Genomic DNA, 56,902 nt, shown 5'->3' with positions numbered 1-56,902 from the left:
GCGTGGTTGCCAGCACTTCGCGTACCCAGGCGGGCAATGCGGGATGCAACCGGTAATACACCCATTGGCCTTGGCGGCGGTCTTCCAGCAGGCCACAGGTGCGAAGTTGCGCCAGGTGGCGGGAAACCTTGGGTTGGCTTTCTTCCAGGGCGCAGATCAGTTCGCACACGCAGAGCTCTTGCTCGCGGGCAATCAGCAGCATCATGCGCACACGGTTCTCGTCGGCGAGGCACTTGAAAACCTGGGTGGGCGACAAGGGGGCAATCATGGCGGTTCTCATGGGCTGGGGAGCACGAGTCTCGAGGGATATATGATTTTGTGAATATACGCTTTATCGAATATATCTCAAGCCCCCGCTGATCAGAGGCAGCCCTCAGCGGGGCGGTCAGGCGCCAAGGGCCTGACCACCTCGTCCGGCATTGGTCGGCGACCGCTCAGCGCATGTGCAGGATGATCGGGCTGCTGCTGGCCGGGTCGGTGTGCTCGCGCAGCTTGGCGACCGCCTGGGCCTGCACTGCACCGCCCTGATTACCCCAGGCGCTGCGCATGAAGGTCAGGACATCGGCGATCTGCCGGTCCGACAACTGCTCGCGAAACGCTGGCATGCGGTAGGCGTCCGGTTGGCCTTGGGCGACGACCCGTTGCGAGCCGTTGAGGGTGATGTTGATAGCCGAGGCGTCTTCCTTGGCCAGCGCCGAGGTGGCCCCGGCCAGGGGCGGCATCCATTCGGGCTGGCCCTTGCCATCGAGGCCGTGGCAGGAGGCGCAGCGGGTCAGGTAGGTCTGGGCGCCTGGGGTGTCCAGGTGTGCGGCAGGCAAGGCCTGGTATTGCCAGGGCGCGCCGTCGCGCTCACGGTCGCCCGGCAATGACTTGAGATAGCGCGCGATCGCCGTCAGGTCCTCGTCGTTCATGAACTGGGTGGAGTTGTTGAAGGCTTCGGTCATCGAGCCGAACACCACGGCATGCTGGTTTCGCCCGGTCTTGAGGAATTGCACGATGTCCGCCTCGCTCCAGCGCCCAAGGCCGGTGTTGTGGTCGCCGCGCAGGCTCGGGGCATACCAGCCATCGAGCAGGGCACCGGCCAGGAATGGCGCACCTCGCTCATCCAGGGCCTTTTCGTTGAAGGCCAGGCCCCGAGGGGTGTGGCAACTGCCGCAATGGCCGGGGCCCTGGACGATATAGGCGCCGCGGTTCCACAGTGCATCCTGTGCAGGTTTGACCGCATAGGGTGTGGTGGGCGAGAACAGGCCGTTCCACAGGGTGATGGGCCAGCGCAGGTTCAGCGGCCAGGGAATGTCGCTCTGGATGTTGGCCTGGTTGACGGGCGGTACGCCGTGCATGAAGAAGGCATACAGCGCCTTGACGTCGTCGTCGCTGAGCTTGGCGTAGGAAGGGTAGGGCATGGCCGGGTACAGCCGTCGGCCTCCCGGCGCGACGCCCTGGCGCACGGCGCGGTCGAAGTCAGCCAGGCTGTAGGTGCCAATGCCGGTCTGCCGGTCGGGGGTGATGTTGGTGGCATGGATCGAGCCCAGCGGCGTGGCCATTTCCAGGCCGCCGGCAAATGGCTTGCCCGTCGGCAGGCTGTGGCAGGCGACACAGTCGCTCAGGCGCGCGACGTACTCGCCACGACTGACCAGCGCTGCGTCGGGCGGCGCCTCGCCGGCCAGGGGCGAGGCGGGCTCACGGGTGACATACCAGGCCATCAGACCTGCCGCAGCCAGGCACGGCAGGGCCAGCCAGCGGGCGGCGGTTGCGAGTCGACGATTGTGCATGGGCGGCCCCTGGGCGTCAGCTGAAGGTGTAGCGACTAAGCGGCATGCTGCGAATGCGCTGACCGGTCAGCCGCGCCACCGCGTTGGCCACGGCAGGCGCCACCGCCGGTAGCGGCGGCTCGCCGATCCCGCCCATCTTCGCGCCGCTCTCGACGATGCGCACATGCACCCTCGCCATGCGCGAAGGCGGCAGCACCGGATACAGGTCGTAGTTGCGCGCCCGCGGCATGCCGTTTTGCCATACGGCTTCCTCCAGCAGCACCTGTGACAGCCCGAGGGCCACTGCGCCGTTGACCTGGGCCTCGATGATCGCCGGGTTGACGATGCTGCCCGGGTCGATCGCCTGCCAAATGTCGTGCACCTTGACCTGGCCGTTCTCGATCGACACCTCGGCGATCACCGCTGCCTCGGAGCCGAACGGCGAGGCCATGGCCACGCCCCGGGCGCGCGTGCTGCCATCTTCGGCCGTGAACGGGCCGCGCTTCCAACCGCCGGACAACTCGCCGACCGCCTGCAGCAATGTGGTCAAGCGCGCATTGCCCTGCAGCAGGTGCAGACGCAACGCGTAGGGGTCCTGGCCGCCCTTGTCGGCCAGTTCGTCGAGAAAAGCTTCGTAGAAGAAGTCGTTGAGCGAATTGCCCACCGAACGCCAGTAGCCGAGCATGGCCGGCCCTTTGACGTAGACCTGGGCGATGCGCGTGTTGGCGATGGCGTAGGCCTTGCCCGACAGCCCTTCGAGCGCCGTGGGGTCCAGTTGCTCGCCCTGCTTGCCGGCGATGGCTTCGGTGGGGCCCTCGGTGGCGCTCACCGCTTCAAGCGCTACCGGCAGCCCTTTGTCATCGAGTCCGGCGCGGAACTTGACCACGGCGACGGGGCGCAGCACGTCGCGCAGGAATTCTTCCTCGCGGCTCCAGATCACCTTGACCGGGCGGCCGACCACCTTGGCCAACGCGATGGCCTGGGGGTAGGGATTGGCCGCGTCATAGAGAAAATGCCGACCGAAGAAGCCGCCAAGCAAAGGCGAGTGCAGGGTGATCCGCGCAGGGTCGAGCCCGGTGCGTTTGGCGATGTCGTCGCGGAACATGTCTGGCGCCTGGTTGGGCAGCCACACGTCCAGCGAACCGTCCGGGTTGAAGCGCGCAGTCGCCGATGGCGGCTCCAGTTGGGCATGGTTGAGGTACTGATTGTGATAGGTGGCCTCGACCGTGGTCTTGGCGCTGGCCAGGGCCGCAGCCACATCGCCGTGCTTTTCGTCATCGCGGCCTGGGCCCGGCTGGGCTGCCAGGTGTTCACGCCAGGCATCGCTGGAAAAATCCTTGGGCATGGGCCGCACCGTCGAGTCGGGCCCTGGCTCCTGCCAGTCGACCTGAAGCGCCTCGGCCGCACGCTTGGCGTGCCACCAGCGCTCGGCGATCACTGCGACCGCACCGGGCAGTGGGTGCACCGAGTGCACACCTTTCATGGCCTTGACCTGGGCTTCGTTGCGGATACCGCCAGGGGTCATGCCCAGGCGTGGCGCATGCTGTACGGCGGCCTGGAGCATGCCATCGACGTGGATGTCGATGCTGTACTGAGCCTTGCCGGTGGACTTGTCGTAGGCATCGACGCGCTTGACCGGCTTGCCGATCCAGCGGAACTGGCTGGGGTCGCGCAGCGTGACACGGGCCGGGTCCGGCACAGGCAGGTCCATGGCGCGTCCGGCCAGCTCGCCATAGGTGATGCTGCGCCCAGAGGCGCCATGGACGACCTTGCCAGGCTCGGTGGAGAGCTCGCCCACCGGCACGTCGAAGTACTCGGCGCCGGCCTGCAGCAGCATGGCTCGGGCCATGGCGCCGAGACGGCGCATGGTCGGGTAGCTCATGCGCACCGACATGCTGCCGCCGGTGATGCGCATGCCGTTCTCCATCACCACGTAGGCTTCGCCGGGCGGAGCGCTGTCGACCACGAACGTGGCCGGGTCGGCATCCAGTTCCTCGCCGACGATCTGCGCCATGGCGGTGTAGGTGCCTTGGCCACCTTCCATGAACGGGCTGAGCAGGCGCACGGTGTTGTCCGGGCGAATTTCCAGGAAGGCCGGCACCTGGGTGCCGCGTTCAGTGCTGACGGCGGCCGCCTGCACCCTAGGCGAACCCAGGGGCAGGCCGAAGCCCAGCACCAGTGCGCCGACGGCGGTGCCGGCGAGAAAACGCCGGCGCGACAGGTTGACGGTTTCGCCGACCGCCAGGTTCAGCAGGTCTTCGGGGTGTTCGAGGGGCGTCTTCATGAGGCTTTACCCCCTTGGGCCAGGTCGTGCATGGCGGCATGGATGGCGTTGTAGGTGCCGCAGCGGCACAGATTGACCATCGCCGCGTTGATCTGCTCGTCGCTGGGCGTGGGCGTGTGCTTGAGCAGCGCGGTGGCCGCCATCACCTGACCGGACTGGCAATAGCCGCACTGGGCCACCTGGTGTCCGACCCAGGCCGCCACCACGCGCTTGCCGACCTCGTCGGCTTCGATCGCCTCGATGGTGGTCACCTCCCGTCCGACCACACCGGCCACCGGCGTGACGCAGGCGCGCACCACGTTGCCATCGACCAGCACCGAGCAGGCGCCGCACTGGGCCAGGCCGCAGCCGTACTTGGTGCCGGTCAGCCCCAGGTCGTCGCGGATCACCCACAGCAGCGGCGTGTCGGCTTCGGCATCGACCTGATAGGTCTTTTGATTGATGTTCAGCTCCATGGCTCACCTGTAATCAGTCGGTTGATGTGTCGATTCTTTTAGGCAGGAGGGCAGGGCACCCAATCAGGAAACGCTAGCACAGACGCAACGGAGCGCAGCCCGACGGCGACAGCATTAGGGCAATGCTGGATGACCATGAGCCTGATTGCAGGGTAGCCCACCGGTTGTCTGATTCAGTTCTCATTCCTGCCCTCGGCGGTTGCATGCCGGGGCGGTTTCGATAGGGTGGCGCTCTTGGACAGGAGTCGCAGGAGGCCGACATGCGTATCAGGGGTAATGTGTTTTGGAACTGGGCCGATGCGACCCTTCATCATCGAACGCATCAGGAGGCGCTCGACGATGGCACCTGTATCGATGTGCAGGTGAGGCTGTCGCGCACCGGGGCCACGCAATTGTTCATCGGTGTCTATGCGCGTGGCGGCAAGGCCCTGCACGAAGAAGCGTTCGATGCCCGCCCAGGCGAGACCATGACACGGGCGCTGGCCTGGGGGGTGGGCCGCGCGAGGTGGATAGCCGGCGAGCGCGTCGCGGCACCGGCCTGCGCCAAGTGACCGGCACCCAGCGGCGGGGCCGGTGCGCTGCCATTTATCGGCCACCACGAACCGACATCGCGGCCGATGACTCCACACAGGGCAAGTCTTTGTATTTCATCGACTGATGAGGCCCGACAATGAATGCCATCGAACTGCTGATCCAGGATCATGAAACCGTCAAGAAACTGCTCGAGGAACTGTCCAGCACCACCGAGCGCGCCGTGAAAAAGCGCAGTGAGTTGCTCGCCCGCATCGAACAGGAGCTGCAGATCCATACCGCACTCGAAGAGCAGATCCTCTACCCGGCCATCAAGCAGGCCGGGGGCAAGGAAGAAGAGAAAATGTACTACGAGGCCAAAGAGGAGCACCGCACCGTCGACTCCCTGGTCCTGCCCGACCTGCTGCAGACCGACACCGGTACCGTGGAGTTCGCTGGCCGGGTCAAGGTGATGAAGGAGCTGCTTGAGCACCATATCGAGGAAGAGGAAGGCGAGCTCTTTCCGACCGCCAAGAAGCTGCTGGGCAAGCAAGCGCTCGATGAGATGGGCGTCGCCATGCAGGCCCACAAGAAGATGCTCAAGGCCGACCAGAATGCTGCCTGACGCTTCGTACGCGACCGGGCAGCCGGTCGCGTCTCATTTCTCTCGACAGGAGCGCCGTCCATGGCCAGTCATCTGTTTCTGATCAGCTACATCCTCGATAACCAGCCCGGCACCTGCGAAATGCGCAGCGATGAGCCGGACATCAGCGTGGAATGCGCCCGCAGTTATCTGCAGGGGCTGCATCGGGGCGAGGCCTCGTCGTTCACCGATGTACAGGTGCAGCGCATCGAGCATGAACATGAGCCGGGCACGTCCCCGGCGCACTACCAACAACCCTGAGCGGTGTGGCTGGATGGTAGTCCGCACCGGCGACCGCCCTGAGGAACGCCCGGTCGGCCAGTCGGCGCAGGTCGCGCCATTCGGTCCATGCCAACAGCCCGAGTCGGTCCATTTCATCCGCTTGGCGCAACAGCGTCTCGTGGTAGGTGCTGGGGCAGTCCTGGCGCAGCGTGTGGTCGTCGAACAGGGTGAACCAGCGGTCGATCGCCCGGCGCTTGCGTCGCTCCCGCTCCAGAGGCTCGTTGAATGCATTCATGGCCGTTTTCCTGCGCGCTTTGGCAATCGAGCCCGAGAGCGGGGCCAAGGTTCATTGCAAGCGTTCCGGCGGTCGTTTGGGACGACTGGCCCAAACGTGTGAATCTCGAATGAATTTTCTTTCCCTACCCCTGCTCCATAGGCTTGGAACCACTGAGGAGGCGTGTGATGGCAGGGCAGCAATTGTTTGTGATCGAGTACGAACTTCATGGCGAGTACCGCACGTTCATCATCCGTCTTGGGCGCATGGACAATGCCGAGGCCTGGCACTGGGCCAGTTGCGATGCGGGCGTGGGCATCATCCCACGGTTTGGCCAGCACACGATCAAGAAGGTCAGCCGGCCCATGGCCGAGCGCTACGGCCTGGCCAACGTGCGTTGGCGTCCAGCGGGGCAGGGGCCCGAATTCGTCGCACCACCCATCGATGTGAAGAAGTTCAACGGCTCATGAACCCGAGGGCAAGGATCGATGTCAATCGTCGGGCGGCAAGATGAGCCGGCATGTGTCCCTGTGCCTGAACGAGACGTCATGTGTGCAGGTCTTCAGGGAAGAAGCGCCATCCCATGCGCTGCCGATACCCGAACCTTGCCGTTAGAAACGCCGTATGCCTGCAAAGAACACCCGCACAGCGAAAGCCCGCGCCACGATCATCTGTCTACGCAACGGAAAGGTCCTGCTCGTGCGCAAGAAAGGCGCAAAGTGGAACCTGCCCGGCGGTGTCATCGAGCCGGGCGAGACGCCCCACGAGGCCGCCATCAGAGAGTTGCGCGAGGAGGCCTCCTTGCGTTGGCAGGGTTTGCATGCACTGTGTACGTTGCCGGTTGGCAATGTGCTTCATCACCTCTTCACGGCTAACCTCGGCGAGCAGGAGCGGGCCATTCCCAGCAACGAAATCGTGGCCTGCAAATGGGTCCTGCGCAGCGCGCTGGCGCGCATGGAACTGAGCAGCACCACTGCAGCCCTGCTGGCCAAGAATCTGCCGGTCTTATCGACCTCGGTGTGACGGCGGCGATCCGCTCATCCGCGCTCAACGAAGCTGTCTGAACTTTGCGCCGAGACCGCGCGCGGCAAAGGTAAACGCCACTGAACCTGCTCGAGGCGAGCGTGGTTAAAGCTCCACCCACGCCTGGCGCGAGGCCTGCAGTTGGGTCTTGATCCAGTTGGTGAAGGCAAGGACTGCAGGCCGTTCGCACTTTTGCGGATCGGTGACCAGGTAATAGCCTCGGTGGGAGTGGATGACGATATCGAACGGGCGCACCAGCAAACCTTTGGCCATGGAGTCGCCGCACAGCAGGTTGTCTCCCATGGCCACGCCCTGGGCGGCGATGCAGGCCGCCTGGGCGCAGTGTGCATCGGAAAATACGATGCCGGTCGCCACGTTGAGCTCCGGCGTGTTCGCCGCCGCCTGCCACACCCGCCAGTCGCTGTAGTCGCTCATGTGCAACAGAGGGAACGCCGCCAGATCCTGCGGCGTCTTGAGCCCGCCCAGGGCGTTGATCAGCCGAGGGCTGCACACCGGAAAGTAGTTCAGCGCCGCGATCTGCTCGACCTTCATTTCAGGCCAGTCGCCAATGCCGTAGGAAATGAACAGGTCGGCAGTGTGATTGCTGACATCGTCTGCCGACGTCGGCGTGACCATGTGTAACTGGACCTGGGGATACTCCTTCACGAAACCACCGATGTGATGGCACAGCCAGTAGGTCGAAAAGCCTGAGCTGCAGCTGATGCTCAGCTTGCCGTAGACCTCCTGGTCATCGACCCGTCGTCCGGCATCCTCGAGGTTGGCCAGAAACCGTTGGATCTCCCGCGCGTAGCGTTCGCCTCGAAACGTCAGCGAAATCCCCCGGCCTTGACGCTCGGTCAGGGCGAAGCCGAGGGTCTCTTCCATACCCGTGATCTGGTGGCTGATCGCGCTGCGGGTGAGGTTCAGTTCAAGGGCCGCCGCCGTCACGCTGCCCAGTCGGGCAACCGCTTCCAGAGCGCGTAACGCAGGCATCGAGGGCAGGCGCATGAGAGTCTCCAAACACTGAATGTTGAACAAATATAAACATTAATGGCGAAATAAATCGATTGTCGTATTTGTGGAGTCAACAATACTAGGCAGGCCCTGCTGGCCTATGCCGCTGTGCGGGGTCATATACCTATAAGGAATGCCCTGCATGATCGAGCCCAAGGCTTTTGCCCAGAACTGGGTGGAGCAACAGCACAAGACCCTGTCCGACTGGCATCAGGTGATTTGGCATTTCGCCGAGCCGGCGTTTCGTGAATACAAATCCTGCGCTTGGTACGTCGAACTGCTGCGCAAGGAAGGGTTCGAGGTGGAGCAGGGCAGTGGCGGGATGCCCACGGCGTTCTGCGCGACCTTTCGCAATGGCGATGGCCCGGTGCTGGCGACCTACGCCGAGTACGATGCGGTGCCGGGCAACAACCAGGCGGCGACCACCCGGCGCCAGCCGCGCGAAGGGCTTTCGCGTTTCGCGCCGGGCCATACCGACCCCCATTCGGCGCTGGGCATCAGTGCCCTGGGCGGGCTGCTCGCGGCCAAGGCTGCCATGCTCGAATACGGCATCCAAGGCACGCTGAAGTTTTTCGGCGAGCCTGCGGAAAAACTGCGCGCCTCCAAGCCTGTGCATGCGGCCAAGGGTTACTACGACGACCTGGACGCGGCCATCAGCTTCCATCCCACGTACATGCTGCCGCTGAACAACACCACCACCTGGGACACTCACTGCGGCATCGCCTACGCCTATATCTACACCTTCACTTGCCAGGCGCCGCAGGACTGGATCGCCTCGGACAAGTACAGCCCCATCCCGCAGAACCACCTGGCCGCGCGGGCGCCTGGGGCCAACGACGCCCTGGTGCACTTCTATACGCTGAACGAAAGCATGCGTCGCTCCACACTGCCGTTCACCGGGCTGTGGAGTTTCAACGAGGCGATCCTCACCGCAGGCCAGGCCACGGCAGACAACCTGCCGCCGCACATTGCCCAGATCCAGTACCTGTCTCGTTGCGACTCGATCGAACAGGCAGAAACCATCTCCCAGGTGATGGACAACAACGCCGCCGCTGCAGCCCTGGCCACCGGTTGCCAATGGAAGAAGACCTGGGTGTGCAAGTCCCGTGGCGGGCTGCCCAACCATGTACTGGCGCAAGCCACCTACGACAACCTGCAAGCCATCGGTGCCCCCACCTGGGGCGACGAGGCCATCGCCATCGCCCAGCAGATCCAGGACAACCTGGGGCTCGAGCCCATGGCCCGCCCGTTCCTGCCAGACACCGAGACCTTGATCGACCCGCAGACCTGCGAGCGTCTGCTGCGCGAACAAATGCCGGCCTGGCAGAAGCACCTGACCTCCGACGACTACCCCGAGTACACCTGGCATTGCCCGACGGTGCGCCTGCTGGTGGCCCGCCCGATGCTCTCGGCGCCTCCCGGTTACACCTACCCGGACTGGGTGCCCAACGCCCTGGGCGGGATCCGCCAGACCATCGACCCGATGATCCAGGTGGCGGCCAAGACCATCGGCGCCACCTTGGTCGAGCTGTTCACGCGCCCCGACCTGCTGGCCGCCGCCCGCGACGAATTCATCGAGCGTACCGGTGGAGGTATCGGCGGGACCCGCTGGCAAGCCCCGTTGCTGCCGCGCGACTTCAAGGTCCCCCATGACTTCCGTTGGCCCGAATACATCCGCACCGCACGCGGCGAAGAGTGGTGGATTCCGGCGCGGGACGACGAATAGCCGACCGGCAATGGCGCCTGCGGCGCCGTTTGAACCACCTGGTTTTTTCTTGGACTGGCGCTGACCCCAGCCGCCATAGAAAGGTATTACCTGCAATGAGTGCTATGACCGACTACCGCTCCAGCCATGTTCCCGGCCCGCGTGGCGCCGCCGACCTGGTATTCCTCAATGGCCGTATCTACACCGTCAATGAAGCCGAGCCCTGGGCTCAAGCCGTGGCCATTCGAAATGGCAGTTTTGTCGCGGTGGGGGCAAACGACGATGTTGCCGAGTTCATCGGGCGTCGCACGCAGGTGGTGGATCTGAACGGTCGTTTCGTGATGCCCGGCATCTACGATATGCACACCCACCCGGACCTGAAGCTCGCACCCGGTTATTCCGGCTACCTGGAGGTCGGTGTCAGCGACCCGACCCCGGAGCAGGTGCGTCAGGCCATCCTCGACTATGCCGCCGAGCACCCGGGCGATGGCTGGGTGTATGGGCAGTACTTCGTGCGCTACACCTTCAAGCAGGCCGGCCTGGTGCCGTCGCGTCAATGGCTGGACAGCGTGCTGCCGGATCGTCCGGTGGCGATCCTCGATCGCTCCTGGGGCTGCATGATGGTCAACTCCCGAGCGCTGGAGATCGCCGGTATCGACGCCGACACCGTCGACCCTCGGCACGGCTACATCGAGCGTGACAGCGTCACCGGCGAACCGACCGGTATCCTGGTCGACGGCGCCTATGCGCTGATTCACGCCGCCATGCCGCCTACGCCGCAGCATGCCTTGAAGCGCGCCTACCGCGAAGGCGTGTGGTTCCAGAGTGGCCATGGCGTGGTCGGCACCAAGTACGTGCATGTGTGCGAGCACCGCCTCAATGCCCTCAAGGCCATCGACCAGGCCGGTGAGTTGTCGGTACGTGTGGAGGCCGCGATCAGCTGGCAGGACGATATCTTCCCGGTCAAACGCCGCTGGGAACTGCTGGCCGGCGAGCGTCACTTCTATCGCAGCGCGCGGCTCAACGCTAACGCGGTCAAGTTCCACTTCGACGGCACCCATGAATCCCGCTCGTCCTACCTGTCCACCGCATGGCCGGGCGAGGAGCGCTGGCGCGGTCACTTGAACCTGACGCCTGAGCACATCACCGACATGGTGGTGGACATGGACCGGCGCGGGATCCGGGTCATTGCCCACTGCACCGGTGATGGGGCGTCCGATCTGTTCCTCGACGCCGTGGCCACGGCGCGTCGCAAGAACGGCCCGGATGGCGTGCGCCACCAATGCGCGCACAGCACCACGTTGCTGGACGGCAATCTGCCGCGCTTTGCCGCGCTCAACGTCACGGCGGAGTTCTCGCCGGTGGGTTGGTTCCCGTCGTCGTTCGCCAACGCCCGTGCGGTGTTCGGCGAGGACCGGATGCAGCGGGCCTACAACTTCAAGGGCGTGTTCGACCATGGCGGCGTCGCGGTGATGGGCACCGACTGGCCGGTCTCGAGCATCAACCCGTGGATCGGTTTCGAGGCCATGGTCACCCGGCAGAACCCGTTCGGCGAGGAGCAGGGCAGCTTCTATGGTGCGCCCATCACCCTGGAGCAGGCGATCCGCGTGATGACCATCAACGGCGCCTGGTGCATGGGCATCGAGGACAAGGCCGGGTCCATCGAGACGGGCAAGTCCGCCGATCTTATCGTGCTCGATCGCAACCTGTTCGAGGTCGAGTCCAAGGGCAACATCCACAACACCCAAGTGCAGATCACCGTGCTCGAAGGTGAGATCACCTGGGACCGCAACGGCGAGTTCGATGCCAGTGCCCATGCGGCCACCTGGCGCCGCGAACTCCCCAATTTCTAAAGGCAGGGCGTTTTCCATGAACACGCAGTCTCCTATTCCGGTCACGCTGGTGTCGGGGTTTCTCGGCTCCGGGAAAACCACCTTGCTCAACAAGATCCTCAGCAGTGATCACGGCTTGCGCATGGCGGTGATGGTCAATGACTTTGGTGCGATCAACATCGACAGCGACCTGATCGTCAGCCAGACCCAGACCACGGTCAGCCTGACCAATGGCTGCATCTGCTGCACGGTCGAAAGCGATCTGATCGAGCAACTGGGCCGCTTGCTGAGCGACCGGCAGAACCGCCCGGAATACATCCTGATCGAAGCGAGCGGAGTGTCGAGCCCAGGCAAGATCGCCCGCACGCTCAAATACCCGCAGTTTCGCGAGGCGCTGGCGATCGACAGCATCATCACCGTGGTGGACACCGAACAGTTCGAGCAGCTCGAAGGCGAAATGGCGCAACTGGCCATGGACCAACTGGATGTGGCGGACATCATCGTGCTGAACAAGGTGGACCGCGTCGAGCGCAGCCAGATCGAGGCGCTCAAGCGCCGTTGGCTGTACCCCCAGGCGCGGATTCTCGAGTGCCAGTACGGTGACGTTCCGCTGGAGCTGATCCTGGGGGTAGGGCATGGCAACCCGCTGGCGCCCTTCACCCAGGTGAAGCCGGCCTCAGTGCTGAGCCTGGACCGACAGGAGGCCGATCACGCGCGCGTGTTCGAGTCCTGGAGCTTTGCCTGCGACCGACCGATGGCGCTCGATACCCTGCGCTCGACCTTGGCCCAGTTGCCGACGTCGATCTACCGGGCCAAGGGCACCGTGCACATTGCCGAGGTGCCGGGCACGCGCTTCATCATGCACTTGGTCGGCAGCCGCTGCGAAATCCTGCCCGACCGCGCCTGGGGCGATGACACGCCGCACACTCAACTGGTGTGCATTGGCAAGCGAGGCACCCTGGCCCGTCAGGCGCTCGAGGTGAGCTTCCAGGCCTGTACGGTCTAGGTAGAATCGCCAGTAGCGCGTCAGGGCACATGACGCGCTTCATTCACCTCAAGGGCAATCCCAACCCCGTCGTTCGTGTCCCCCTTCTTGGCGCAGTTGCCGTGTTTTCACGGCACCTGCGCCATCTTCTTCCCCGACAGGGCCTTTGCGCAGCAAGCACACAGGCCTGGGGAGTCCTACCTTTCTGACCCTTGGCGACCGCTCTGGCTTGAGCGGTTTCGGCCTTTTAGGTCATTTCACGACTTGATTGGTTTCTGGCGACCTCGGCCGCTCGGGGGAATCGCCTTCTCAGGTGCTTTTGGTATACCGGCGAATGGTGAGCAGATATCAACAATGGGCCAAATTTAATTCGATTGTGGTTGCCCTGCATCTCCTGAAAAATGCCTCCGGCGGTCTAGTAAAAATAACAGGAGAAGACCCAATGACCAGTTGTGCTCAGGCGCTCGTCAAACTGCTTGAAGGTTATGGTGTGGACACCGTGTTCGGTATTCCGGGCGTGCACACTGTTGAGTTGTATCGCGGATTGGACGGTAGCCACCTTCGCCACGTCAGCCCCCGCCACGAGCAGGGTGCAGGCTTCATGGCGGATGGATATGCCCGAGCCAGCGGCAAACCGGGTGTGTGCTTCATCATCACAGGTCCCGGCATGACCAACATCCTCACCGCCATGGGCCAGGCCTACGCCGATTCGGTGCCGATGCTGGTGATTTCCACCACCAGCCGGCGCGAGCACCAGCGGCTGGGTCACGGTTACCTGCACGAATTGCCCGACCAGCGGGCGATGATCGCCGGTGTGTGTGCCTTCAGCCATACCCTGCAGCGCCCCCAGGAGCTGCCCGAGGTGATTGCCCGGGCCTTCGCCCTGTTCGGTTGTGCCCGCCCGCGTCCGGTTCATATCGAAATCCCTCTGGATGTTCTCGAGATGCCGGCCGACGGTCTGGACCTGCGCCCGCGCGCCCTGCCTTTGGCCAGTGCGCCTGCCGCCTCGGCCATCGAGCAAGCGGCGGCCTTGCTGGGCAACGCCCGGCGCCCGCTGATCCTTGCCGGCGGCGGCGCACGGGGTGCCAGTGATGCCCTGCGGACCCTGGCCGAGCGCCTTCAGGCCCCCGTCGCCTTGACCACCAATGCGCGTGGGCTGCTGCCACCGACCCATCCGTTGCTGCTGGACGGCGTCCAGTCCAGCGCCCATGGCCGTGCGCTCTTTGCCCAGGCCGATGTGGTGCTGGCAGTGGGGACCGAGTTGGGTGAAACGGACTACGACTTCTTCGGCCTGGGGCCTCTGGCCCTGGATGTGCCGGTCATTCGCCTGGACATCGACCCGATGCAGATCCTGGGCGTGCAACGCGCGGCCGTTGGCCTGCTCGGCGATGCACGGCTTGGGCTGCAAGGCCTGAATGCGGCCTTGCCCAGCACAAGCCCCGACAGCGACTGGGCGTCGGTGAACGTGCCGCAGGTCAATGCCGCCGAGCGAGCTGGTTGGACCGGCAAGCAGCAGGCGATGCAAGCGGTGCTGGATACGCTGCGTGACAGCCTGCCTTCGCCGATCCTGGTCGGTGACTCGACGCAACCGGTGTACCAGGGTGCCCTGGGCTATCGTGCCCCCGCGCCTAGCACCTGGTTCAACGCCGGTACCGGTTATGGAACGCTGGGGTATGGCTTGCCCGCCGCCATCGGTGCCAAGGTGGCCTTGCCCGAGCGCGCGGTGGTGGCCTTGGTGGGCGATGGCGGTATGCAGTTCTCCAGCGCCGAGCTCATTGCGGCCCGGGAGCATGGCATCGGGGTGATCCTGGTCCTGTGGAACAACCAGTGCTACGGCGAGATTCGCGACTACATGACCGCGCGTGAGATCCCGCCCCTGGGCGTGGACATCCTGACGCCAGACTTCGCCGCCTTCGCGCGCTCCTGCCATGTCCAGCATCACACGGCTACCAGCCTGGCCGGATTGCGTGATCTGTTGCAAGGCCTGGACACCCGCGCGCCGCATTTCATCGAACTGAACGCCTCGGACTTCCTGCCCACCTGAGCGCCCTGCGTGACCCCGCCGCGTCACGCGGCGGCCGCTACTCGGTTGGGTTGATCAACAACAATGGGACATCCAAGAATGATCCACGAAAAAGGGCTGCCAAGCCTGCAGTCCACCCCCGTCGTCGCCATCGATGACCTGCACAAGAGCTATGGCGATCACCATGTCCTGAAAGGGATCTCCCTGCGCGCCCATGAGGGGGACGTGGTGTCCCTGATCGGCTCCAGCGGTTCAGGCAAAAGCACGCTGCTGCGTTGCATCAACCTGTTGGAGATCCCCAATGCCGGCACGCTTCGGGTGAACGGCGAAGAGGTCAAGTTCAAGCAAGGACGCAGTGGCGTGCAGGAAATTGCCGACCTGCGCCAGGTCGAGCGGCTTCGCGCGACCCTGAGCATGGTCTTCCAGAACTTCAACCTGTGGCCCCATCGCACGGTCCTGGAAAACGTGATCGAAGCACCGGTCCATGTGCTGGGCGAAAAGCGTCAGGATGCCATCGAGCATGCCGAGCAACTGCTGGAGAAGGTCGGGCTTGCGCACAAGCGCCATGACTACCCATCGTTCCTGTCCGGTGGCCAGCAACAGCGGGTTGCCATCGCCCGCGCACTGGCGGTGCGTCCGAAGGTGATGCTGTTCGACGAGCCCACCTCGGCGCTGGACCCGGAACTGGTCGGCGAGGTCCTGAAGGTGATCCGCGGCATCGCCGAGGAAGGGCGCACGATGATTCTCGTGACCCACGAGATGGCCTTCGCCCGGGACGTCTCCAGCCAGGTCGTCTACCTGCACCAAGGCCAGATCGAGGAGCAGGGCCCGCCCCAGCAGGTGATGCTGAACCCGAACAGTGAGCGCTGCCGCCAGTTCGTGATGGCTCAACACAACCGCTGACAACAAGAACATTTCATCTGCCGGGGGCGCGCTGTCCCCTGTATGTCCGCTGCCAAAACCAAACAATAGTTGCAAAAGGACTGTTCAATGAAAAAGACCCTCGTTGCTTTCGTGCACACCTTCATCCTGGCCGGCGCGATCAACGTCGCCCATGCCGACGACAAAGTGGTATTCGCGATCGCCCAGGAGCCCTATCCGCCGTTTTCCTATAAAGACAGCAGTGGCGTCTGGAGCGGTTTCGAGCCTGAGCTGATCACTGAAGTGTGCAAACGCATGCAGGCCGACTGCTCACTCAAGGAGCTGGCCTGGGACGGCTTGATCCCGGCGCTGCGCTCCAAGCAGGTCGACGTCATCATGAACTCGATGTCCATCACCCCTGAGCGCGAGCAGGTTGTCGACTTCACCGAGCCCTACATCGAGACCCCGGCCTTGTGGGTCGGCGATGCGGCCCTGGAACTGACGCCCACCCCCGAAGGGCTCGAGGGCAAGACCATCGGCGTCCAGGGTTCGACCAGCCACTCGGCCTACGTGAAGCAGTACTTCGGCAAGACCTCGACCATCCGTTACTACAACGACCAGGACGATCTGCTGGCTGACCTGCGCAGTGGCCGGATCGACATCATGCTCGCCGACAAGATCTCGGTGGAGCCGATGCTGGCATTGCCGGACAACTCGATGCTCGCAAGCAAGGGCGTCGCCCCGGCCGATCCGCTGTTCGGCAAGGGCATCGGCGCGGCAGTGCGCAAGGGCGACGACGCCTTGCGCGAGAAGCTGAACAAGGCACTGAAGGCCGTGCGTGAAGATGGCACCTACGACGCCATCGGTGCGCGCTACTTCAAGACCACTGTTTCAGCCTCCCAATGAGACCGGCTGGACCGGACGCGGGTGATCGGGTGCTTGTATGACCATTTCTGATATCTCCAATCTGCTGTTCGCCGAAGGCTGGGTGCAGACCCTGGCCGAAGGCGCGGTCAAAACCCTGGGTATATCCCTGGGAGCCTTCGCGCTGGGGCTGTGCATCGGGCTGCTGGTCGCGCTGGCCAAGCTCAGGGGGCCGCGCTGGTTGGTCGCCTGCGCCAACTGCTACACCACGCTGTACCGTGCCGTGCCGGAGCTGCTGTTGATTCTGCTGCTGTACTACGCCGGCACCGATCTGCTGAACCTGGCGATGGCCGCCATGGGCCGGCCCAGCGTCGAGGTCAACGGCTTCATGGCTGCGGTCGTGGTGCTCGGGATCGTCCAGGGCGCCTATTCGGGTGAGGTGATTCGCGGGGCGATCGAGGCGATTCCGCCGGGGCTCATCGAGGCTGGCAGGGCCTACGGCATGCCACGGCTGAAACTGCTGAGCCGTGTCATCCTGCCGTGCATGTTGCCCTTCGCCATCGCCGGCCTGTCCAACCTCTGGCTGGTGCTGGTCAAGGACAGCGCTCTCATCAGCGTGGTGGGCTACAGCGAGCTGTTGACCGCCGGGCGACAGGCTGCCGCCACGACCAAACACTACCTGCTGTTCTACCTGGCGGTCGCGGCGTTCTATTACGTCATCACCTTGATCTCCAGCATGGTGTTCCGCAAGTTCGAGTCCAGCTTCGAGCGCTGGATGCCCAGGAACGTATAAGGGGACGATCATGGATTTGTCATGGCTGAATAATTTTTCCAGTGAACTGGTACGTGGCGCCGGCCTGACCGTGCAGTTGCTACTGTTCTCGGCAGGCTTTGGTTTCCTGTTGGCCATCGCGGTGGCGCTGGGGCGCTTGTCGAACAACATCGTGCTGTCCAACGCGGCCAGGTTCTTCAGCAGCGTGATCCGCGGTACGCCGCTGCTGGTGCAGATCTACATCCTCTATTACGGGGTGGGCAGTGTCCTGGCCGGATTCCCGCTGATCAGGGGCGGGGTGTTGTGGCCCTACCTGCGTGAAGGGTTCTGGTATGTCGCGCTGGCCCTGACCTTGAGTGTCGGTGCCTATGTGGGTGAAGTGCTGCGCAGTGGCTTGCGCGCGGTACCCAAGGGTGAGCTGGAAGCGGCACGGGCCTATGGCATGCGCCGCGGTCAGATCCTGCGCCGGGTCTGGTTGCCGCGGGCCTTGCAGATGGTGCGGCCGACCCTGGCGGGGGAGAGTGTCATGCTGCTGAAGTCCACGGCACTGGCCTCCACCGTTGCGGTGACCGACCTGCTGGGCGCCGCCAACATCGTGCGCTCGCAGACCCTGCGTGTCTACGAGCCGCTGCTGCTGGTGGCAATTACCTACATTGTCCTGGCCCTGCTCATCGAAAAGAGCTTCAAGCTGATGGGCAACACCGCCTCGCAGCGTCGAGTCCACTGACTAACGTAATGGCGTGGGTTCGTACGCCAGAAAAGGAATGAGCAATGAAGTATTCATCTTTGGTTCAACGCATCAGCGGCGAGAGCGTGGCCGCCTGGGACATCCACTATGCCGCCTGCCAAGCGCAGGAGCGGGGCGAGAACGCGATCATCCTTAGCATCGGCGATCCGGACTTCGCGACGGACGATGCGATCTGCGAGGCCGCGATCAAGGCCCTCAAGGAAGGCGACACCCACTACACGCCGGTGGTGGGCCGGGCCAAGCTGCGCGAAGCCATCGCCGCCAAGCAACGCAAACTGCTGGGCATGCCGGTGGCCGCCGAGAACATTGCCCTGGTGGCCGGTGCGCAGAACGGCCTGTATGCCGCGGCCATGTGCCTGTTCGAAAGCGGTGACGACGTGCTGGTGCCCGAGCCGATGTACCTCACCTACGCGGCCAGCGTGCAAGCCAGCGGCGCGCGCCTGGTATGCATCGAGCAGCCCGCCGACAAAGACTTTCGCCTGACCGCCGAAGCGCTCGAGGCGGCGCTCACCCCCAATACCCGGGGCATCGCCTTGGCCACGCCGAACAACCCGACCGGTAACGTCTATACCCGCGAGGAGTTGGAGGCCGTGGCCGAGGTGGCTCGCCGACACGACCTGTGGGTGATCTCAGATGAGGTCTATTGCCAGCTGACCTACGGCGCACCGCACATCAGCATTGCCAGCATGGACGGCATGGCCGAGCGCACGGTGGTGCTCAACAGCCTGTCGAAATCCCACGCCATGACCGGCTGGCGGGTGGGCTGGATCGTCGCCCCGCAGGATCTGGTCCAGCACTTGGACAACCTGCTGCTGTGCATGCTGTACGGCCTGCCGGGGTTCGTCCAGGAGGCGGCGCTCAAGGCCATCGAGCTGGACGATGAAATCGTCGCCTCGGCCCGCGAGGTTTATACCCGTCGGCGCAACCTGATCGCCCGCGAGTTGGACGGGGTCCCGCTGATCAAGGGCAAAGTGCCTGAGGCCGGCATGTTCATGCTGCTGGACATCCGTGAAACGGGCCTGTCGGGCGTCGACTTCGCCTGGGCGCTGTTCCGCGAAACCGGGGTCTCGGTGCTCGATGCGCAAGCCTTCGGCGCCAGCTGCGCGGGCTTCGTGCGGGTGTCGTTCACCGTCGCCGACAAGGACCTGCTGGACGCCTGCCAGCGGATCCGTCAGTTCATCGAGAAGCTGCAGGCCAGCCGCTGAGCCTCACCTTCGTTCGAGGTGCTTGAAGACCCAGCGCTCGCAAGAGGCTGGGTCTTCAACTTTCATGTCGCTACGTCCTCGTGCGCTGCAGGCACTGCAGGGCCGTTGACGCTCGTGGAGTCAATACGATGTTCCATCCTGAATGTTCATCCGAGGTCGTCGCGGGTGTGCTGGTCGGCAATCAATGGCTGGCGGGCGGACCTACGCTCGAAGTCTTCAACCCTAGCACCGAGGACCGTTTGGCCACGGTCAGTACCGGGGACAGTCAAACCGTGGATCTGGCCGTGCAAAGTGCCGCGCAGGCCTTTGCGGCATGGTCGAGCAGCGCGGGCGCGTTGCGTGGCGAGCTGCTCGCAAGGATCGCCGAAGGCGTGCGGCAGAACAGACAGCACCTGATGACGCTGCAATCGCGCAACAACGGCAAGCCGCTGGCTGAGGCCGGGCTCGATGTGGATGACGTGATCGCCACCTTCGAGTACTACGCCGACCTGGCCCGGGACCTTGATGCAACGCAGGACCGCGGCGTGGCACTGCCCAGCAGCGATTTCGCCGCTCGTCTGCGGCGTGAGCCCTGTGGCGTGGTGGCGCTCATCGTGCCCTGGAACTTCCCCATGGTCACCACCGCCTGGAAGCTGGCACCGGCCCTGGCAGCAGGGTGCACGGTGGTGCTCAAGCCCTCCGAGGTCACGCCGTTGCCGGAGCTTGCACTGGCGCGGATCATGCTCGACGCCGGCCTGCCGCCCGGCGTGCTGAACGTGGTATGCGGCACGGGCATCGCAGTGGGCGCGCCGTTGTCGAGCCACCCGCAGGTGGCCAAGATTTCCTTCACCGGCAGCAATGCAGTGGGCGTCCAGGTGATGCAGCGGGCGGCTGAGACGGTGAAGGGCGTGAGCCTGGAGCTTGGCGGCAAGTCTTCGCTCATCGTGCTGGAGGATGCCGATCTTGACCTGGCGGTGGAGCTGACCTGCGCCGGCGGGTTCTACAACGCGGGCCAGATGTGTTCGGCCACCAGCCGGGTGCTGGTCGCCGAGCAACTGGCCGAGGTATTCGTGGAGAAGGTGAAGGCGCGCGCCCAGGCGATCTGCGTGGGCGACCCCTTTGACGAAGGCGTGCAGATGGGCCCGCTGGTCAACCGGGCGCAGTATGAGCGGGTGTTGACTCACATTGCCCGCGGGCTGGCCGCTGGAGCTCGGCTCGAATGCGGGGGGCGGCGGCCCGAGGGACTGGGTCGCGGGTTCTACATTGCGCCGACGGTCTTCACCGAGGTCGCCCTGGATAGCAGCGTGTGGAACGAGGAGATCTTCGGCCCGGTGATCTGTATTCGCCGATTCAGCTCGCCGGCAGAAGCCATCGCGCTCGCCAATCAAAGCGACTTTGGTCTGGTGGCGACGGTGGTCAGCAGAAACCCTGATGCGGCCAATCACGTGGCCGACGCCCTGCAGGCGGGCATGGTGTGGATCAACGCCCCGCAGGTGATCTTCCCGCAGACGGCGTGGGGTGGGTACAAGCAGAGCAGCATCGGGCGCGAACTCGGTCCCTGGGGGCTGGCCGCGTTCCAGGAGCTCAAGCACGTGGTCCGGGCGGTTTGACCACCCCCCTGGGCCCCAGGTATGCCTGGGGCTTTTGGGGTGCGGGCTCGCTGCCTGCATCGACGCTACAGACGCTACACTTGCATCGTCGAGATAGGCGGGTACGACCGAACCGAGGGCGCCCTATGCGCAAGCTTTGTCGACCGATGCTCTTGTCACTGGCCTGTTCCCTGCTTGCGTCGGCGGCTGCCTGGGCGGTGCAGCCGTGCAAGCACCTGGTGGCAACGGGCAATCCCGAGTATCCGCCTTACCTGTGGCGCGACCCGCAGAACCCGCAACGCCTGATCGGCGCCAATGCCGATCTGCTCCAGCGCCTTGGCACCGAACTGGGGCTTGAGATCGACGTGGTCTATGGCGGGCCATGGTCGCGTGCCCAGGAGGAGGTCAAGAGCGGGCGAATCGACTTGATTGCTGGCGCCTTTCGTACCGCATCGCGTGAAGTCACCATGGATTTCATCCCACCGCCGTTCCTGAACACGCCCAGCGTGGTCTGGGTGCGTCACGACGACCCGTTTTCCTACACCGGTTGGGCCGACCTGCAAGGACGCAGCGGCGGCACCCTGGTCAACAACAGCTACGGCCAGCAATTTGACGACTACGCCAGCGCCCACCTGAACCTCGAAGCGGTTCCCAGCGCGGACCAGGCGTTCCGCAAGCTGTTGTTCAAACGCAACGACTACGTCATCTACGAACTTTACCCAGGCCTGGCGCTGGCCCGGACCCTGGGTATCACCCAGCAGGTCCAGGCCCTGGCCCCTCCGGTTTCCAGCGAGGGGCTGTACCTGACGGTCTCGCATCAATCGCCCTGCAACCAGCCTGAGCTTCGGACGCAACTGGCACAGAAGCTGACCGAGTTGCTCGACCACGCCGTGCCCAGGCAACTGCTGGAGCAAAACCTCAAGCGCTGGCAGGACCAGCAGGCTCGATCGGGCGCTACGGGCAAGCCTTGACGGCGCCCTCACGTGAACCAGTTCAGCGCCCGAGGCTCGCAGTTGAGCAGCACATGCTTGAGTTCGCTGAATTCCTCCAGCCCCGCCGCCGACAGCTCGCGGCCAATGCCGCTGGCCTTGAAACCGCCCCAGGGCGCCTGGGGAAAGGCCACGTTGTAGTCGTTCACCCAGAGCGTGCCCACCCGTAGCCGCCGCGCCAGACGATAGGCACGGCCCAGGTCGCCGGTCCACACGCCCGCCGCCAGGCCATAGGGCGTATCGTTGGCAAGCTGCACGGCATGGTCTTCGCTGGTGAAGCGCTCGACGGTGATCACCGGCCCGAAGATTTCCTCGCGGGCGATGCCCATGTCGGCCTGTACCTCGGTGAGCAGGGTAGGGCGCAGCCAGAACCCCTTGCCCAAGTGCGCATCCCTGGGAATATGGCCACCCGCGCCCAGGCGGGCGCCTTCGCTTTGTGCCGAATGGACCAGTGCCAGTACGCGGTCCCGGTGGGCCGCCGAGATCAGCGGGCCCATGCGGGTACGGCTGTCGAAGCCATCGCCCAGGACGATGGCTTCGATGCGTTCGGCCAGGCGCTGGACGAAGCGGTCATGGATGCTCGCCTCCAGCAGCAGGCGCGAGCCGGCCGAACACACTTGCCCGGCATTGAAGAACACCGCGTTGAGCGCTTGGTCCAGGGCCACGTCCAGGTCGGCGTCGGCGAACACGATGTTCGGGTTCTTGCCGCCGAGTTCCAGCGCCAGGCGCTTGAAGTTGCCACTGGCGGCCTGCATGACCTTGGCGCCGGCATTGGCGCCACCGGTGAAAGACAGCATGTCCACCCGCTCGCTGAGCGCCAGGCGATGGCCCACGGCGCCATCACCGCAAACCAGGTTGAACACGCCAGGCGGCAGCGCGAGGGCGGCCAGCAGCGATGCCAGGTGCAAGGCGCTCAGCGGCGTCAGTTCGCTGGGTTTGAGAATCACCGTGTTCCCTGCGGCCAGGGCGGGCGCGAGTTTCCAGGCGGTCTGTAGTAGCGGGTAGTTCCACGGCACGATCAGTGCGCAGACGCCCACCGGCTCATGGCGTGTGACGCTGATGACATGGGCGGGCGCCTGGGGGTGGGCGATGTCGGTGCGCGCTTCGAGCAGTCCCGCGTAGTAGCGGAAGGTGGCCACCACGCAGGCCAGGTCGGCCTCGCTTTCGCCGAGGGTCTTGCCAGTGTTGAGGGTTTCCAGGCGCGCCAGATGGGCGGCATCGGTTTCGATGGCCGCCGCGATGCGCAGTAGCACGGCGCTGCGCTCACTCGGCGGCAGCTGGGGCCAGGGGCCGTGGTCGAAGGCGTGGCGGGCGGCGTCGATCGCGGCGTCGATATCGTCGGCGCTTGCCTCTGGCGCCAGGGCGAGCAGGGTTTCGTCGGCGGGGTTGATGATTTCCCGATAGCGCTTGCTGTGCGGTTCACGCCACTGTCCTGCAATGAAGAGCTGATGATGCGCCATGCTGCGTTTCCTCGTGTGCATTGGAAATGACCGCACCATAGTCAGGCCGCTGGGCGCGAACTTGACCGAATGCGACAGCCATCGCCGCGGCGTGCATTCGCGACAAGGCAGGTCGCATCGCATCAAGTCCTCGTTGGCGCGCTCCCTAGACTCGGGAATGTGAATGCGTGCCCGGGGGGCGCGCTCGACGCCCGAGGAACTGCCATGCACAACCCATCCATCGCCGTGTTAGACGCCCATGCCCAGGCCCGCGTCGAGCTCGCTTGCGCGTTTCGCTGGACTGCCCGCCTGGGCATGCACGAGGCCATCGCCAACCATTTCAGCCTGGCCGTGTCCGAGGATGGCCGGCGCTTTCTGATCAACCCCTATGGGCGGCATTTTTCCAGGATCCGCGCCAGCGACTTGTTGCTGCTCGATGCCGATGACCCTTCGGCCCTGCAGCGCCCCGGGGCGCCGGATATCACCGCCTGGGCCTTGCACGGTGCCTTGCATCGCCAGCACCCGCACGCGCGCTGCATCCTGCATGTGCATTCCAAGTACGCCACGGCCTTGGCCTGCCTGGCCGATTCACGCCTGCCGCCGATCGAGCAGAACGCCATGCGTTTCTTCGAGCGCGTGGCCATCGACGAGGGCTTCGATGGCATGGGCCTGGGGGATGAAGCGGAGCGGGTGAGTCGTCAGCTGGGCGACAAGCCGATCCTGCTGATGGGCAACCACGGCGTACTGGTGGCGGCGCCCAGCGTGGCCCAGGCCTTCGACGATCTCTACTACTTCGAGCGCGCCTGCGAGCTCTACCTCACCGCCCTGGCCACCGGCCGCCCGCTGCGTATCGCCAGCGACGCCGTGGCGCGCAAGACGGCCCGGCAGTGGCTGGACTACCCGGACTTCGCCAGCCGCCATTTTGCCGCGCTGCAGGAAATCCTCGATGAACAGGAGCCGGACTACCGCGCCTGACGTCCCAACCTATTGCCACGCCCACCCTCAACCGTTCTGGAGTCGCTCGCATGCCGAAGAAAACAGCCGTATCCATGCTCGCCGCATCGCTGTTCGCCGCAGCCTTTGCCACCGCCCAGGCGGGGGACCCCGTCGCCTGCCAGACCGTGCATTTCGCCGAGGTCGGCTGGGCCGACATCGCTGCCACCACAGGCCTTGCCACCACTGTGCTGCAGGGCCTGGGCTACAAGACCAAGACGCAGATGCTGTCGATCCCGATGGCCTACCAGGCCATGGAGATGAAGACGATCGATGTCTATCTCGGCGCGTGGATGCCATCGATGGCGGCGATCTCTACACCGTTTCTGGAAAAAGGCAGCGTCGAGCGGGTACGCACCAACCTGACCGGCGCCAAGTACACCCTGGCAGTGCCGGACTACGCCTACGAGGCTGGGCTCAAGGATTTCAAGGACATCGCCCGGCTCAAGGACTCGTTGCAGGGGCGCATCTATGGCATCGAGGCAGGCAACGATGGCAACCAGATCATCCAGGGCCTGATCGACAAGGACCGCTACGGCCTCAAGGATTTTCGCCTGGTCGAGTCGAGCGAGGCCGGCATGCTGGTGGAGGTGCGCCGGGCCGTGCGCTCGAAAAAACCGATCGTGTTCCTGGGCTGGGAGCCGCACCCGATGAACACCCAGCTGTCGATGCGTTACCTCAGTGGCGGCGATGACGACTTCGGGCCCAACTATGGCGCTGCGGTGGTCGATACCCACACCCGCAAAGGCTTCGGCCGGGAGTGCCCGAACGTTGGGGTGCTGTTATCGCGGATGGAGTTCCAGCTGGGGATGGAGAGTCAGATCATGGGCGCGATCCTCAACGACAAGCAAAAGCCTGCGCTGGCGTCGCGTGAGTGGCTCAAGCGCAATCCGCAGGTGCTGGACAGCTGGTTGGCGGGGGTGACGACCTTCGATGGCCAGCCCGGTGTGTCGGCCGTGCGCAGTTACCTGGGGCTCTAGCGCAAGGCCCCCGGGGCCGCGTTGCGGCCCCAAAGATTCGCGCAGCGCTTAGAACGCCAACGGCTGCCGATCATGCCCCAACGGTTGGCGCATGACCGGCGCGTTCAAGCTCTGCGAACGGTCATTGCTCGGTGCACAGCCAAACTTGGCGCGGTAGGCGCGGGAGAAGTGCTCCAGTGAGCCGAACCCCGCGCTGGCCGCCACCTGGGCGACGCTCATGCGGGTCTGCTGCAAGAGGTTGTGCGCACGCGCCAGGCGCAGGCTGAGGTAGTACTTCAAAGGCGTCAGGCCGGTGTGCTGCATGAACTGTCGCTCCAGTTGCCGTCGCGACAGCGCCACCCGCTCGGCGATGGCCTCGCAGCTCAGTGGCTCTTCCAGGTGCTGCTCCATCAGTTCGATGGCTCGGCCCATCTTGCCGGCCTGGGCATGCAGGCTGCGGCGATAGCCCTCGGCTTGCTGGACCTGTGGCTCGCGCACCTGCTCGATGAGCATGTGCATGGCCACCTCCCGCGCCAGGTTGCCGCCGGCCAGGTTGTCCAGCCAGTTGAGGACCATGTCCAGCACGGCGGTGGCGCCCGCGCAGGTCAGGCGTTTGCGCCCCAGCGAGTAGAGCTGCGCACAAGCCTGGACCTTGGGGTAGCTTTCCTGGAAGCCTTGCAGGTTGTCCCAGTGCACCGCCGCCGGATGGCCATCGAGCACACCGGCTGCGGCGAGCAGTTCGGTGCCGGTCTCGATGCCGAGCATGATTGCGCCGAATGCGGCCTGGCGCTTGATCCAGGCCTTCAGCGCCGGGTTGCGTGCGTGGCGGTGTACGTCGAAGCTGGCAATCACCGCGCAGGCGTCGAACTCGGTGTGTTCGCCGATGCCGGCCTGGGCGCTGGCCAGCAGGCCGTTGCTGGCGGGCACGGGCTGGCCGTCCACCGAGAGCAGGGTCCATTGGAACAGGCTGCGTTGGGCCAGCCAGTTGGCGATCGACAACGGCTCGATCAGCGAGGCCAGGCCGAAATTGGAAAACGACGGCAACAACAGGATGCCGATGCGCAGGGGAGGGCTGGCAGGGCCCTGCCACTGAAGGCCAAGGGTTTCGGATCGGTTCATGGTTGCACCAGGCTCGACAATGGGCGTCGGCTGCATGGGCCGGCGCCTCGTTCACGGAAAAGGCCCGCTGCGCCTATCCAAGCGCAGCGGGCCGGCTTTGGCAAGCGCGCTTCAACGCTGGCATTCGCGCCAGTGTGGGTGGATCCACACCGGGGCATCGTTGGCCGGCAACGGGTCATGGCCCCGGATCAGGTCACTGGCCTTCTCGGCGATCATCACCGTGGGCGCATTGGTGTTGCCGCTGACGATCTGCGGCATGATCGAGGCATCGACCACCCGCAACCCACGCAGGCCATGCACGCGCAACTGCGGATCGACCACCGCCTCCGGGTCGCCGACCGGGCCCATCTTGCATGTGCCGCTGGCGTGGTAGCCGGTCTCGGTGACACGCCGCGCCCAGGCGTCGAGCTGCGCATCGCTCACCTGGTCGGCACCGGGGACCAACTCGTCGCCCGCATAGGCACGCATTGCCGGTTGCGCGAGGATCTCGCGCACCAGGCGGGCACCGGCGCGCATGTCGGCGCGGTCGCGTTCGCTGGTGAGGTAGTTGAACAGGATGCGTGGCGCCTGGTGCGGGTCGGTGCTGGTCAGGCTGACACTGCCCAGGCTGGTGGGGCGCATCAGGTCGATGTGCACCTGGAAGGCGTGCTCCGGCACCAGATCGACGCTGCCCGGTTGCACCGCCAGGGGCATGAAGGTCAGTTGCAGGTCGGGAAACTCCACGCCCGCCCGCGAACGGATGAAGGCGCCGGCCTCGAAATGATTGCTCGCCGCCAGGCCATCGTGGCTGGCGAACCAGCGCGCGCCGATCAGCCATTTGCCTGGCGCCCGCGTCCAGGGATAGATCGACACTGGCTGCTTGCAGCGGTACTGCACCACGGTGTCGGGATGGTCGTTGAGCCGCTGGCCAACCCCTGGCAGATCCCGCACCACGGGAATGCCCAGGCGCTGCAGATCCTCGGCAGGGCCGACGCCGGAGAGCATCAGCAGTTGGGGCGAGTTGATGGCGCCTGCGCTGAGCAGCACTTCGTGGCGCACGCGCACCTGGTGCACGGCACCGTCCATTTCGAATTCCACCCCGTAGGCCTGGTCGCCGTCGAACAGAATCCGTCGGCTCAGCGCCGAGGTGGCGACCGTGACGTTGCCGCCTTGGAGCGCTTCGGCCAAGTAGCCGCGAGCAGTGCTCCAACGCTTGCCGCCGCGGGTGGTGCGGTCGACCGGGCCGAAGGCTTCCTGGCGGTAGCCATTGAGGTCGCTGCTCGCGCCGTAGCCGGCTTGCTGGCCCGCTTCAATGAAGGCCTGGCACAGCGGTGGCGAGGTGTCGCCTGGGGTCACGTGCAGCAGCCCGGCCCCGCCCCGGTAGCGGTCGGCGCCGTCCCGGTGGTTTTGTGCACGGATGAAGTACGGCAGCACCTCGCGGTAGCTCCAGCCCTCGCAGCCGTGCTCGGCCCAGCCGTCATAGTCGCGGGCATGGCCACGGATGTAGACCATGCCGTTGATCGACGAGGAACCGCCCAGGGTGCGCCCGCGCGGCGTGCCGATGCGCCGGCCGTCCAGGCCCGGCTCCGGTTCGCTGCTGTAGCGCCAGTTGAAACGCGTGCCGCCCACCACGATGCCCACGGCCGAGGGCATGTCGATGGTCCAGCTGGCGTCCGGCGGGCCGGACTCCAGCACCAGGATGCGCAGCGCCGGGTTCTCGCCCAGACGCTTGGCCAGCACGCAGCCGGCCGAGCCTGCGCCGATGATCACGTAGTCGTATTCATGCCCGAGCATAAGGCTCTCCCTCAGCGGTCAGCGGCCTGTGCCGATCCCGTCGAATACCAGCTTGTGGAAGTGATGCACCAGGTGCTCGCTTTCGTTGCTGCGTTCGGCATCGATCATGTAGCGGCCCTGGTCGTAGCCCAGCGAGTGCAGGCCTTTTTGCACACTGATGTTCAGCTCGATGTCTTCCGGGCCCAGGTCCTCGTTCATCCATTTCATGCAGGCGTGGGAAACTGCCGGCACCTGTTCGTGCGGGCTGTAGTAGCCAAAGCGCAGCAGCGAGCGTTCGGCGTCCAGCGGAATCATGATGAAGGTGCCGAGGAACTCGGAGAACGGGAAGGTATAGAAGGTGTTGTTCGGCCACAGGCCAATGTTGAAGAAGCGCTCGTCGGGGTTGCGTGGCCCGCTGAGCTTCACGCCGTAGGCTTCTTCGGCCAGCAGGTTGGCTGGGGCGATGTAGGTCCACCAGTTGTCACGTTTGGTCAGGCGGTAGCCTTTGAAGTCGATCAGCTTGGCCAGGTCGATATGGCAAGGGCCGGACAGCTTGAAGTGATACCCCTCGATGGAGTTGTCCATGATCACCTTCCAGTTGGCCGGCACGATCACGTCCTGCTCCTCGATCAGGCGCATCTTGCCAAGATCGGGAAACACCGCACGCATCTCTTCGTCGGCGCCGGGGAACAGTTCGGCCAGCGAGGGGGCTTGGGCGTCGAAGTTGAAGTAGACGAAGCCGCCGAGTTCTTCGACGCGGACCTTGGGAATATTGAACTGCTGCTTGTCGAAGGCGATCAGCCGTTCGCTACGTGGTGCGCTGCGCAGGCTGCCGTCCATTTCGTAGCACCAGGAGTGGTAGGCGCAGCGCAGAACCCGGGTGTCGCTGCCTCGGCGCACGTCCAGCAAGCGATTGCCGCGGTGCTGGCAGACGTTGTGAAAGGCATTGATCTTGCCATCGTTGCCGCAGGCCACCACCACGCTCTGGTCAAAGATGTCGCAAACCACGAATTGCCCGGGCTCTGCGAATTCGTTGCGATGGCCGGCCAGGTGCCAGGCGCTCATGAAGATGCGGTCGCGTTCGGCGGCGAAAATCTGTTCATCGAAGAAGTACCGCGAGGGCAGGGTGAACGCCTGTTCCGGGCGCTGATCGGCCCAATCTGCAACGCAAGTGCTGTGCTTGAACTGTTCGACGGATTGCATGGCTGGTCTCCTCCAGACACTGCCCCTTGGATTCGGTCAGGGGCTTGCTCGGGAGTTAATCTAGGGGAGGGTCAAAGGCGGCTCTTGATGGAAAACGACAACATTCGCCGGTGTTGGCGGGAGTGCTACGGCGATAGGCGGGTGGCCTCGGGGCGCCGTCTTCGCCCCTGGTCTGGCACTGTTGGCAAAGTTTTTGATTTTTTTGAAAAAAGCGCTTTACAGGTGGGTGCCGCCCCCTTAATATGCGCGCCACACGACAGGCACATAGCTCAGTTGGTTAGAGCACCACCTTGACATGGTGGGGGTCGTTGGTTCGAGTCCAATTGTGCCTACCAAACAAAAGTCCCGGTTTTCCGGGCACGAAAAGGGCGATCCGAAAGGGTCGCCCTTTTTCGTTTGTAAAATTTTTGCAAAACCCTCGCCCAGGAAGGCCTTCAAGCTGACGGGGCGGGGGGTGAGACGTGCGCTTATCTCGACGTCAACCTGGACCTGTCCCATAACAACAGACAGGTCCAATGAACGTGTTTAGTGCACCACTTCAGGCGCCCGGTTGCAGGAGGCGGTGTGGCGAGGTTGGGTCTGTAACCACTCGATCAACGCCCCCAGTGGCAAGGGGCGGGCGAGCCAGAAGCCTTGGCCTTGTTCGCAGCCTTTGTCGCGAAGCCACTCAAGTTGAGCCTGCGTTTCGATACCCTCGGCCACTACCTGCATATCCAGCGCTTGGGCGATCCCCAGAATCGCTCGGACGATGGCCTGATCGGACGTATTGTCAGAAAGTTCTTTCACAAAAGAGCGATCAATTTTCAACTTATGGAATTGCAGGCCGCGCAGACGGCTCAAGGACGAGTAGCCGGTTCCGAAGTCGTCCATGGACAGTGAAATACCAGCGTGATTCAGTGCACGTGCGTGCTCGGTGACCAGCTCCAGATTGTGCATGGCGACATCTTCGGTGATTTCGATTTCCAGCCGGGTGGGCGGCAGGCGGGCTGCATCGCAATGGCTGATCACGGTTTGCACGAAGTCGTAACTGCAAAATGAACTGGCGTTGATATTCACCGCGACGGGGACGTCCAATAAGCCCTGCTCGATCAGTCCGGCGTTGTCTTGGCAGGCTTGACTCAGTGCCCAGCGCGTCAGCTCTGGCATCAGCCCATAGGTTTGCGCGATGGGTAGGAACTCATTCGGGGCAATGAGCGTGCCGCTGTGATCACGCCATCGTATCAAGGCTTCCAGTCCGCAAGGGGCTCGGCTTTGCAGGTCGAACTGCAATTGGTAATGCAACTCGAATTCTTCTTTCTGGATGGCCTCGCGCAACCGCGTCGATAGTTGGAAAACATGCTCTGATTTTTTTCGCATCTCCTGGTCGAACAGGCATGTCTGCATGCGATCACTGGACTTTGCCTGGTACATGGCAATGTCCGCAGCGCTGACCAACGCATCGCTGGTCTCCCCATGTTGGGGATACAAACTAATGCCGATACTGGCGCAGACCCTTAGTGGCATGTCATTGATGACGAAGGGGGCTTCCAAGCTATGCAGCAGGCGATGGGAGACCGCTTGCAGCGTGATTTCGTCGCTTGAGGTGATGAGGGCGATGAACTCATCGCCGCCAATTCGCCCCAAACTGTCGTTTTCGCGAAGGCTGGCACGAAAGCGCTCTGCGACTTGTGTCAGCACTTTATCGCCGATGGTATGGCTGTAGTTGTCGTTGATCTGCTTGAAGCCATCCAGATCGATATACAGCACGGCAAGTTGCTCGTGTTGGGTCTGGCATTGCAACAGTGCGTTGTCCAGGGTTTTGATCAGTTGATGGCGATTGAGGCAACCGGTGAGGCTGTCATGCGCAGCCAGTTGGATGATGCGCTCCGATAGCCGGCGCCGCTCGCTGATGTCATAGCAGATGCCGACAAAAGCCTTACGCCCATCGAACTGGAATTCGCTGACATTCAGGTACATGGGGAACTGGGAGCCGTCCTTGCGTTGCCCCACAACTTCTCGACCTACGCCAATTATTGTTCGATTCCCGGTTTTGGAATAATTGGCCAGATAACCGTCATGGGCGTTTGCATACGCCGTTGGCATCAAGCACGACACGTTTCGCCCGATGAGTTCTTCTTGCCCATAGCCAAAGTCTTGTTGGACCGAGCGGCTGACCGCTTGGACGATACCCCATTCATTAATGATTACCACGGTATGCATCGACGCATCGGTGAACACTTCAAACATGGAGAGGTCAATGTTGCACAGATCAGTTTTCAAGCGTTGCATTGCGCTTCAAATTCCTTTCGGTCCATGGTCAGGACGCTGCAATCTTGGTGTTGCGCAGTAGGGGGTTGTGCACTGAAAAAGTGTTTCAGTAATGGCTAAAACCACATGATTATTAAGTTTTTTAGAGGGTGGGTTTTGGCTGAAGAGAGGAAATCTTTCGCTGGCGGGTAATATTTTTATCAATGGTGGCCGTGCAGGTGCGGCAGGCACCTCTGGCCGAAGTCGCATGCGATAGGCTGCTTGGATAAAGGCCAATGGCCTTCCTTGCCTTATGGGTAGGGCGTTGGGGTGATCGATACGAAATCGGCTCCGCCGGGCAACACCCGGCAGGTCGCACCTGGGCAAAAAAATGACGTAAACAGATTACGTACCTTTTAAACCCAGCACGTACATTGACCCTCTAGAAAGTAAGAATAAGGCGTCGAACACTGCATGACCCATCCGGCCAATACGGCGAATTCAGTGATAGCCAAATCGTGTCGCTTCCAAAGCGAAAGCTTCTTTCACGTTGACGGTTCGCACCATGTTGGGGCTAAAAATAAGTTAGCGTGCTAAGCGGTATTGTTGAACAAGGGTTCAAAAAAAATCAACACGGCGTCTTTGCGACCGCAGGATTAACGTTGCTGTTTTCAAATAACTAAAAAAACAAATTTTAATATCTCGATTAACTCGAGAATTATTAAAAGTAGCCCGTCATGGGTGCTCGCCTGCCTGTCGAAGAGGTATCTGTATGTCGTCGCAAAAGGACGGAAAGCCTACTCAAAACGGCTTTCCTCCCCAGTCCATCGGCTTTCTTCTGCTGGACAGTTTTACGCTGATCTCCCTGGCATCCGCTGTCGAGCCGCTGCGCATGGCGAACCAGCTTTCTGGCCGTGAGCTCTACCGTTGGCACACCCTGACCGTCGATGGTGGCCAAGTCTGGGCCAGTGACGGCCTGCAGATCATCCCCGATGCCGCCATGCACAGCGCCCCCCCGATGGATACCGTGATTGTCTGCGGTGGCGTCGGCATCCAACGCACCGTCACCCGTGAACATATCGCTTGGCTACAGGCCCAGGCGCGCAAGTCGCGGCGCTTGGGCGGGGTATGCACCGGCAGTTGGGCGCTTGCCTGCGCCGGGCTGCTCGACGGTTTCGATTGCAGCGTGCATTGGGAGTGCCTGGGCGCGATGCAGGAGGCCTTTCCGCGGGTCAACATGAGTACCCGCTTGTTCAGCCTGGATCGCAACCGCTTCACCAGTTCGGGAGGCACAGCCCCCTTGGACATGATGCTGCACCTGATCAGTCGTGAACACGGTCGTGAACTCTCGGCGGCCATTTCCGAGATGTTCGTGTACGAGCGTATTCGTAATGAGCAGGATCATCAGCGTGTGCCGCTCAAGCATATGCTCGGCACCAATCAGCCGAAGTTGCAGGAAATTGTCGCGTTGATGGAGGCCAATCTGGAGGAGTTGATTGATCTGGATGAGCTGGCCAAGTATGTGAATATCTCACGGCGCCAACTTGAACGATTGTTTCAGAAAAACCTGAACTGCACCCCCTCCCGTTATTATCTGCGGTTGCGTCTTGTTCGGGCGCGTCAATTACTCAAGCAAACGCACATGTCAATCATCGAGGTGGCCTCCGTGGTGGGCTTTGTCTCCACGCCGCACTTTTCCAAGTGCTATCGGGAATACTTCGGGGCGCCACCGAAAAACGAAAGAGCCACCTCCAATACTTCGCAAAAGCTGCTGGATGACGACGAGGCACAGGTGCCAGACGACACCACTAAAAGTTCGCTCGACCACGCACAAAGCGAGTCGACTTTCGCGAGCGTGAAGTTAAAACTTTAACCCTGCGCACAGCGGGTAGGGGGAGCAAGCGGCCCGACCCGCCAGTGACCCTTCAGTTTGCGTGGGTGTGCTCTTTTCCATCACGGTGGACATGCGTCTTTGGCGTAGACGTGGCGGGGTGGCCATCGCCCGTTCCGCCTTCGCCATGCCCATCGTGGTGACCTGATTTGGCGGAGTCTGGGGTCGGATGGTGCGCCTTCGATTGCTCTGCACCGTGACCGTGGTGGCCACCGTGCTGGTCTGCAGCGCTGTGCATCGCGCTCTCACCACCGCCGTGCTGGTGGCCGCCACTGTTCGCCACCATCGCCTGGTACTGCTGAGCGTCCATCTGGGGCAGTTGATCGAGGAAGGCGACGATTCCCCAGATGTACTGATCCCCCATGCTCTTGCCCCACGCCGGCATGCCTGTGGCCTTGATGCCATGCTTGATGGTCCAGAACGCCACGGCGGGATTATCACCGGCCCCGATGTTGGTCAGGTTCGGAGGCGGGGGGTAGAGCGCTTGGCTGAGTTCGGTCTGGTCAACCCCAGGGGCGAGGTGGCACCCGACGCACATGGCGTTGTAGTTGCCCGCTCCCGTGCGGATCAGTGCTTCATCCTTGAGGTTCGGCACCTCGATGTCCCTGGCGCGCACTTCGATGGAGCGCTCCCGGGCCATGACCAGGAAGGCATGCACGGCGGGGAAGTGGGGATCATCGGCCCCCACGTTGACCAGGCCCGAGTAGGCGGCGCCCAACACGGCGGCACTCGCTGCGGCGCCGGCGGCCACGAGGGTTGTCATTGTTCTTTTCATTTAAGGTCTCAGAACCACATCCGAATCCCGGCAACGAAGCGCGCCTCTTCCACATCCCCGTCTTCGTCGCGAATCAGGTCAGCGGTCTTGCCGTAGGAGCGGCTCCAGGTAACGCCGATGTACGGCGCGAATTGACGAACGATTTCATAACGCAGACGCAGGCCGAACTCGGTATTGGCAAGGCCCGAACCGACGCCGCGCGCAGGATCGTTCTTGCCGTAGAAGTTGGCCTCGGCGATGGGCTGTAGGATCAGGCGATTGGTCAACAGAATGTCGTACTCGCCCTCAAGACGCGCGGCTGTCTGACCATTCTCGCCAATAAACGCAGTGGCTTCGGCTTCGAAGTCGTAAAGCGCCATGCCCTGCACACCAAACGCAGCCCAGGTCTGCGGTGATTCGGGCTGGAAATCCTGGCGAACCCCGGCAACCACGTCCCACCAAGGGCTGATGGAGCGGCCATAGAGCAATTGCAACTCGGCATCCTCGGTCACCCCGTTGGTCCGTTCGCCTTCGGAGCGGATCCACAGTCGATTGATATCGCCCCCCACCCATCCCGAGGCATTCCAGGCCAGCGCGCTGCCTTCGTCCGCGTCCTGATATTCCAGCTGATCCAGCAGGAAGAAGCTGTTGATCGCGCTGTCGTGCATCTTGTGTCCGTCCAGCGGTGGAAACGCTGCCTTGCGGTCGGCGTCCGTGAGAACCGGAATGGGGGTTCGACTGGTCGTTCGGGGGGCGTCGTCGGTGCCATGGTCCATCATTGAATGATCCATGGCATCGTGGTCCATCCCCTCCATGCTGCCCTGGCCCATCTTGCCGTGGTCCATGCCTTGCATGGCGCCGTGGTCCATCGAGGAGTGCTCCATTTCTTCAGCCGCGAAGCTCGGTGCCCCGCTCAGTGCGCTGAGGGAGATGGCCAGTGCCATGAGCGAGGGGCGTACCCGCCTATTGGTCATCTTTCCCCGCCTTGGCTTTGTCGCCGCCCTGCGATTCCATCATCTTGCGGTGGTCCATGCCTTTCATAGCGTCATGGTCCATGCCTTTCATCTTGCCGTGATCCATGCCTTTCATCGAGCCATGGTCCATACCCTTCATGGCATCGTGCTTGCCTACAGCCTCGGTGGATTTCTGGACGTGCTGCTCATGTTCATCGCTAGACCAAGAGGATGGGGCGTAGACCGCCAGCAGGCCTGCCAGTGCAGCAGAGAAGACCAAGGCGTTTCGTTTCATGGGTTTGCTCATTTCAGATCTCCAGTTCATTCGTCCACACGAACTTCTCGGAACATGCCCATTTCCATGTGGAACAGCAGGTGGCAGTGGTAGGCCCAACGACCCAAGGCATCCGCCGTCACGCGGTAGGTTCGTTTGGAGCCTGGGGGGATATCGATCGTATGTTTTCGGACCATGAAGTTGCCGTGTTCATCCTCCAGGTCGCTCCACATGCCATGCAGGTGGATGGGGTGAGTCATCATGGTGTCGTTCACCAGCGTGATGCGAAGACGCTCGCCATACCTCAGGCGCAGCGGCTCGGCATCGGAGAACTTGATGCCGTCGAAAGACCAGGCGAACTTTTCCATGTGACCGGTCAGGTGCAGTTCCACGGTCCGCCCCGGCTCACGACCGTCCGGATCAGCGAAGGTGCTTCGCAGGTCCGCGTAGGTCAGCACACGGCGGCCGTTGTTGCGCAGGCCGATTCCGGGATCGTTGAGCTTTGGCGTCGGGGTCATGGTCTGCATGTCGACCAGAGGGTTGTTGGTTTCCGACGCAGGGTGGGTCTGCATGGCACCGTCCATGCCCGCCATACTGCCATGGTCCATTCCGGCCATCTGGCTGTGATCCATGCCCGCCATGCTGCCGTGGTCCATGCCGGCCATCTGGCTGTGATCCATGCCCGCCATGCTGCTGTGGTCCATGCCGGCCATCTGGCTGTGATCCATGCCCGCCATGCTGCCGTGGTCCATACCCATGTCGCTCATCGAGATGAGCGGGCGTGGATCGACTGCGGGGACGGGCGCCTGCAGGCCTTCGCGCACCGCCAAGGTGCCCCTGGAATACCCGGTACGGTCCATGGACTGAGCGAAAATGGTATACGCCTGCGCGTCCTCGGGTTCGACGATGACATCGTAGGTTTCCGCCACGGCGATTCGGAATTCGTCGACCGAGACGGGATCGACGTGCTGACCATCCGCCGCGACGACAGTCATCTTCAAGCCGGGGATCCGCACATCGAAATAGGTCATGGCCGAGCCGTTGATGAAGCGCAGCCGAATTTTCTCGCCGGGTTTGAAAAGGCCGGTCCAGTTTCCGTCAGGGGCCTGGCCGTTCATGAGGTAGGTGTAGGTATAGCCACTGACATCTGCAAGGTCGGTGGGGCTCATCTTCATCTGGGCCCACATCTTGCGATCGGCCATGGCCGCCGACCAGCCCATTTCGCTGACATCGTCGACGAAGTCGCCAACGGTACGCTTGTGGAAGTTGTAGTAGTCGGACTGTTTCTTGAGCTTGGACAGAACCCGGGCAGGATCCTCATCGGTCCAATCGCTGAGCATGACCACGTAATCGCGATCATAGGTAAACGGCTCGGGCTCCTTGGCATCGATGACCAGCGCGCCATACACCCCGACCTGTTCCTGAAGGCCAGAGTGACTGTGGTACCAGTAGGTGCCGTTCTGCTGGACCTTGAACCTGTACTCGTACATGCCGTCGGGGGCGATGCCATGAAAACTCAGCCCTGGCACCCCGTCCATGTTCGCCGGCAGGATGATGCCGTGCCAGTGGATGGAGGTGTCCTGCTTCAAGCGGTTGCGTACACGCAGCGTGACGGTGTCGCCCTCGCGCCAACGGAGAATGGGGCCCGGCAGCGAGCCGTTGATGGCCATGGCCGTACGCGCGGCGCCGGTGATGTTGACCGGCAGGTCTGCGATATACAGGTCGAACTCGGTGCCTGTCAGCACGCTGGGTTGGCCAGGGCTGGCCACGGCCCAGACCGGCGTGCGCCACATGCCCAATCCACCCAGTAGTCCGGTCGCGGCCAGGCCTTTGACGAAGGATCGTCTTGTGGTTTTGCTTTGCATGCCGTTGCGTCCAGTCAGTCAGATGTTGGCTGATGTGCGGGCTATCGGGTCAGCGTCCTTGGTCCCGATAGCACTCACACTTTCTAAGCTTTACGTTAGACAGGCAGCGCTGTCAGAAAGCTGAGCTCAACATTACAGATCTGTCAGGTATTGGCGGACGGTATCAGGCCCTTGCTCAAGGTCGAGCTGAGCGCCCCGGCTTTCCACTCAGAGCATCAACGCCAACAATGCAGCAGCCAGCGCTGGCGGCATCACCAGCAGACCCAGACGCAGGAAGCGCCAGGCACTGACATGCTCGCCTTCGCGACGGATTGCCACCAGCCACAGCAGGGTCGCCAGGGAGCCTGTGATCGACAGGTTCGGGCCCAGGTCCACACCAATCAGCAGTGCGGCTGTCGTCTGCCTGGGTAGCTCGACCAGATGCCCCATGGCCCCGGCAATCAGCCCGGTGGGCAGGTTGTTCATCAGGTTGCTGGCAAGGGCGACGCCCACGCCTGCGGCCCAGCTGGCCTGGGTGGGTGCGTACTGGGCCCGTGCCGCCAGGGCCTGAGCCAGCCGGTCGATGACGCCGGTCTGGGCCACGGCTTCGACGAGCACGAACAACCCTGCCACCAGCGGCAGCACGCCCCAGGCCACATGCCTGAGCACCGGCACCGGGCTACGTCGCTGACGCAGGTGGATCAGCCCGGTGGTGGCCAGACCTGCGCAAAAGGTGGGCAGCCCCAAGGGCGTGTCCAGTGCCGACGCCGTCAGCAACAGGGTGCCGGTCAGCACAATCCCCACGGCGCTCAGCCTGGCTCCTTGGGACAGGGGCTGCGGGTCGATCTCCAAGGCCAAGGGTTGGCGAATCTGTCGGCGCAGGGTGATCCGCAGGACCGCGTAGGTCAGGCCAATGGCCGCCAGCGACGGCAAGGTGAACTGCCTGAGCCACTCCAGTAGCGGCGGCATCTGGCTGCCGAACACGACCAGGTTGGCGGGGTTGGAAATCGGCAACACGAAGCTGGCGGCGTTGGCGATGAAGGCGCAGATGAACAGGTACGGCAGCGGTTCGGCCTTGGCCGCCCGGCAGGCGGCGTAGACTGCCGGGGTCAGCACCACGGCAGTGGCATCGTTGGAGAGGAACACGGTGACCAGCGTGCCCACCAGAAACACCAAGTCGAACAAGCGCTGCCCGGAGCCACGGGCATGGCCCACCGCGTACCGGGCCAGCCAGTCGAACAAACCTTCCTGTCGTGCCAGTTCGGCCAGCACCATCATGCCGATGAGAAACAGATACACATCACCGCCTTCGGCGATGGCGGCCAGGGCATGGTGCAATGGAATCAGCCCCAGGCCTGTCAGCAGCAGTGCGCCTCCCATGGCCCAGACGTATTCAGGGATGCGCCAGGGGCGCAGGATGACGCCACAGGTGGCCAGGGCGGCCACGGTCCAGATGATGAGTGAGGGGTTGGAGAGTGTCATGCTCGATTCATTGTCCAGCGGGTAGGGAAACGTCGGTCGGCGTGCCGACATGCAGGCGATTGCGGCCCGCCTGCTTGGCGGTATAGAGCGCCTGGTCGGCGCGTTCGAGCAGCGATTGGCTGCTGTCGAGGGAGGTACCGGCCGCGCAGGCGATGCCGATACTGGCGGTCACCTGGCCAAAAGGGCTGCCTTGGTGGGCGATGGACGCCATGGCCAGGCACTCGAGCATCAGCCGTGCCACGATGGCGGCACCGTCGCAGTCGGTGTCGGGCAGGACCACCGTCATTTCTTCGCCCCCATAACGTGCCAGCAGGTCGCACGGGCGACGGATGCAGCTGGCGAGCAGGCCGGCGATTTGCTGCAGGCAGGCATCGCCGGCCGGATGGCCATAGGTGTCGTTGTAGCGTTTGAAATGGTCGATATCGATCATCAGCAAGGACAGCGGCGTCCCATTTCGACGGGCTCTTCGAATCTCCTCGGCCAGCACCTCGTCGAAGCGGCGCCGGTTGGCGAGGCCGGTCAGGGCATCGAGCATCGCCTGGCGTTCGAGCTGTTGATTGCTGTCGAGCAACTGTTGTTGGGTCTCCCTGAGTTCGCTTTCTACGGCGGTCCGTCGGCCCATGGCACGAATCAGCAGCCAGCCGATGGCGCCGGTGAGGGCGAGCAGTCCGCAGACCACCAACGCCGACAGCTGCGCCTCGAAGCGCCAGGCCGCGAGCGCCTCGCGCTTGCCCAGGGCGACCGTTGTCACCAGGGGGAGGGTGTCGCTCTTGCGAAACGCATACAGGCGCTCCACGCCGTCCAGGCTGGAGGTGAACGAGGCCGTGCCCACTGACTGGTCGACGAGGTACTTGGCATAGATGGGCGATTTGGAGAAGTTGCGGCCCATGTCCTGTTCGCGAAACGGGTAGCGCACCAGTATTGCCCCATCGGTGTACGAAAGCCCGATGGCGCCGTCATGGCCCACGTCCAGCTGGCCGAACAGGTGCAGGAAGTTCTCCACGCCCAGCGTCACGGCAACGACGCCGGCGAAATCGCCATGGGCATCGTTGAAGCGTCGGCTGATGGTGATGACCCATTCCTGGTTGGTGCGACTGCGGATGGGAAGGCCAATGAACGGCTCGCGGGAAGGATCGTCGCGGTGATGGATGAAATAGGCGCGGTCGCTGCTGTTGGCACCGACGGGCATGGGGCTATTGGAGGACATGAGCCAGCGTCCATCCTTGTCATAGATGGCGATGCCGCTCAATTGCGGCATCAACGGGTGCTGGCGGCTCACCAGCTGGCTCAGGCGTTCGATCTGCGAAGGCCCGCTGCCTTCGGTTTCCAGCCGCTCGACGAGGCCGAGCAACAGCAGCGAGCTCTGGCGCACGATGCCTTCGGAATAGGTGGATAGTGCCTGGGTGAGGTTCAGTCCGTGGGTATTGATGTCTTCCAGTGCCTGCTCGCGAGAGGCCATGACCTTCCACAGTGTCAACGATGCAAGCGAACAACCGATGATCGACAGCAGCAGAACAACGAGGTGGATGTCACGCTTCACGTGGATACCTGATGGGAATTCCGATTTCTCTTGCGGGTTGCGAATGCCCCGGGTAGTCGCAAAGGGCGCTCCGGCCCTGTGCCGCACATCAAGCAGTACCTCGACAAAGCTGCTTGACGCCTGACACTGCCACGCGTGGCTAACCTAGCGGTCAAGAAGTAACCAGCTGGTCCAATTTGCGAAATATAACACTGCTTATGTCGGAGTGTCTGACAGATATTATGAAGAATACGTCAGATGACTGCCTGCTGGATCATTGCTTCCAGCAGGCAGTCCGGCGGGGATCAAAGCATGAAAACGGCGAGCAGCAGAATGGCCAGGGCAAGCAGTTCCAGTCGGTGGCCCTGGGTCAGTCTTGCCAGCCAGAGGAAGGTCGAACGACCTTCCGGACGCAACAGTCTGTGTTCAGACGGCTTGGGCCTGAAGTGCCGGCACGGACGTTTTCTTGAATTCATCGCCGACGATTTCCTGGACCTTGGACACGATGTAGGCCCCGATCGGAATGGCTGAGGTGGCCGCTGGGGAAGGCGCGTTGCAGACGTTGACGCTCCGGGCGGTGTTGACGAACAGGAAGTCATCGATGAGCTTCCCGTCATTGGATACCGCCTGGGCGCGCACGCCGGCCGGGTAGGGCTTGAGGTGTTTCTTCTCAAGGCTCGGGCAATACTTTTGCACGGTCTTGAGGTAGGCCCCCTTGAGCAGCGAGTTCTTCATCTCGATCAGCCCCGGACGGAGATTGTCCTTGAGCACTTTGCGGATACCACGGTGCCCCAGCATGCTGCCCAAGTCGCTCAGGGAGACATCGGATTTGCGATAGCCTTCGCGCTTCATGGCCAGCACCGCATTCGGGCCGACGGTGACGGTGCCATCGATCATCCGGGTCAGGTGTACACCCAGGAACGGCATGGACGGGTCCGGGATCGGGTAGATCAAGTGATTGACGATCCGGTTGTGCTCCGGTGGCAGTAGGTAGTACTCGCCTCGGAACGGGCAGATGGTAAAACCTGGCTCCACACCGAGCATGCGTACGACCCGGTCAGCCATCAGGCCCGAGCACGACACCAGGTAGCGGGTCGTGTAAGTGCCCCGGTCGGTCTTGACGACGATCGAGTCCGCCTGTTCGACCAGTCCGGTGACTTCGGTATCGAACTGCAGGGTGCCGCCTTTTTTCTCGAACTGCCTGGCCATCTGAGCCGTCACCGCGGCGTAGTTCACGATGGCGCTGGAGGGCACGAAGATACCGCCCAGGCCAACGATGTTCGGCTCGCGTTCGCGAAGCTCGCCGGCCGACAGCCAGTGACGCTCCAGGCCATTGGCCGCAGTGCGCTCCCACAGGGCGCGCATGCGCTGTATCTCCAGCTCGTTGGTGGCCACGAGCAGTTTTCCGCAGTTGTCGTAGGGAATGGCATGCTCATCGCAGAAGCGTTTGGTGGCCTTGTTGCCTTCCAGGCAGAACTTCGCTTTCAGGCTACCGGGCGTGTAGTAGACGCCCGCATGAATCACACCACTGTTATGGCCGGTCTGGTGCTGGGCTGGGCTGCTCTCTTTCTCGAGCAGCAGCAGGCGCGCCTCGGGGTACTGGTCGGCCAGCTGCATCGCGGTCGACATGCCGACGATACCGCCGCCGATGATCACGAAATCGTACATGAGTCTGTTCCTTGCAGATGACCTCGGGCCGTAGGCGCCGAGGCCACACTGAGCATCAGTTGGAGGTCTGGCCCCGGTGGTGTTCCATTTTCGGGAAGCTGAAGTAGCCACGCTGGCGCATCAACTCGCGACGCAGGCCAGGGTGAGCGACGAAGCGGTCACGGCCGTGCAGCCAGAACAGATTGTTGATCAGCAGGAACGAGCCGACTGGGACCGGAATCGACACCTTGTGCGCACTGCCTTCGAGCGACTCGCCCAACTGGAACAGCCAGGTGCCTTCCTCGTAGTTTTCAGGCTGCACGAACTGGTCGATGTAGCGCATGGTCGGGCGACCCACCGAGTCGGTATCGAACACGGCATGGAATACATCCTCGCGGGTGTTCTTGCTCGGTGGCGCGGTCCAGCGCATCACTCGACGGGCCAGCGGGTGCTTGTAGAAGCGGTCCAGGTCAGCCCAGTCGTCCAGGTGCAGCAACAGGGAGTTGCCGCCTTCCATGTTCTGCTCGTCGATTTTCATCATCAGCACATAGTCGGTGATCTGGTTCACGAAGGTGCCGTCGTTGTGCAGTTCCATCACCCGGTGTGGCTGGCGCAGGTAGCTGTCGGAGTTGTCGACGTTCTCGACCACGAAGCGCGCGTAGAACTGGCCGCTCATGGCATCGAAGTTCGAACGGCCCAGCAGATGTGCCACAGCGGTGGAGAGTTTCACCATGTCTTCAGCCTGGGTGACGTTGTCCAGGCCCTCAGGGGTGACCAGCAGGCCGCCGGTGCTGCGATCGAGCAGAGTGTTGACGATGACCGGGCGCAAGGTGCCCTGGCACAGGTCGTCGAGGATCTTGCCGAACTGGAAGCGCAGGAACGATTTGTACTCCAAGGCCTGGACCGGCCATTGGGCGACGGCGGCGACGAAGGCGTCGACGGTTTCCTTGGCAAAGCGCAGTTCCAGCAGGCGTTCGGACTGGGAGGTCGACTGCAAGGTGAAACCGTGCAGCAGGGCAGGTTGCTCGAGGACAGGCATATCGATGTGGGTAAGGGCGTTCATGGCGACTCCTTGTTAACCGGGCGGTTGAGAGGACGGGTCAGGTCGTGGAGCAAAAATATCGCCGAAATTCAAAAATGTCTACATTTTTAAAAATCATCTTAATTTTAGGATTTTGTACACGATCTGCGTGTCAGGACGGAGTCCGGTATGATAGGCGCGCCTAGCAAGAGAGCCCTCTGGATGGACCACACAGACCTCGCTGAAACCGCATCAGACGCCGCTTATTCGCGCTTGAAATCCGACATCCTCCGTGGCGTCTTCCGCCCCGGGGAAAAACTCTTGATGAGCGCCTTGAAAGACCGTTATGCCGTCGGTGTGGGGCCGATGCGCGAGGTGCTGGCGCGGTTGGTGGCAGAGCGGTTGGTCAGTGCGATCAATCAGAAGGGCTATCGGGTGGCACCGATGTCGTTGGACGAGATGCTCGATGTCTACACCGCCCGGGCTCACCTGGAGGCCTTGATCGTGGGGCTGGCGGTAGAGAAGGGCGATGAAGCCTGGGAGGCGTCCATCGTGGCGTGCTCGCACACGCTTTCGAAGGTGGTCGAGTTGCACAGTCCGCAGGAAATGGTCGATATCTGGGATGCCCGGCACAAGGCCTTCCACAATGCCATTGCCAGTGGTTGCGGCTCCAAGAGCCTGCTGCAGGCGCGTGCCTTCCTGCAGGATCAGGCCGAACGCTACCGGCAGATCTGGCTCAAGCGCACGGTGCTGTCCGAAGAGGCGTTGCGGCTCAAGCGCGAAGAGCACGCCGAGCTGGTCAGTACCATCCTGGGGCGCGATGCCGCCAAGGCCAGCAAGATGATGTTGGAGCATTTGATGACGCCGGTGCCGATCATCACGCAGATCATCGAACGCGAATCCGACATCTTGTAGCGAAAACAGCAGGCGAGTGCTTCACACTCGATCGCAGGGTTCGCCAGCTCCCGCGAACCCTGCCGCTGCGTCTTCGGTGTAGAACCGACCTCACCTCGGGAGCTGGCCTCAGCCTCTCCAGCGAAATCCTGGCCTTGTCGCGTAGGGGCTGGCGAAGCCTGCGATGGGCGCGCAACGCGGCCCCAGTTCCCTCAGGATGGCCGCGCGCCTGACGCCCCGACCTCATCTGAACATGCCTGCACCCTTGCTCGCGGTGGCAGTCGTTTGCTGCGCCTGGCTTGACGCGTGAAATTTTTCATGTATTTTTTCATGAAAAATAAATCCAATAATTTCACGGCTGCCTCTGAGCGATGAAGATGGACGAAGAAGTTGAAGCCTTGGCGATCCTCATTCATGACCTGCGCAAGTTCAAGAATCTGACGCTGGGCGAGCTGGCTGAACGCATCGACCGTTCGGTTGGCTTTCTTTCCCAAGTTGAACGGGGTGTTTCGCGCCCGACCGTGGCTGACCTCACCGCCATCAGCGAAACACTCGGCGTCTCGACCGCGTATTTCTACAACCTGAGCAAGCCCCGCGCCGTCAGCTGGGTGACTCGCCCTCATGAGCGGCGCACGTTGTACTTCGGTTCGGGCATCACCGATGTGCTGGCCTCACCGACGATCTCGGGCGCCTTCTCGATGCTCGACAGCCGCCTTGAGCCTGGTGCGAGCAGTGGCGCAGAGCACCTGAGCGATCGCTCGGAGCAAGGCTGCTTTGTGCTCGAGGGCGAACTGACGGTCTGGCTGGACGACGGCGACGCCGTGACGCTGCACGCCAATGACAGCTTCCAGCTGCAACCTCACGCGCGTTTGCGATACGCCAACCTCACGGACAGGCTCACCCGCGTGCTCTGGGTCTTCAACTGAATTCGTTTCACCTCACAAGGACAAGAAGATGAGTGTCATCTTTCCGGATCTGCTGACTGAAGTGCGCGCTTTCCGCGCCCAACACCCAGACGTGCGTTACGTCGACCTGATTGCGCTGGATATTCCCGGGCATTTCTATGGCAAGCGCTACCCCATGGACATGCTGGAGAAAGTGGCCGCAGGCGCCCCTTTGAAGTTGCCGCAGAACTGTGTGTTGCTGGGCACCCAGGGCGGCCTCTACAAGATTGGTGACTATTGCTTTGCCGATGGTGACCCGGATGCACCGCGGCGCCTGGTGCCTGGCACCCTGAAACCGGTGCGCTGGGAAAACGAGGCGATCGCCCAGATGATGATCACCTCCGATGGCACCGCCAAGCCCATCGAGTTCGAACCCCGTGAGGTGCTGGCCCGGGTGCTGCAGCGTCTGGCCCGTCGTGGCATTCGCCCGGTGGTTGCCTTTGAGCTTGAGTTCTACCTGTTCGACCGCGCGCTCAAGGACGGCCTGCCGCAGTACCCACGCGATGGCGCTACCGACGACCAGGACGACCAGCCGAACATGCACATCGAACGGCTGTCGCGATTCTCGTCCGTGCTGCATGAGATGGTGGATGTCGCCAACGAGCAGGGTGTACCGGCGAACGTCATCACCGCGGAACTTGGCCCTGGCCAGTTCGAGATCAACTTCTCTCACAGTGAGGATGCGCTGAGCGCGGCGGACTGGTCGGCCTTGTTCTGCCGCAGTACGCGCGGTGTCGCCATGAAACATGGCTATCGCGCCAGCTTCATGAGCAAACCCTACCTGGACGCCCCGGGCAGCGGCATGCATGTGCATGTCAGTCTCTACGATGAGGCCGGCAACAACTTGTTGGCCGGCTACGGGCAACGCAACCTGCGCCATGCCGTCGCCGGTTGCCTGGAGCTGCTGCCCCATTGCATGCCGATCTTCGCCCCTAATCACAACGCCTACCGCCGCTACGGTGCCATGGTCAACGCCGCGAGTGTGGCCAGTTGGGGCTTCGAGGACCGCGATGCGTGCATTCGCATTCCCGAGTCCGATCCACGCAACCTGCGCATCGAGCACCGTCTCGCCGGCGCCGATGCCAACCCGTACCTGGTGCTGGCGGCCATCCTCACCGGCATGGAGCATGGCCTTGATCGCGGTGTGGAGCCCATCGCACCGCTCAACGACGACCGCACGAGCGGTATCGATTTCCCCAAGGACGCCCTGAGCGCGGTGGCTGCCATGCGCAACCATCCGGTGGTGAACGAGGGGCTGGGCAGTGAGTTCGTGATGGTCTATTGCGAAAACAAACGCCAGGAACAACTGGATTTCATGAACGCTATCAACGCGCGTGAATATCGCTGGTTCTTGTAAGTATTCGATTCACCCAACTGCGCCGCACTTTCTTAATAAGTTTGAATAACTCGCAATATTGATTTGCCGGAGGATGATATGCCACGCGTGCCCGTTATCGGCATCACTGCATGCACTCGCATGATTGAACAGCATGCGACCCAGACGATCAGTGAGAAGTATGCGCGCGCCGCGGCCAAGGCGGCGTGTGGCTTGCCCATCGTGATTCCCAGTCTCGGTGAATTGATGGATACCGCCGACATCATCGACACAGTGGATGGGCTGATCTTCACCGGCTCGCCGTCCAACATCGAACCGTTCCACTACAACGGCCCGGCCAGTGAGCCGGGCACCCACCACGACCCGTTGCGCGATGCCACGACGCTGCCGCTGATGCGTGCGGCCATCGCCGCTGGTGTGCCGGTGCTCGGCATCTGCCGGGGGTTTCAGGAAATGAACGTGGCGCTGGGGGGCACCCTGCACCAGAAGGTCCATGAGACCGGCTTGTTCATGGATCACCGCGAAGGCAAGGACGAGCCCGTGGACCAGCAGTATGGCCCGCGCCACGCGATGCATATCCAGCCAGGCGGCCTGATGGACCGCATGGGCTTGCCCGCGGTCATCGACGTCAATTCGATTCATGGCCAGGGCATCGATGTGCTGGCGCCGGGGTTGAGGGTGGAGGCGTTGGCACCGGATGGGCTGGTGGAAGCGATCTCGGTTGAAGGCAGCAAGAGCTTTGCCCTGGCCGTTCAATGGCATCCGGAGTTTCGGGTACTTGAAAACCCGCATTACCTGACGATCTTCCAGACCTTTGGAAAAGCCTGCCGGCAACGCTCGGTATTGCGTCAGTTGATGTTGAAAACCGCCTGAGCCGTGAGCGTTATTGAAACGTTGAATGTTTTTCCGCAGCCCGGCTGCGCCTCGTTAAGGAGAGTAATAAATGAGTGAAAAGAATTCCCAGACGCTTGCCTGGCAAGCCATGAGCCGAGACCATCATCTGGCGCCGTTCAGCGACGTCAAGCAACTGGCCGAAAAGGGCCCGCGCATCATCACCTCGGCCAAGGGCGTTTATCTCTGGGACAGCGAAGGCCACAAGATCCTCGACGGCATGGCGGGTCTGTGGTGCGTGGCCGTCGGCTACGGTCGTGACGAGCTGGCCGACGTGGCTGCCCGGCAGATGAAAGAACTGCCGTACTACAACCTGTTCTTCCAGACCGCGCACCCGCCGGCGCTGGAGTTGGCCAAGGCAATCGCCGATGTGGCCCCGCAGGGCATGAACCATGTGTTCTTCACCGGCTCCGGCTCCGAGGGCAACGACACCGTGCTGCGCATGGTTCGCCATTACTGGGCGATCAAGGGCAAGAAGGACAAGAAAGTCATCATCGGCCGCATCAACGGCTACCACGGCTCCACCGTGGCGGGCGCCGGCCTGGGCGGCATGAGTGGCATGCACCAGCAGGGCGGTTTGCTGCCGGATATCGTGCATATCCCTCAGCCGTACTGGTTTGGTGAAGGCGGCGACATGACCGAGGCCGAGTTCGGCGTGTGGGCGGCAGAACAGCTGGAGAAGAAAATCCTGGAAGTGGGCGAGGACAATATCGCCGCCTTCATCGCCGAGCCGATCCAGGGCGCAGGCGGCGTGATCATTCCGCCGCAGACCTACTGGCCGAAGATCAAGCAGATCCTGGCCAAGTACGACATCCTGTTCGTGGCTGACGAAGTGATCTGCGGCTTTGGCCGTACCGGTCAGTGGTTCGGCACCGACTACTACGACCTCAAGCCCGACCTGATGACGATTGCCAAGGGTCTGACGTCCGGCTACATCCCCATGGGCGGTGTGATCGTGCGGGACGAAGTGGCCAAGGTGATCAGCGAAGGTGGCGACTTCAACCATGGCTTTACCTATTCCGGCCACCCGGTGGCGGCGGCGGTGGGCCTGGAAAACCTGCGCATCCTGCGCGACGAGAAGATCATCGAGCAGGTGCGTGACATCACTGCGCCGTACTTGCAAAAACGTCTGCGTGAGCTGGCTGATCACCCGCTGGTGGGCGAAGTGCGTGGCCTGGGCATGCTCGGCGCGATCGAGCTGGTCAAGGACAAGGCCACACGGGCCCGCTACGAAGGCAAGGGCATCGGCATGATCTGCCGCCAGCACTGCTTCGACAACGGCCTGATCATGCGCGCCGTGGGCGACACCATGATCATTGCACCACCCCTGGTGATCAGCACCGAAGAGATCGACGAGCTGGTGGAAAAGGCCCGCAAGTGCCTGGACCTGACTCACCAGGCTGTCCAGTAAGCCTGCGGCACCTCGGCAGGCTCCCTGCCGAGGTGCTCTTTGTGCATCGCGCCAGCCCAGTCCGTCCCCGTCGATCCTTGATCTTGCCTTGCACGGCCCACTCCAATACCCTCCGTCGACACCATCGCTTCCACCTCCAAGACCACACGATGAAAGTGCACGAAGAAATTGAAGGGCTCGCCATACTCATTCGCGATCTGCGCAAGTTCAAGGGCTTGACCCTTGGCGAACTCGCGCAACGCATCGGTCGTTCGGTGGGCTTTCTATCGCAGGTCGAGCGGGGTGTGTCACGCCCAACCGTGGCGGACCTGACGGCGATCAGCGAGACGCTGGGGGTCTCGACGGCCTACTTCTATAGCCTGGAAAAACCCCGCGCGCTCGACTGGGTCACGCGGCCGGATGAGCGCCGTACGCTTCATCTGGGAGGGGGGATTACCGATGTGCTCGTGTCGCCCACCATCGCCGGTGGTTTCTCGATGCTCGACAGTCACCTCGAACCCGGGGCTTCGAGCGGGGAAGAGTATCTGGACGACAGTTCGGAGCAGGGCTGTTTCGTACTCGAAGGCGAACTGACTGTCTGGCTGGATGACGGCGATCCGGTGACGCTCCACCCCAATGACAGTTTCCAGCTCCAGCCCCACGCCCGTTTCCGTTATGCCAATCTGACGGGCAAGCCAACCCGCGTGCTCTGGGTGTTCAACTAAGTTCTCGTCCAGCGCCTAGAACTTCCCTCCCAACGGATATTCCACCGCCAGGCGTATCTGGTCGGCATCCAGTTCTGCCTGTGCGGCATTGCCCCGATGCACGTTGTGCCGCAGCGAAAACACCGTCCCCTTGGCGTTGCCGCTCTGCACCACATACCGTACCTGCAGGTCCCGCTCCCAATGCTTGCCACCTTTGCCGTAGCCGAGATAGGCATAGCCGCCGCCGGGGTCGGCATGGGTGCCGTCGATATCGAACCCGCGCACATACAGCGCCGTCAGGTCCAGGCCTGGCACGCCATAGGGGCCCATGTCCAGGTCATACCGCGCCTGCCAGGATTTTTCGTTCGGTGCATTGAAGTCGGACAACTGCACCGCGTTGCCGAGGTAGATCGCACCCCGCGTCACGTAGTCGAACGGGGTGTTCCCATCGACCTGCTGCCAGCCGAGGCTGAACGTGTGCGGGCCGTCGCGGTAGCGGGAGACCAGGCTCCAGGTGGTGTTGTCGATGTGGCCGGACAAGGCGTCTGCGGTATCGGTGGTGCGGTACAGGTTCAGGTCCAGGCCCAGGCTGCGTCGATCATCCAGGGCGTGGCTCAAGGTGCTGCCGAAGTAGTGCTGGTTCCAGGTGTCTTCGTAGCGCGAGGTATAGAGACTGGCGCTGACCAGGGCATTGGGAGCCCACACCATGCCGGCCAGGTCGAACGTGTTGCCTTGACGGCCATTGGTGTAGTTCACCACGAAGCCTTGGTCGTGGCTCGACGCATTGCGGTCGGTGCTTTCGTTGAAATGCCCCGCGACCAGCCTGAGCGTGGGGATCTCTTTGCTGTCGAGAAACCACCCGGTGGCGGTCTCAGGCAGCAGGCGGCTGTCGGATGAACTGAACACGGGCGTCTTGACCCGCTGTTCGCCATACGACAACACAGTGTTGGAAAAACGCAGTTTCATCGCCGCACCGGTGCGGCCGTACTGCGTTTTCGGATGGCCGTCGTTGTCCAGCGCGAGCAAGCGCGCCTTGCCGGCGCGGCCGCCACCGCTGTCGAGTTGCACGCCGAGGTAGGCGTGCGCGTCCAGGCCCACACCGACCCGCCCTGGGGTGAACCCGGACTGAAGACTACCCATCAGGCCATAGGCCCATTCTCCGGCCTGGTCGCTGCGTTCGCGGCGCGGCTTGAAGGCGTTGCGGGCACTGCTGTTGCGTGAGCCATGGCGATAGTCGCGCTGGTCGAGCACGCTGCGGTTGAGCACGCTCCAGGTGCTGGCGTCGAGGACCCCTTCGGAGTGCGATTGCGCGGCGTCGGCCATTGCCGCAGACGAGGCGCCTGCCAGCGGCAGCAGCAGGGCGAGGCGATTGAACAGGCTCATCGCTGTGACTTCTACAAATACTTCAGCCAGGCAATGTCACGTCGCCGCGCCTTGAGGCGGGCGAAGCTGCGCACCGGCAGGTACAGCGCAATGGCCAACAGCAGGGCGACCAGCCAAACCGCGCCGATGCCGTCGAAGCCGAAGTAGTCACCCTGGTTCAGCCCGAACAGCGCGACGCAGGCGAGGTACAGCAGCTTCAACACATACAGGTGAAGCAGGTAGAAGAACATCGGCGCAGCGCCGAACACCGCCAACGTACTGATCCAACGGGCGCTGCCCGCGCGCTCCAAGCCACGCAGCACCAGCAGGCCGATGCCCAGGGTCAATGCCAGGAACAGCAGCGATGGGGGGTACTTGGTGATGTTGAAGACGCTCATCAGCGTCTGCGTGGCGGTGGGGTAGCCACTCCAGGGCGCCTCGCCGTAGCCATTGATCATACGCAGCACGGCGAAGCCGAGCAGGGCAGCGGCACCTGCGATCAGCAGTCGCTGCTGGCGCTCACGGGCATCGCTGCCATGGTCGAACCACGGGCCCAAGCCATAGCCTAGGGCGATCACGCCGATCCATGGCAGCACGGGATACGAGGTGCGCAGGCGCAAGTCCTCGCAAACCACCAGCCAGCCACGGTCATGCAGGATCGCCCACGGCACGTGCAGGGCCGACTCCGGTCCGAAGTGCAGGCCATCGAGCAGGTTGTGCCCGGCGATGATCACCAGGCCCAGCGCCACCAGCGCAGGCCGCGGCAGCCACACCAGCAATGACAGGGCGATCATGCTCAGGCCAATGGTCCAGATGACTTGCAGGTAGATCACGCTTGGCGGCAGCTGGAAGGTCCAGGCGAAATTGACCAGGGTGAACTCGAGCACCACCAGGAACAGCCCTCGCTTGAACAAGAACACCGCCGCAGCGCCTTGGCCCTGGTGCTTTTCGCCGTAGAGCCAGGCCGAAAGCCCCGTGAGCAGCACGAACACCGGGGCGCACAGATGGGCCAGGGTACGGCTGGCGAACAGGCCGGGTTCGGTGGTGTCGATGTTCATCGGATCGCCGACCTGGTGATGCAGGAAGAACGTCTCGCGCACGTGATCGAGCAGCATGAACAGGATCACCAGGCCGCGCAGGGCATCGATGCTCTGCAGGCGCTGGGTGGTTTGGGTAAGGGCGGGAGTGGCACTGGTCATGGGCGAGGAGATAATCAGCATGAATGAAACGTTATCTTATAACGTAAATTCGTGCTGTGGCTATCGCCCGGTAATCTTGAGCCTAGGCAAACCCGCACGAAGCGGGCTTGCTGGGTGGTGGCCGTTTGAATTCACTGCCCTTGCGGCACCTCTCCCTTCGCCAGGCGTGCATTGATGTCGGCGATGACTTCAGGCAGTTCGGCGATGGTGTCGATCAGATAATGCGGGCGCGAGCCTTCGAACAATTGACCGATGCGCAGGCGCTCCTGCTCCAGCCGGTCCGCCGGCAGGGCTTTGTACTGCGCGTAGGTCAAGCCGAGGGCATTGCCCGAGCAGGTGAGGGCGACAGTCCACATGCCGGCGCGCCGGCCTTCGAGAATGCCCGGCCAGGTGTCGTCGACCTTGACGCACGCCGCGACGTCCTCGATGCCCAGGGCAATCACGTTGGCCAATGCCTGGGCCGGGTGAGGGCGGCCATTGGGGACTTCATCGGTGGCCACCACATGGTCGGCTTCATAGCCGTTGGTCTTGGCCAGGGCAACGACCTTTTCCATCACCACCGCCGGGTAACCGGAGCACGAGCCGATCTTCAGGCCTTGCGCACGCAGCTTCATGATGGCTTCCAAGGCGCCCGGAATCAGCGCCGAATGCTCGGCGATCTTCTCGATCTGCAACGGCATGAAGCGGTTGTAGATCGCCGTCACGTCCTGGTCGGTGGGGTAGCGGCCAAAGGTCGCGTGATAGCGCGCGGCGATCTGCGGCAGGTCGCACAGCGTGCGGATGTGGTCCCACTTGCCCATGCCCATGGGGCCACGGGCTTCTTCCAGGCTGACCTCGACGCCGAATTCGGCGAACGCCTCGACGAAGATCTGGGTCGGCGCGAAGGAGCCGAAATCGACGACGGTGCCGGCCCAGTCGAGCACGACAGCCTGCAGTTTGCGGGGGGTGTGATAGTTCATGGTGTTCTCCGGTGAGTGAAATTCAGGACGTGCGAAGCCAGCCCGCACGCGGCGGGTGGCAGGCAAGACGAAGCATCAGTGCGGGGCGGTGGCGGCGGTGCAGGCGTCGAACAGCTCGCAGATGATCGGCCGGTTGCGACGAATGCCTAGACAGCACAGGTAGTAGCTGATGTGGAACGGGTCTTCGACGAAAGCGATCGAGCGCGTGCCTGGGCGATCGGCATACTCCACCGCAGAGACAAAGCCAATCCCGATGCCATGGACCACTGCATGCACGATCGCCTCGCGGCTGTTGAGCTGCATCGCGCAGTCGAGTGTCACGCCGTGCGCCTGGCAACCTTCCTCCACCAGCTGGCGTGTGCGCGATGCCGGCTCGCGCAACACCACACGCTGATCGGCGATCTCCTGGACGCTGATCCGCTCGCGCTGGGCCCACGGATGGTCGTCGCGCACTACCGCGAGGATCGGGCAGGTGCGATACAGCTGGGTGCTCAGGCGATGGTCGAACTCCGACAGAGCGAGAATCGCCACGTCGATATCGAAGTTGTACAGCCGCTCCAGCGTGCCGGCTTCGCTGGTGAACGAGGTTTCCAGCTCGATGTCCGGATACTGCTGCATCAGCGAATAGGTCAGGCTCATGGCGATCGGCGGCGAGACGGCGCCGATGCGCAACATGCCCTGCTTGCGTTGGGCAAAGCTCTGCAGCAACTGCAGGGCTTCGTCCTCCTGGCCGAACAGCCCTTGCGTGATCTCGTACAACTGCTGTCCGGCAGGGCTGAGCTCGATGAAGCGACCGCGACGATGAAACAGCTCCACCGAGAAGCGTTTTTCCAGGCCGCTGACCTGCTCGCTGATGGTCGGCTGGCCGATGTTGAGCAGCGTAGCGGCCTGGGTGAAGCTCCCGCTCCGCGCAACGGCATGAAACGAACGCAACCACTTGTGGTACTGGTACATGGAGCCTCTCGGTCAGGGGCGCGCGGGCAATGACGGGCATCTTCACACCCTCAGCGCCGGACGAACAGGGCGACCAGGGCACTGCAGGCGCAGGCCGTGGTGACGACGATGAAGATCAGCGACGTGTTGCCGGTCGTGTCCAGCATACGTCCAATCAAGGGTTCGGCCAGGCCCGCAAACAGATAGGACGAGAAATTCATGATGCCGGTGGCGGTGCCGGCCCGGCGTGCGCCGACAAGGTCCGGGCACAGCGCCCAGAAGCTCGACGCCGGCCCGTAGACGAAGAACCCGCACAGGAACAGCGCCAACAACCCCATCGCGCTGTGCGCCGGCAGGCTCCACATCCACAGGCTGGTCAGGGCGCCCAGTACCATGTAGAGCATGATCGCCAGGTAGCGCTTGCTGCCGAACAGCCGGTCCGAGACCCAGCCGTTGCTCAAGGCCCCGACAGCCATGCCTACCGGCAGAGCGACGGTGATCCACTTCGGATCGATGAAACTGTCACCTTTCTGCCAGTTGGCGCCCAAGAAGTGCACGGGCACCCAGACGATCAGCCCGTAGCGCGCAGCGTTCTGGAAGCCCAGCGAAACAGCGGCCACCAACAGGCGCGGGTTTTTCAGCACGGCCAGGTAGCGTTGCCGGGAGGTTTCCTGGTCGGCGTGGTCGGCTTCGTTCGCACGGTCCGCCGCATTGGCCACACCCGTGTCTGACAAGGGCTCGAAGCCCATGTCCTGTGGCCGTTCCCGTGCCACCAGGTAGAACACGATGCCACCGGCCAGCATCAGCAGCACCGGCAGGCGGAAGATCCAACGCCACTCCAGGTGCAGCACATCGATGACCACCACCGAGGTTACATACGACAGCACCGAGGCACAGCCTGCGGCGAATACATAGAAGCCGTAGACCTTGCCGCGCTCTCCGGCGCCCCACCAATTCGACAGCAGACGGCTTCCCGGCGCCCAGCCCAGGGCCTGGAAGTAGCCATTGACGCCCCAGGGCAGGACCAGGCTGAGGAAGCCTCCGGCAAAGCTGGTGACCCAGTTCGCACCGCAAGACAGCACGGCCCCCAGGCTCATGATGCGGCGCCCGCCGAACTTGTCGGCGAGGTTGCCATTGATGGCTTGGCCGATGGCGTACATCCACAGCATGGCGCTGGAGGCCCAGCCGAGGGTTTCCTTGCTCAGGCCGAACTCGGCCTGGATGCCGGGGATGGCGAAGCCGAAGGTCTGGCGGCCGGTGTAGAAGAACAGGTAGCAGAACATCGCGGCCAACAGCATGCGCCATTGGGCGACGCGAAAAGGCGTGGTAGCGGTCAGCGGGCCAGACAGGGTTTGCGTACGGTTCATGACGGTTTCCTTCTTGTTCGTAGGCGCCGCCGTGAGGCACGGCGGGTCGGCACTCTTGTTCGGTGCAACAGGAAAGGGCGGCGGCGCTGGCCACCGCGGTCTGGACGCGTATCAGGCGGCGTGCGAGCCGATGAAGTTACGGCCGCGTGCGCCCTGCATGGCGAAGTCGATCATCGCTTCGGCCTCGGCATCCGTCACGCCGTAGTCCTCGAACTCGGTCTTGACCCCCAGCCGGTGAAGAAACCCACGCAGCTGATGCTGCGCATCGGCCAGGTCATTGCCGAACACTTTCTTTAGGGTTTGGTCACGTCCGGCGTCGCGCCCCCAGGCAAGGCCCAGCACCATGGGCAGGGTGAAGGAGCAGGCGATGCCGTGGGGCAGACCGTGACGCAGAGTCATTTCGTAGGAGATGGAATGGGCCAGGGCAGTCTTGGTGTTGGAGAAGGCCATGCCGGCCTTGAGCGCAGCCAACGCCATGCGCGCACGCAGTTCGCGGTTGCCCAGATCCTGCTGAAGACGCGGCAGGCACTCGAGGATGTCTTCGATGGCCGAGATGGCGAAGGTGTCGGAAATCGGATTGGCGTTGTGGTTCCAGATCGATTCCAGTGCGTGGGACAGCGCATCCAGTCCGGTGGAAACCGTCACCGAGGCGGGCACGCTGAGCATCAGGTCAGGGTCGATCAGCGCCACTTTGGGCCAGGTACACGCCAGGTGCAGGGAGTATTTCTTCTGCTGCGCGGCATCCCACAAAGTCGCCCAAGGGGTCACTTCGCTTCCGGTACCGGCGGTGGTGGGCGCTGCCACCAGGGTCTTGCAGCGCGCCGGGGTGAACGGTTTGCCGCTGGCCAGCAGCGCCAAGAGTTCGTCGAAACGCCCCGAGGCGGTTCCCACGATCAGGGCTTTGGCAGTGTCGATCGCGCTGCCGCCACCCAAGGCAAGCACGGTGTCGTACTCGGCGTTGTCCTGCCAGAAGCGCTCATGGACCGTGCGCAGCCAGGCGACATCGGGGTTGGGCTGGACGTCGTCGATCACGCACACCAGCCGCTCGCCGAGCAGACCGCGCACGCGTTCGACCAGGCCTAGTTGCGCAGCCTCTGGAAATGTCACCAGCGCGACCTTGCCTGGGCAGAGCGTTGGCAGGCGTTCCAGGCTGCCACTGCCGAACACGATGGCGACGGGGTTGTGGAAGAGAGCGGGCATGGGCGGTTCCTTGTTTTTGTTGTTGAACGGTGCGCCCATGCTCGGCGGCTTTCGGTTTTCGTTCCAATCGATTGATCGCAGGTAGCCATCGGGTGGACCGATAGTGCGTGCGTCTGAATGTTCGCCACCCTTACCGACCTCCAAATGCCTGCGCCATATTTTCCGCCATCATATGAACCAACAGTGCGTTCTCCCAGGACACCCGCTCGGTGATTGGGCGCTGCAGCCAGGCCTGGGCGGTATGCCCGGTCAGTTCGGCGAAGAGCGCCGAGAGGTAGGTTAGGGCGCAGGTGCGCGTCGGTTTCCCAGAACCAGTCCGAGCACGGCATTGCATCGCTCTTTGCTGCTCTGCAGGGCGTGCTTGGAGGCCGCGAGCTCGCGATAGCTGTGGTCGATGCCGGCGCTGGCCCGCATCACTACGGAGCGACAAGTCATTGTTTTCAAACATGTCCATTCGTTCACCATCGCTGCCAGGGGAATGCAAGGTTGACCGGCCGCAGGCCTGGGGAGGTCGAGAGGGTTGACGACCTGGTTCATCCAGGCAGCGACCGCCGCTTTGCCAGCGCCGACAAAGTGTTTGCAGGCGTCGTTGGCAGCTACGAGATGTTCGTCGTCAGGCCGAGCAGGCTCCACGCACCACTTGATAATCCCGAAATTCACTCAGGAGACGGTCGTGAAGCTGGAAACGCGAAGTATCGAGTTTGTCCCTCACGCTGAACGCTATGGCACACCCAGGCGGTTGTTCACCATCTGGTTCAGCTCCAATTTCCAGGTGACCGCCCTGATGGTCGGCACGTTGGGCATCGCCGCGGGCTTGAGCTTTGCCTGGACGCTGCTCGGCCTGCTGATCGGCAATCTCATCGGCACCATCTTCATGGCCGCGCATTCTGCCCAAGGGCCACACCTGGGCGTTCCGCAG

Annotated in this window: 50 protein-coding genes and 1 tRNA gene (2 of these 51 cut by a window edge); 27 read left to right on the top strand and 24 right to left on the bottom strand. The window is 63.0% G+C overall.

Features of this window, described 5'->3' with window-relative positions:
* The 4 genes from ABOA88_RS04555 to ABOA88_RS04540 all read right to left on the bottom strand — a co-directional run.
* Positions 1-268 carry the 5' portion of a metalloregulator ArsR/SmtB family transcription factor gene (locus ABOA88_RS04555; protein WP_196168648.1) on the bottom strand. 89 nt of this gene lie to the left of the window's left edge, so 268 of the gene's 357 nt are visible here — the first part of the coding sequence; its start codon is at positions 266-268; the stop codon falls past the left edge of the window.
* A gap of 166 nt (positions 269-434) precedes the next feature.
* Positions 435-1,772: a c-type cytochrome gene (locus tag ABOA88_RS04550; protein ID WP_196168647.1), complete on the bottom strand. Its 1,338-nt coding sequence runs from the start codon at positions 1,770-1,772 to the stop codon at positions 435-437.
* 16 nt (positions 1,773-1,788) lie between these two features.
* Positions 1,789-4,035: a xanthine dehydrogenase family protein molybdopterin-binding subunit gene (locus ABOA88_RS04545; protein WP_367850999.1), complete on the bottom strand. Its 2,247-nt coding sequence runs from the start codon at positions 4,033-4,035 to the stop codon at positions 1,789-1,791.
* The gene (locus tag ABOA88_RS04540) at positions 4,032-4,490 is read right to left on the bottom strand and encodes a (2Fe-2S)-binding protein (RefSeq protein WP_196168645.1); all 459 of its coding nucleotides are present in this window, start codon (positions 4,488-4,490) and stop codon (positions 4,032-4,034) included. The genes ABOA88_RS04545 and ABOA88_RS04540 overlap by 4 nt, the downstream gene beginning before the upstream one ends.
* A 260-nt stretch (positions 4,491-4,750) precedes the next feature.
* Between ABOA88_RS04540 and ABOA88_RS04535 the strand changes: the two genes are divergently transcribed.
* The 5 genes from ABOA88_RS04535 to ABOA88_RS04515 all read left to right on the top strand — a co-directional run bounded on the left by ABOA88_RS04535 (position 4,751) and on the right by ABOA88_RS04515 (position 7,162).
* Positions 4,751-5,041: a hypothetical protein gene (locus ABOA88_RS04535; protein ID WP_196168644.1), complete on the top strand. Its 291-nt coding sequence runs from the start codon at positions 4,751-4,753 to the stop codon at positions 5,039-5,041.
* Positions 5,042-5,160: 119 nt separating this feature from the next.
* A complete protein-coding gene (locus tag ABOA88_RS04530; RefSeq protein WP_196168643.1) occupies positions 5,161-5,625 on the top strand; it encodes a hemerythrin domain-containing protein in 465 nt (154 codons plus the stop codon).
* 60 nt (positions 5,626-5,685) lie between these two features.
* Positions 5,686-5,904 carry a hypothetical protein gene (locus tag ABOA88_RS04525; protein WP_367850998.1) on the top strand — a complete coding sequence of 73 codons (219 nt, stop codon included), beginning with the start codon at positions 5,686-5,688 and terminating at the stop codon, positions 5,902-5,904.
* A 423-nt stretch (positions 5,905-6,327) separates the two neighbouring features.
* Complete coding sequence (locus ABOA88_RS04520; RefSeq protein WP_196168641.1) at positions 6,328-6,609, top strand: DUF6555 family protein; 282 nt, start codon at positions 6,328-6,330, stop codon at positions 6,607-6,609.
* Between the two features lie 154 nt (positions 6,610-6,763).
* Positions 6,764-7,162, top strand: a complete 399-nt coding sequence (locus ABOA88_RS04515) for an NUDIX hydrolase (RefSeq protein WP_196168640.1) — start codon at positions 6,764-6,766, stop codon at positions 7,160-7,162.
* A 105-nt stretch (positions 7,163-7,267) separates the two neighbouring features.
* On the opposite strand, the gene ABOA88_RS04510 is transcribed toward ABOA88_RS04515, so the two are convergent.
* Positions 7,268-8,170 carry a LysR substrate-binding domain-containing protein gene (locus ABOA88_RS04510; RefSeq protein WP_196168639.1) on the bottom strand — a complete coding sequence of 301 codons (903 nt, stop codon included), beginning with the start codon at positions 8,168-8,170 and terminating at the stop codon, positions 7,268-7,270.
* A 148-nt stretch (positions 8,171-8,318) separates the two neighbouring features.
* Here ABOA88_RS04510 and ABOA88_RS04505 point away from each other — a divergent pair, with 148 nt between their 5' ends.
* From ABOA88_RS04505 to ABOA88_RS04455, 11 genes are all read left to right on the top strand, one after another.
* Positions 8,319-9,902 (top strand): amidohydrolase, encoded by a 1,584-nt coding sequence (locus tag ABOA88_RS04505; RefSeq protein WP_196168638.1) that lies wholly within the window; start codon positions 8,319-8,321, stop codon positions 9,900-9,902.
* 95 nt (positions 9,903-9,997) lie between these two features.
* The gene (locus ABOA88_RS04500; RefSeq protein WP_367850997.1) at positions 9,998-11,734 is read left to right on the top strand and encodes an amidohydrolase; all 1,737 of its coding nucleotides are present in this window, start codon (positions 9,998-10,000) and stop codon (positions 11,732-11,734) included.
* A gap of 16 nt (positions 11,735-11,750) precedes the next feature.
* The gene (locus ABOA88_RS04495) at positions 11,751-12,719 is read left to right on the top strand and encodes a CobW family GTP-binding protein (protein WP_367850996.1); all 969 of its coding nucleotides are present in this window, start codon (positions 11,751-11,753) and stop codon (positions 12,717-12,719) included.
* Between the two features lie 421 nt (positions 12,720-13,140).
* Entirely contained in the window at positions 13,141-14,742 is a 1,602-nt protein-coding gene (locus tag ABOA88_RS04490; protein WP_196168635.1) for a 5-guanidino-2-oxopentanoate decarboxylase, read from the top strand.
* Between the two features lie 78 nt (positions 14,743-14,820).
* The gene (locus tag ABOA88_RS04485; protein WP_070091523.1) at positions 14,821-15,624 is read left to right on the top strand and encodes an ABC transporter ATP-binding protein; all 804 of its coding nucleotides are present in this window, start codon (positions 14,821-14,823) and stop codon (positions 15,622-15,624) included.
* A gap of 87 nt (positions 15,625-15,711) precedes the next feature.
* Positions 15,712-16,488, top strand: a complete 777-nt coding sequence (locus ABOA88_RS04480; RefSeq protein WP_196168634.1) for a transporter substrate-binding domain-containing protein — start codon at positions 15,712-15,714, stop codon at positions 16,486-16,488.
* 37 nt (positions 16,489-16,525) lie between these two features.
* Positions 16,526-17,239, top strand: a complete 714-nt coding sequence (locus ABOA88_RS04475) for an ABC transporter permease (RefSeq protein WP_196168633.1) — start codon at positions 16,526-16,528, stop codon at positions 17,237-17,239.
* Positions 17,240-17,249: 10 nt separating this feature from the next.
* Positions 17,250-17,945, top strand: a complete 696-nt coding sequence (locus tag ABOA88_RS04470) for an ABC transporter permease (RefSeq protein WP_196168632.1) — start codon at positions 17,250-17,252, stop codon at positions 17,943-17,945.
* Between the two features lie 44 nt (positions 17,946-17,989).
* Complete coding sequence (locus ABOA88_RS04465) at positions 17,990-19,171, top strand: pyridoxal phosphate-dependent aminotransferase (protein ID WP_196162224.1); 1,182 nt, start codon at positions 17,990-17,992, stop codon at positions 19,169-19,171.
* A gap of 128 nt (positions 19,172-19,299) precedes the next feature.
* Positions 19,300-20,760, top strand: coding sequence for an aldehyde dehydrogenase family protein (locus ABOA88_RS04460; RefSeq protein WP_367850995.1), 1,461 nt, complete (start codon positions 19,300-19,302; stop codon positions 20,758-20,760).
* Positions 20,761-20,885: 125 nt separating this feature from the next.
* Positions 20,886-21,710 (top strand): substrate-binding periplasmic protein, encoded by an 825-nt coding sequence (locus ABOA88_RS04455; protein WP_196168630.1) that lies wholly within the window; start codon positions 20,886-20,888, stop codon positions 21,708-21,710.
* A gap of 8 nt (positions 21,711-21,718) precedes the next feature.
* Here the strand turns inward: ABOA88_RS04455 and ABOA88_RS04450 are convergent, their stop codons facing one another.
* Positions 21,719-23,188 carry an aldehyde dehydrogenase family protein gene (locus tag ABOA88_RS04450; RefSeq protein WP_367850994.1) on the bottom strand — a complete coding sequence of 490 codons (1,470 nt, stop codon included), beginning with the start codon at positions 23,186-23,188 and terminating at the stop codon, positions 21,719-21,721.
* A 204-nt stretch (positions 23,189-23,392) separates the two neighbouring features.
* Between ABOA88_RS04450 and ABOA88_RS04445 the strand changes: the two genes are divergently transcribed.
* A complete protein-coding gene (locus tag ABOA88_RS04445) occupies positions 23,393-24,142 on the top strand; it encodes a class II aldolase and adducin N-terminal domain-containing protein (RefSeq protein WP_196168628.1) in 750 nt (249 codons plus the stop codon).
* A 50-nt stretch (positions 24,143-24,192) separates the two neighbouring features.
* Complete coding sequence (locus ABOA88_RS04440) at positions 24,193-25,140, top strand: choline ABC transporter substrate-binding protein (protein WP_196168627.1); 948 nt, start codon at positions 24,193-24,195, stop codon at positions 25,138-25,140.
* 48 nt (positions 25,141-25,188) lie between these two features.
* On the opposite strand, the gene ABOA88_RS04435 is transcribed toward ABOA88_RS04440, so the two are convergent.
* The 3 genes from ABOA88_RS04435 to ABOA88_RS04425 all read right to left on the bottom strand — a co-directional run bounded on the left by ABOA88_RS04435 (position 25,189) and on the right by ABOA88_RS04425 (position 29,193).
* Positions 25,189-26,238, bottom strand: a complete 1,050-nt coding sequence (locus ABOA88_RS04435) for a GlxA family transcriptional regulator (RefSeq protein WP_230387665.1) — start codon at positions 26,236-26,238, stop codon at positions 25,189-25,191.
* 111 nt (positions 26,239-26,349) lie between these two features.
* Complete coding sequence (locus ABOA88_RS04430) at positions 26,350-28,011, bottom strand: choline dehydrogenase (RefSeq protein WP_367850992.1); 1,662 nt, start codon at positions 28,009-28,011, stop codon at positions 26,350-26,352.
* An 18-nt stretch (positions 28,012-28,029) separates the two neighbouring features.
* Positions 28,030-29,193, bottom strand: coding sequence for an aromatic ring-hydroxylating oxygenase subunit alpha (locus tag ABOA88_RS04425; protein WP_367850991.1), 1,164 nt, complete (start codon positions 29,191-29,193; stop codon positions 28,030-28,032).
* Between the two features lie 258 nt (positions 29,194-29,451).
* Between ABOA88_RS04425 and ABOA88_RS04420 the strand changes: the two genes are divergently transcribed.
* A tRNA-Val gene (locus ABOA88_RS04420) sits at positions 29,452-29,528 on the top strand.
* A 190-nt stretch (positions 29,529-29,718) separates the two neighbouring features.
* Here ABOA88_RS04420 and ABOA88_RS04415 read toward each other — a convergent pair.
* Complete coding sequence (locus tag ABOA88_RS04415; protein WP_367850990.1) at positions 29,719-31,461, bottom strand: sensor domain-containing protein; 1,743 nt, start codon at positions 31,459-31,461, stop codon at positions 29,719-29,721.
* 730 nt (positions 31,462-32,191) lie between these two features.
* Between ABOA88_RS04415 and ABOA88_RS04410 the strand changes: the two genes are divergently transcribed.
* The gene (locus ABOA88_RS04410; RefSeq protein WP_367850989.1) at positions 32,192-33,292 is read left to right on the top strand and encodes a GlxA family transcriptional regulator; all 1,101 of its coding nucleotides are present in this window, start codon (positions 32,192-32,194) and stop codon (positions 33,290-33,292) included.
* Between the two features lie 52 nt (positions 33,293-33,344).
* Here ABOA88_RS04410 and ABOA88_RS04405 read toward each other — a convergent pair whose 3' ends face one another.
* The 8 genes from ABOA88_RS04405 to glaH all read right to left on the bottom strand — a co-directional run bounded on the left by ABOA88_RS04405 (position 33,345) and on the right by glaH (position 42,846).
* Positions 33,345-34,085 (bottom strand): c-type cytochrome, encoded by a 741-nt coding sequence (locus ABOA88_RS04405; protein WP_196168621.1) that lies wholly within the window; start codon positions 34,083-34,085, stop codon positions 33,345-33,347.
* Between the two features lie 8 nt (positions 34,086-34,093).
* Positions 34,094-35,038: a copper resistance protein B gene (locus ABOA88_RS04400; RefSeq protein ID WP_367850988.1), complete on the bottom strand. Its 945-nt coding sequence runs from the start codon at positions 35,036-35,038 to the stop codon at positions 34,094-34,096.
* Positions 35,028-35,324 (bottom strand): hypothetical protein, encoded by a 297-nt coding sequence (locus ABOA88_RS04395; RefSeq protein WP_367850987.1) that lies wholly within the window; start codon positions 35,322-35,324, stop codon positions 35,028-35,030. The genes ABOA88_RS04400 and ABOA88_RS04395 overlap by 11 nt, the downstream gene beginning before the upstream one ends.
* Positions 35,325-35,338: 14 nt before the next feature.
* Positions 35,339-37,156: a copper resistance system multicopper oxidase gene (locus ABOA88_RS04390; protein WP_367850986.1), complete on the bottom strand. Its 1,818-nt coding sequence runs from the start codon at positions 37,154-37,156 to the stop codon at positions 35,339-35,341.
* A gap of 207 nt (positions 37,157-37,363) precedes the next feature.
* Positions 37,364-38,617, bottom strand: a complete 1,254-nt coding sequence (locus tag ABOA88_RS04385) for an arsenic transporter (protein ID WP_367850985.1) — start codon at positions 38,615-38,617, stop codon at positions 37,364-37,366.
* A 7-nt stretch (positions 38,618-38,624) separates the two neighbouring features.
* The gene (locus ABOA88_RS04380; RefSeq protein WP_196168616.1) at positions 38,625-40,157 is read right to left on the bottom strand and encodes a sensor domain-containing diguanylate cyclase; all 1,533 of its coding nucleotides are present in this window, start codon (positions 40,155-40,157) and stop codon (positions 38,625-38,627) included.
* 405 nt (positions 40,158-40,562) lie between these two features.
* Entirely contained in the window at positions 40,563-41,804 is a 1,242-nt protein-coding gene (gene lhgO / locus ABOA88_RS04375; RefSeq protein ID WP_367850984.1) for an L-2-hydroxyglutarate oxidase, read from the bottom strand.
* Between the two features lie 55 nt (positions 41,805-41,859).
* Entirely contained in the window at positions 41,860-42,846 is a 987-nt protein-coding gene (gene glaH, locus ABOA88_RS04370) for a glutarate dioxygenase GlaH (RefSeq protein WP_196168614.1), read from the bottom strand.
* Positions 42,847-43,026: 180 nt separating this feature from the next.
* Between glaH and csiR the strand changes: the two genes are divergently transcribed.
* The 6 genes from csiR to ABOA88_RS04340 all read left to right on the top strand — a co-directional run bounded on the left by csiR (position 43,027) and on the right by ABOA88_RS04340 (position 48,984).
* Positions 43,027-43,719 (top strand): DNA-binding transcriptional regulator CsiR, encoded by a 693-nt coding sequence (gene csiR, locus ABOA88_RS04365; RefSeq protein WP_196168613.1) that lies wholly within the window; start codon positions 43,027-43,029, stop codon positions 43,717-43,719.
* 350 nt (positions 43,720-44,069) lie between these two features.
* A complete protein-coding gene (locus ABOA88_RS04360) occupies positions 44,070-44,624 on the top strand; it encodes a helix-turn-helix domain-containing protein (protein WP_070571203.1) in 555 nt (184 codons plus the stop codon).
* 28 nt (positions 44,625-44,652) lie between these two features.
* The gene (locus ABOA88_RS04355; protein WP_196168612.1) at positions 44,653-45,999 is read left to right on the top strand and encodes a glutamine synthetase family protein; all 1,347 of its coding nucleotides are present in this window, start codon (positions 44,653-44,655) and stop codon (positions 45,997-45,999) included.
* 78 nt (positions 46,000-46,077) lie between these two features.
* Positions 46,078-46,851, top strand: a complete 774-nt coding sequence (locus tag ABOA88_RS04350; protein ID WP_274093186.1) for a gamma-glutamyl-gamma-aminobutyrate hydrolase family protein — start codon at positions 46,078-46,080, stop codon at positions 46,849-46,851.
* A gap of 70 nt (positions 46,852-46,921) precedes the next feature.
* Positions 46,922-48,280 carry an aspartate aminotransferase family protein gene (locus ABOA88_RS04345; protein WP_367850983.1) on the top strand — a complete coding sequence of 453 codons (1,359 nt, stop codon included), beginning with the start codon at positions 46,922-46,924 and terminating at the stop codon, positions 48,278-48,280.
* A gap of 149 nt (positions 48,281-48,429) precedes the next feature.
* On the top strand, positions 48,430-48,984 hold the full coding sequence (locus ABOA88_RS04340) for a helix-turn-helix domain-containing protein (RefSeq protein ID WP_367850982.1): 555 nt from the start codon (positions 48,430-48,432) through the stop codon (positions 48,982-48,984).
* Positions 48,985-48,999: 15 nt separating this feature from the next.
* Here the strand turns inward: ABOA88_RS04340 and ABOA88_RS04335 are convergent, their stop codons facing one another.
* The 6 genes from ABOA88_RS04335 to psrA form a co-directional block, all read right to left on the bottom strand.
* The gene (locus tag ABOA88_RS04335) at positions 49,000-50,346 is read right to left on the bottom strand and encodes an OprD family porin (RefSeq protein ID WP_367850981.1); all 1,347 of its coding nucleotides are present in this window, start codon (positions 50,344-50,346) and stop codon (positions 49,000-49,002) included.
* 11 nt (positions 50,347-50,357) lie between these two features.
* Positions 50,358-51,524, bottom strand: a complete 1,167-nt coding sequence (locus ABOA88_RS04330; RefSeq protein WP_367851097.1) for a DUF1624 domain-containing protein — start codon at positions 51,522-51,524, stop codon at positions 50,358-50,360.
* A 131-nt stretch (positions 51,525-51,655) separates the two neighbouring features.
* The gene (phnX, locus tag ABOA88_RS04325; protein ID WP_367850980.1) at positions 51,656-52,483 is read right to left on the bottom strand and encodes a phosphonoacetaldehyde hydrolase; all 828 of its coding nucleotides are present in this window, start codon (positions 52,481-52,483) and stop codon (positions 51,656-51,658) included.
* Between the two features lie 75 nt (positions 52,484-52,558).
* On the bottom strand, positions 52,559-53,437 hold the full coding sequence (locus ABOA88_RS04320) for a LysR substrate-binding domain-containing protein (protein WP_196168607.1): 879 nt from the start codon (positions 53,435-53,437) through the stop codon (positions 52,559-52,561).
* Between the two features lie 50 nt (positions 53,438-53,487).
* Positions 53,488-54,783: an MFS transporter gene (locus ABOA88_RS04315; protein ID WP_196168606.1), complete on the bottom strand. Its 1,296-nt coding sequence runs from the start codon at positions 54,781-54,783 to the stop codon at positions 53,488-53,490.
* Positions 54,784-54,894: 111 nt separating this feature from the next.
* Entirely contained in the window at positions 54,895-55,983 is a 1,089-nt protein-coding gene (psrA, locus tag ABOA88_RS04310) for an iron-containing alcohol dehydrogenase PsrA (RefSeq protein WP_367850979.1), read from the bottom strand.
* Between the two features lie 673 nt (positions 55,984-56,656).
* On the opposite strand from psrA, the gene ABOA88_RS04305 reads away from it, so the two are divergent.
* Positions 56,657-56,902, top strand: partial view of a purine-cytosine permease family protein gene (locus tag ABOA88_RS04305; RefSeq protein WP_196168603.1) — the 5' end (the start) only. It continues 1,134 nt past the right edge of the window; only the first 246 of its 1,380 coding nucleotides appear in the window; its start codon is at positions 56,657-56,659; its stop codon lies off the right edge, out of view.

The sequence above is a fragment of the Pseudomonas sp. PKS genome, from assembly GCF_051913525.1.
GTDB lineage: Bacteria > Pseudomonadota > Gammaproteobacteria > Pseudomonadales > Pseudomonadaceae > Aquipseudomonas > Aquipseudomonas guariconensis_D.
The sequence above is the reverse complement of the archived record's forward strand: the minus strand, read 5'-3'. Positions and strand labels throughout refer to the sequence as shown.

Excerpts from the sequence above, each read along its gene's own strand:
- ABOA88_RS04355 (WP_196168612.1), top strand. The coding sequence starts at position 44,653 with ATGAGTGTCATCTTTCCGGATCTGCTGACTGAAGTGCGCGCTTTCCGC.
- ABOA88_RS04460 (WP_367850995.1), top strand. The coding sequence starts at position 19,300 with ATGTTCCATCCTGAATGTTCATCCGAGGTCGTCGCGGGTGTGCTGGTC.
- ABOA88_RS04500 (WP_367850997.1), top strand. The coding sequence starts at position 9,998 with ATGAGTGCTATGACCGACTACCGCTCCAGCCATGTTCCCGGCCCGCGT.
- ABOA88_RS04480 (WP_196168634.1), top strand. The coding sequence starts at position 15,712 with ATGAAAAAGACCCTCGTTGCTTTCGTGCACACCTTCATCCTGGCCGGC.
- ABOA88_RS04495 (WP_367850996.1), top strand. The coding sequence starts at position 11,751 with ATGAACACGCAGTCTCCTATTCCGGTCACGCTGGTGTCGGGGTTTCTC.
- ABOA88_RS04400 (WP_367850988.1), bottom strand. The coding sequence starts at position 35,038 with ATGACCAATAGGCGGGTACGCCCCTCGCTCATGGCACTGGCCATCTCC.
- ABOA88_RS04340 (WP_367850982.1), top strand. The coding sequence starts at position 48,430 with ATGAAAGTGCACGAAGAAATTGAAGGGCTCGCCATACTCATTCGCGAT.
- phnX (WP_367850980.1), bottom strand. The coding sequence starts at position 52,483 with ATGAACTATCACACCCCCCGCAAACTGCAGGCTGTCGTGCTCGACTGG.
- ABOA88_RS04350 (WP_274093186.1), top strand. The coding sequence starts at position 46,078 with ATGCCACGCGTGCCCGTTATCGGCATCACTGCATGCACTCGCATGATT.
- ABOA88_RS04550 (WP_196168647.1), bottom strand. The coding sequence starts at position 1,772 with ATGCACAATCGTCGACTCGCAACCGCCGCCCGCTGGCTGGCCCTGCCG.
- ABOA88_RS04345 (WP_367850983.1), top strand. The coding sequence starts at position 46,922 with ATGAGTGAAAAGAATTCCCAGACGCTTGCCTGGCAAGCCATGAGCCGA.
- glaH (WP_196168614.1), bottom strand. The coding sequence starts at position 42,846 with ATGAACGCCCTTACCCACATCGATATGCCTGTCCTCGAGCAACCTGCC.
- ABOA88_RS04490 (WP_196168635.1), top strand. The coding sequence starts at position 13,141 with ATGACCAGTTGTGCTCAGGCGCTCGTCAAACTGCTTGAAGGTTATGGT.
- ABOA88_RS04410 (WP_367850989.1), top strand. The coding sequence starts at position 32,192 with ATGTCGTCGCAAAAGGACGGAAAGCCTACTCAAAACGGCTTTCCTCCC.
- ABOA88_RS04470 (WP_196168632.1), top strand. The coding sequence starts at position 17,250 with ATGGATTTGTCATGGCTGAATAATTTTTCCAGTGAACTGGTACGTGGC.
- ABOA88_RS04475 (WP_196168633.1), top strand. The coding sequence starts at position 16,526 with ATGACCATTTCTGATATCTCCAATCTGCTGTTCGCCGAAGGCTGGGTG.
- ABOA88_RS04510 (WP_196168639.1), bottom strand. The coding sequence starts at position 8,170 with ATGCGCCTGCCCTCGATGCCTGCGTTACGCGCTCTGGAAGCGGTTGCC.
- ABOA88_RS04385 (WP_367850985.1), bottom strand. The coding sequence starts at position 38,617 with ATGACACTCTCCAACCCCTCACTCATCATCTGGACCGTGGCCGCCCTG.
- ABOA88_RS04440 (WP_196168627.1), top strand. The coding sequence starts at position 24,193 with ATGCCGAAGAAAACAGCCGTATCCATGCTCGCCGCATCGCTGTTCGCC.
- ABOA88_RS04390 (WP_367850986.1), bottom strand. The coding sequence starts at position 37,156 with ATGCAAAGCAAAACCACAAGACGATCCTTCGTCAAAGGCCTGGCCGCG.
- ABOA88_RS04465 (WP_196162224.1), top strand. The coding sequence starts at position 17,990 with ATGAAGTATTCATCTTTGGTTCAACGCATCAGCGGCGAGAGCGTGGCC.
- ABOA88_RS04450 (WP_367850994.1), bottom strand. The coding sequence starts at position 23,188 with ATGGCGCATCATCAGCTCTTCATTGCAGGACAGTGGCGTGAACCGCAC.
- ABOA88_RS04330 (WP_367851097.1), bottom strand. The coding sequence starts at position 51,524 with ATGACCAGTGCCACTCCCGCCCTTACCCAAACCACCCAGCGCCTGCAG.
- csiR (WP_196168613.1), top strand. The coding sequence starts at position 43,027 with ATGGACCACACAGACCTCGCTGAAACCGCATCAGACGCCGCTTATTCG.
- ABOA88_RS04445 (WP_196168628.1), top strand. The coding sequence starts at position 23,393 with ATGCACAACCCATCCATCGCCGTGTTAGACGCCCATGCCCAGGCCCGC.
- ABOA88_RS04425 (WP_367850991.1), bottom strand. The coding sequence starts at position 29,193 with ATGCAATCCGTCGAACAGTTCAAGCACAGCACTTGCGTTGCAGATTGG.
- ABOA88_RS04530 (WP_196168643.1), top strand. The coding sequence starts at position 5,161 with ATGAATGCCATCGAACTGCTGATCCAGGATCATGAAACCGTCAAGAAA.
- ABOA88_RS04415 (WP_367850990.1), bottom strand. The coding sequence starts at position 31,461 with ATGCAACGCTTGAAAACTGATCTGTGCAACATTGACCTCTCCATGTTT.
- ABOA88_RS04405 (WP_196168621.1), bottom strand. The coding sequence starts at position 34,085 with ATGAAAAGAACAATGACAACCCTCGTGGCCGCCGGCGCCGCAGCGAGT.
- ABOA88_RS04525 (WP_367850998.1), top strand. The coding sequence starts at position 5,686 with ATGGCCAGTCATCTGTTTCTGATCAGCTACATCCTCGATAACCAGCCC.
- ABOA88_RS04335 (WP_367850981.1), bottom strand. The coding sequence starts at position 50,346 with ATGAGCCTGTTCAATCGCCTCGCCCTGCTGCTGCCGCTGGCAGGCGCC.
- psrA (WP_367850979.1), bottom strand. The coding sequence starts at position 55,983 with ATGCCCGCTCTCTTCCACAACCCCGTCGCCATCGTGTTCGGCAGTGGC.
- ABOA88_RS04395 (WP_367850987.1), bottom strand. The coding sequence starts at position 35,324 with ATGAGCAAACCCATGAAACGAAACGCCTTGGTCTTCTCTGCTGCACTG.
- ABOA88_RS04320 (WP_196168607.1), bottom strand. The coding sequence starts at position 53,437 with ATGTACCAGTACCACAAGTGGTTGCGTTCGTTTCATGCCGTTGCGCGG.
- ABOA88_RS04505 (WP_196168638.1), top strand. The coding sequence starts at position 8,319 with ATGATCGAGCCCAAGGCTTTTGCCCAGAACTGGGTGGAGCAACAGCAC.
- ABOA88_RS04520 (WP_196168641.1), top strand. The coding sequence starts at position 6,328 with ATGGCAGGGCAGCAATTGTTTGTGATCGAGTACGAACTTCATGGCGAG.
- ABOA88_RS04360 (WP_070571203.1), top strand. The coding sequence starts at position 44,070 with ATGAAGATGGACGAAGAAGTTGAAGCCTTGGCGATCCTCATTCATGAC.
- ABOA88_RS04455 (WP_196168630.1), top strand. The coding sequence starts at position 20,886 with ATGCGCAAGCTTTGTCGACCGATGCTCTTGTCACTGGCCTGTTCCCTG.
- ABOA88_RS04515 (WP_196168640.1), top strand. The coding sequence starts at position 6,764 with ATGCCTGCAAAGAACACCCGCACAGCGAAAGCCCGCGCCACGATCATC.
- lhgO (WP_367850984.1), bottom strand. The coding sequence starts at position 41,804 with ATGTACGATTTCGTGATCATCGGCGGCGGTATCGTCGGCATGTCGACC.
- ABOA88_RS04430 (WP_367850992.1), bottom strand. The coding sequence starts at position 28,011 with ATGCTCGGGCATGAATACGACTACGTGATCATCGGCGCAGGCTCGGCC.
- ABOA88_RS04315 (WP_196168606.1), bottom strand. The coding sequence starts at position 54,783 with ATGAACCGTACGCAAACCCTGTCTGGCCCGCTGACCGCTACCACGCCT.
- ABOA88_RS04485 (WP_070091523.1), top strand. The coding sequence starts at position 14,821 with ATGATCCACGAAAAAGGGCTGCCAAGCCTGCAGTCCACCCCCGTCGTC.
- ABOA88_RS04535 (WP_196168644.1), top strand. The coding sequence starts at position 4,751 with ATGCGTATCAGGGGTAATGTGTTTTGGAACTGGGCCGATGCGACCCTT.
- ABOA88_RS04540 (WP_196168645.1), bottom strand. The coding sequence starts at position 4,490 with ATGGAGCTGAACATCAATCAAAAGACCTATCAGGTCGATGCCGAAGCC.
- ABOA88_RS04545 (WP_367850999.1), bottom strand. The coding sequence starts at position 4,035 with ATGAAGACGCCCCTCGAACACCCCGAAGACCTGCTGAACCTGGCGGTC.
- ABOA88_RS04435 (WP_230387665.1), bottom strand. The coding sequence starts at position 26,238 with ATGAACCGATCCGAAACCCTTGGCCTTCAGTGGCAGGGCCCTGCCAGC.